Below are 57,671 nucleotides of genomic sequence, written 5' to 3' on the forward strand. Positions count from 1 at the left end.
CCTTTCTCTGCCGCAAAGCGCTCGATGCTGGATGCGCCGAAGAATCCATCGATGCCCTTCGTTCTCTCAATGACATAGGCCGCATCCTCCGGCTCTGCAATGGGTCCACCGTGGCAAATAATCATGATCTCCGGGTTCACAGCCCGCCCGGCTTCAATAATAGCCTCAATTCGTTGTACACAGTCGTCCAGGGTCAGTGCTGTTTTTGCACCAATGGAGCCCTTGGTCGTCAAACCCATATGCGCAACCAAAATGTCAGCCCCCGCCTCCGCCATGGCTTTTGCCTGAGCAGGATCAAAAACATACGGCGTAGTCAGCAAATCCAATTCATGGGCGATACGGATCATTTCAACCTCCAGGTCGTACCCCATACCGGTTTCCTCCAGGTTTTGTCTAAACACCCCATCAATCAAACCAACTGTTGGGAAGTTTTGAACTCCGCTGAAGCCCTGCTCCTTCAGCTGCTTCAGGTATACCTCCATTATTCGGAAAGGGTCGGTGCCGCACACCCCTGCCAGAACAGGCGTATGTTTGACGACGGGCAGCACCTCGGCTCCCATCTCAACGACGATTTGATTGGCGTCCCCATAGGAGAGCAAGCCCGCCAGCGAGCCGCGGCCCGCCATTCTGTACCGACCGGAATTGTATACGATTAACATATCTGCTCCGCCCGCTTCACTGCTCTTGGCCGTAATGCCTGTACCTGCCCCGACACCTAGTAGAATTTTACCCTGCTTTACCTCTCCCCTAAATTTGTCCATAATTTCTGATCTGTTCAGCTTATTCATGTCGTATATCCTCCTTATTGGATTGTTTAGGAATTTGATGTCATGAGAGCGATCAGCTTTTGTGCTGCGGCCTCTGCAAAGGCTGGATCGTTGATGGCGCAATCCATTTCAATCACTTCAACAATTGAGCGATCGACATGCTGGCGCAGGGTATCAAACAACATCCGATCCTCCTCCGGTCCGTAGAAAGGCTCCCCCTCCACATCGATTGCGGAAATGCCTCTCAGCGGTAGCATTAGCACGGTGCGTTCCTTTGCCATATTCAGCTTCTCCGCAAGCTTCCTGCCGATCTGTTCATTCTCTTCCACCGTGGTTCTCATCAGGGTTACAGTCGGATTATGCTGATAAAACTTATGATCCTTGAATTTCTCCGGCACAGTATCGTTCGGTCCAAAATTGCACATATCTAAGGCGCCCACCGAGACTACCTGCGGAATGCGATTGTGGCCTGCAGACTCTAAGCGATTCGGCCCCGCATTTAAGACACCGCCGATGATTTCATCCGCCCACTCCGTCGTCGTCAAGTCCAATACCCCTTCAATGAAGCCTGCTTCAATCAACGCCTCCATCGACTGCCCTCCGATGCCCGTGGCGTGGAACACAAGCACCTCGTAGCCCCGCTCCTCCAAATATTTTCTTGCCGCTGTCACACATGGTGTTGTCACTCCAAACATCGTGGCTGCAACCAGCGGCTTCTTATCCGGTTTGTGCGTATGCTCAAACTTGAGCATGCCCGCCATCGCAAATAATGCATTAGTAAATATTTTCGTAGAAATTGAGTTCAATCCGGCTACATCCACCACAGACGGAATCATGACAATATCACTCGTGCTTACGTATGGAGCTGTGTTTCCAGAAGCAACGGTTGATACCATCACCTTAGGGACACCAATCGGCAGAGCTCTCATGGCAGGTGTGACCAGTGAGGTTCCACCAGTGCCACCAAAGGAAATGATTCCGTCAAATTTACCTTGTTTGTACAACTGTGGCACCAGCTTCTTCAATCCTATGGACAAAACCTCTGTAGCCAAAGCCCGATCCTTCTTTGTCGCAAGTTCTTCTATGACCATGCCTGCGGCGTGGGCGACTTCCTGATTGGACACATCCGGAACAAATGACGGTTCGAATACACCTGTATGAATCATCAATGTCCCCAACCCAAGCTCCTCTGCAATGCTCTTGATGTAAAGGTATTCATCACCTTTCGTATCAAACGTTCCAATGATTGCGACGGTTTTCATTCCACGGCCTCCTCGTATGACTCTTTAGAAACCAAGCTCGATCGCAGGTAGCATGCTGATTTTTTTTCGCTAACAGAAAAACCAGTACGATCGCTATAGCTTCATCATACTGGTCCTGTTTATTTATGAAAACGCTTTTATGTTCTATGTTTTTGTGTTTAGGTTAGATCTGTACTTTTTGGGAGAGCAGCCCTTAAGCTTTTTAAACATTTTGCTGAATTGTGCGTAATTGGGATACCCAACCATCCCGGCTACTTCGGATAATTGAAGCTGCGGCGCATGAAGAAGCGTGACGGCTTTATTTATGCGGAAGCTGACCAGATAGGTCTGAAAGCTGCAGCCAACCTCCTTTTTAAACAAACTGCTCAAATAGCTGCGGGAAACATGAGCAACCTTGGCCAGATCCGAAAAAACAATTTCACTACTGTAGTTTTGCGCCACATACTCTTTGACAAACTCAACGTAATCATAATGCTGGGTGATACCTTTCAGCATTTTGACCATAAAATCGTCCTCATCCAGTTTACCCAGGCGTTTAAAATCGCGAGTAATTGTCGTAATCGACTTCTCGGAAGGAATTCGTTCAAAAGCAGACCCACCAATATAGCCCATAATGTCTGTGTTGTCGCTATACATGTACTGGACATCGACCGGCGTCTTTACCGGACCGCCATAAATCATCTTGATCAAATCCGGCTTAAGCTGATTGCAGGTATCAAAAATACGCAGTGCCTTTGATTTGGCGGCCTCCAAGGATACAACCTTCCGTGCACCCAATAACCCGCCTTCGGTCAGACCGAGATGAGCACAGATTACATCTGCTCCCGCTTCAATCATCTGGGCCGCCTGAAGCTCATCAAATACGAACGCCACCGTAAACAAATCCTGTCGATGGGCCAGGCGTATGGCCTCAACCTCGACGTCATAACTAATCCCGTCGTCCTCCAGAGCCTCTCTGAATAATCCGTCTATTAAGCCGACCGTAGGATAGTTGTTGACTCCCGAAAACCCTCTCCTCTTGATTTCCTCTATATAATCAACCATTTCTATGGTTGGATCATTCGCATTCAGTCCAAAGAGTATGGGAGAATGCCTCACGAGTGGCACAATTTCTCTTGACGCAAAATCCATTACCATATCATTACTGTTGCAAAACGGCAAAAAGCCCGCTAGAGAGCTTCTCCCCATCTGGCGAAACTTGCCGGAGTTCAGCATTAATATAAAATCCGCTCCACTCTGAGCTGCATACTTGGCTGTAATCCCCGTGCCTGTCGAGACACCGATGATGTGATTTCCCTCGTACAGCTGTGATTGAAGACGCTCCAGTATGACTGTTCTGTTCAAACTCCATCCGCTCCTCATCACAATTTACCAATTGTAGTTTTTGTTCCTCAATATTATTATTGTACATCATTCCATATAGCTCATTCCCTCCTTCCTCGATCCGTTTGGTTAAAAGGCATCAAAAAAAAGCCGATTTCCCAGTTGGGAAATCGACCTTAGACATGCTCTTGATATTATTGTGTGACAATGATCGGGCCATTTTTAGTAAGGATAATCGTATGTTCCACTTGAGCTACATAGCTTTTTTCTGTAGCAAAGGTCCATTCGTCTTCTTTTTGATACACTTGTTCTTCTAAAGTTGAGATAAATGGTTCGAATGCAATAACCATGCCTTCTTTTAATAACTCATCATCCGATGTATCGTTATAATTATAAATATGGTCAGGTGCTTCGTGTATGTTACGTCCAACACCATGTCCTGTAAGGTTTTTAATAACGGTTAATCCATGCTGTTTTGCTGTTAGGAATACCGCTTTTCCGATGCCGCTTTTTTTGGAACCAGGTTTTGCTTTTTTAAGACCTGCTTCAAATGCTAGTTTAGCAACGTCGCATATTTTCGTTAACACTTCTTCTCCTTCGCCTACTACAAACGAGATTCCTGTATCAGCGAAATAACTGTTCTTCGAGCCAGAGACATCTATGTTGACTAGATCTCCTTCTTGAATAACCCGTTGCCCCGGAATACCATGTGCTACTTCTTCATTAACACTAATGCAAGTATAGCCAGGAAAATTATATGCACTTTTTGGAGCTGAGACTGCTCCTTCTTTCTCAAAAAGCTCTCCAGCTATATCATCAAGTTCCTTCGTCGTTATGCCAGGAACTGTTCTTTGCACCAATTCATCTCTGATAAAGGCAACAATTCTGCCAATTTCCTTCAAACCATTAAAGTCTTCCTCTGTTTTTGCAATCATTGTTTTCTGACCTCACTATCTTTTATCATCAATTAAATGTATAAGCTGAAACAACCAATTAAATAATCATATCCAAATGGTCAAAACTTCGCAACTTTTTTTAAAACGTCGGCAGGTTAATGAAATGCTCTGTATCCCCCTCTACTTTTTAGTTAGGAAAGACGTTTCTCATGTTGTTCCTATACGTATGCTTTGTGAAACATGAGGTGACTACATCGCCGGGTGTAAAGCGTCGAGAAAAAAACTTCTCTTTAGCGGGTTGTTTGCTCCCAAAGAGGGGCTAAATTGATGGATAAAACCTCAATGACTTGTTCAAACATCGTTTCGAATGAGCGATCTTGGGGGTTCCGGCTCCACTGCAATGCCGATCCGAATATGCCCCAACTGACAACGAGTGCCAGGGCTTCTAAATTTTCTTGCGAAAAGCCCTGTGTGCGCACTTCATTGATCCGTTTAAGCAGGAGTTGATGAAGATCCTGATGCATGGCATTTTCAAACATGGCTTCAAACTGCTTGTCTCCTGGTGTACTACATTGTTGAAACTGCAAAAGAAAATCATATATGCTCTGCATAAGGATTCGCAGATTTTCCGCATTGCATCTTGCTTCTTCCGGGAGTCTATCCCTTATCGTCATTTGAAATTTTTCCGTCATCCAATATTCTAGAAAGTCATATTTATCCTGAAAGTGCGCATAAAATGTTGTCCGATTTACGGTTGCTTGATTTGTGATATCATGCACAGAAATGGAATATACGTTTCTCTTTTTCCCAATCAAATCGTTAAAAGCCTGTACGAACAATTGACGGGTTCTTTTAACACGCGGATCCTGCGGATTAACCGACATTTCATTCCCTCTTTCTCTTGTAATCCACTAACAGACAAAAGGACAAAAATGTTGGGAACACAACAAAAACAGCCTTTTGCATGTTGTTCGCACAACTCAATCCTTATATCCTTTGCTTATGCGACTTTTTCAACACGCATGTATACGATTATGATGGCACAAAAAAAATTGTATAACAAGAAACTCTTTATTGGATTTGCAAACGAAAGGATGAGTGTAGAAATGATTGTTGTTACAGGAGCGAATGGAAAATTAGGTCGCAAGGTCGTAGAGGAACTTCTCAAGCGTGTTCCTGCCGAGGACGTTGGTGTGAGTGTCCGTGATGTGAACACCGCACAGGATCTAAAAGAACGCGGGATTCGTGTTCGACAAGGACATTTCGATAATTCAGCGAGTCTTCTTCATGCCTTTGAAGGAGCATCTCAAGTTCTCATTATCTCGTCCCATTCCTTGGGAGAAGTTGCTATTGGTCAACATCAAACCGCAATTGACTCGGCAAAGAAAGCCGGTGTTAGTCGACTTCTGTACACGAGCCAAATGTTTTCATCTTCAACATCGCACTTTCCTCCCATGGACGTTCATGCGGCTACAGAAGAGATGCTAAAAGCTTCAGGAGTACCTTTCACTTCGCTCCGAAATGGTTTCTATGCTGCATCGGCGATGATGTGGATGGGTGATGCCTTGAACACAGGGGAATTGATTGCTCCGGAAGACGGTCCTGTTGCCTGGACCACCCATTCCGACTTGGCTGAAGCCACAGCGGTAATCCTGACAGAACAGAGATATGACGGTATAACTCCTCACCTTACGGCTTCCGAAGCGATCGACATGGATAAAATCGCATCGATTGCTTCCAAAGTCTTGGATCGACCGATTCGGCGAATTGTCGTGTCGGATGATGAATATCAGAATCACTTGACGTCCCGTGGCCTACCAGAAGCGATGATCAGCATGCTTACAGGTATGTTTCAGGCAAGTCGACTGGGCATATTTTCGCAAACCCATACCGCTTTGGAAAACCTGATTGGCAGATCTCCAGTGAATTTTACGAATTTTTTAAAAGACTCGATTTATCAATAACACCTTGACACTAAAAAAGAAAAGCCCCTTAAGTCTAAGGGGCTGAATATCAGATTATACCTCTTCCTCTTCGGCCTGACTAGGTGGGGCCATCAGACCTTTGACGGCACCCATAAACGGATGGATGGATTTGATCATGCCGTAGCCCATTTTCATGACCGGCATGAATTGCTGGATCATGCCGAATATCCGCATTCCGCCTCCAAGCATACCGCCAGCCGAAGCCGCACCGCCAAGCCCGCCAAACAGCGAACCCATCATCGGTAGAAAGGACGAAACCTGCGCGCGCGACACTGTGCGCGAACGGGTAGAAGGCTTGCGCGTACCATTCGCCCGTTTCTGGTTCTGAGAACGACCGCTCTTGCTGCGTGAAACGACCTTTCGGTTGGAACGTTGGGAACTGTCCCCTGTTGTTGCCTTGGGGGATATCTTTCCTCCCCCGGTAAGCACCACGCCTCCGTTATTCACGTCAGAAATGTAACCGATGTAGGTTTCACCACTATGAAGAGTCACGCAGACGGGCCGGGCCTTATACCGCTTTGCCTTTAGGCGTATTTCGTTGGTTTTAGCCATGGATTTTCACCTCGCTCTACTGAATCTACTTCAGTTTACGCGAGAAGTGGACTACTTGCCTGTGCGAATGAGACATACGTGTGGTATTCGCTATAGGTCAATTCATCAAAATAAGTGATACCACTGGAAAACTATAAAGATCATGATTTTTATTGTATTTTTGACAGAAGTCTTTCTCAGACCTGGATTACTTTTTCTGTCATCCAAACTAAAGAGCTAAGCGGGACATATGCCGCCTAGCTCCTTGGTCTCTTTAAATCATAACTCTACTTATTCAGCAAGACATTGGCCTTCTTCGCCGCTTCAGCTACAGCGACCTCTGCCGAAACGGAAGAATCAACAACTGCACGAAGAATCTCATTCTTGATAATCTCACCAATCTCTGGATAAACCTTCTGCATTGGACGTGGACCCGCATATTCCAGTTGGTCTACAGCCACCTTGAACAGCGGCTTTTCTTCATAAAGCTTCTTCATTTCATCGCTCTCCACTGCACTGATTCGGCTAGGCAAATAGCCCGTGAAGGAACTTGCATAAATCGTTTGCTCTTTGGAGGTCATCCACTTGATAAACTTCCACGCCGCTTCCTGCTTTTCTGGCGACAGGCCAGAAGTCATAACCAGGTTGGCACCGCCTGTCGGCACTCCATACGTATCATTTGCAGGCATAAATGTCGTTCCGAGTTCAAAGCCCTGCTCTTCTGCAACCTTCATATTATTGGTCAGATCCGCAGTTGAGGAGAACAGCATCGCTGAACGCTGATTGTGGAAATCCGTTTTTGCTTGCGTACCTGCATCATCGGTCGTACCGATGCTCATAATACCTTCATCCTTCATCTTGAGCCATAACTTCACAGGTTCAATGCCGGTTTCATTATCGAATGCCGCACTTTTTCCGTCCTCGCTGATCATCGTTCCTCCACTCTGCCTCACAAAAGCCTCATAAAGCCAAATATCGACAGGCATCGAGATACCGTAACGCTGATCCTTAATCGTTAGCTTGCGTGCATAATCTTCAAATTCCGCCCAATTCTTAGGTCCAGCAGGATCAAGGCTGGCCTCCTTCAGCATTGTACGATTCAAATAAAGGATAGGTGTGCTGCGTAAATACGGGAGAGCATATAGTTTTCCATTCACATAGGAATTTCCCATTAGCCCTTGAATGAAATCTTCCATATCAAGCTGATCCTTCTCAACAAAAGAAGTCAACTCCTGCGTCATACCTGACTCGGCAAACACACCCACTGAAGCAATTTCATTTTGCCATACTTCGGGGGCATTGCCCGCTGCAAAAGCAGCCTGTGCCTTAGAATGCTGATCTGCATACGTCCCTTGATATTCCGCCTTCACGATCACTTCATCTTGGGATTCATTAAACATTTTTACCAAGTTCTCATTGTTCTCGGCGATCTTGTCCCCCCAAGAGTACCAATATGTAATCTCTATTGGTTTTTTGGCTGTATCATTGGAATTGCTACCAGAAGCAGCGCCGGTTGAACCATCGGAGTTGGAAGCACCACAAGCCGTAATAGTAAGCGCAAGCGTTGCCGCTAACAAAACAGATCCAAATTTTTTCATGAATAAACCCTCCTGTTAATCTGATTATTTAACACCCGAATAGACAAATGCTTTAATAATTTGGCGTTGTCCAAATAAGAATACGATAAGAATCGGAACGACCAAAATCATGTTTCCAGCCATTAAAATATGCCAGGCAGCTCCTCCGTCAACCTCGCGCAGCTTAGAGATCCCAATCGGAAGCGTTCTTGCTGCATCAGAAGTTGTCATCACAAGCGGCCAGAAATAATCATTCCAGTGTGCAATGAAGCTGAACAATGCAAATGTTACTAACGTTGGACGGGCCATTGGCACCATAATCTTAAGAATGATCTTCCATTCCGGCGCCTGGTCGAGTCGCGCCGCTTCAATAAGCTCTTCCTGTACTTGCTTGAATGACTGCCTGAGCATGAATATGCCAAAGGCGCTGGAAGAGAAGGGCAAAATGAGTGCCAGCAAATTGTTAATGAGTCCCCACTTGCTCATCAACAAATACACAGGTAGGAAAATGAGCTGACCAGGAATCATCAAGGTCACCATCGTTATCCCGAATAACAGCTTGTCTCCTTTGAAGGAGTATCTTGCAAAAGCATAGGCTGCCAATATTATCGTCGTGAATTGAAGAACGAGTATGCTGACCGATACAACAACGCTGTTCATTAGATATTTCAAAAAAGGCCCCGATTCCCACGCCGCTTGGAAATTGCTCCACATCACCTTGGAGGGAATCCACTTGGGTGGAAAAATCACCGTCTCCGGGTAAGACTTCAAAGATGTTGAAATCATCCATAGAAAAGGGATAGCAAAAATCGCAACCAGTGCTATTGTGGCAGTAATATTGAGCATACGCAGCAATGACTTCCTTGCCATAAAATTTTCCCTTCTCCTCTCTATTGGTAGTGAACCTTGCGGCTCAGCAACTTAAAGTAGACTAGCGTAAGCAAACCAACGACAACAAGCAGTATAACTCCCGCTGCCGATGCATAACCGATCTTGAAGTAGCGGAATCCATACTCGTAGATGTAAAAGACGAGCGTGTTGGTTGAATTGATCGGACCCCCGTTGGTCATAATGGCAATGGTCTCAAACACCTGGAATGAACTGATCAGATTGATGATTATTAAGAAAAATAGTGTCGGCGAAAGCATGGGAAGCGTAATTTTGTAGAATTTGCGCCACCAATTGGCCTCGTCCAGAGCTGAGGCTTCATACACATCCCTGGGAATGCTTTGGAGGCCCGCGATGAAGATGAGGGCGTTATAGCCCACGCCTTTCCAGACCGAAACAAGCACAAGCGACAGTAATGAACTGTCGGGACTACTCAGCCATGCCAGCTTAGGCAAACCAACCATATCAAGCAAACCGTTAAGCAAACCGAATTTGGGATCCATCAGCCACATCCACACCAGGGATACCGATACAAGTGAAACAATATGCGGACTGAAAAGCGCACCCTGAACAAACCCGTACCATGCCCCTTCCCGATTCAGCCAGATCGCAAGCAGAAGCGAAATCACAATGGATAAGGATACCGAAAGAAGCGTATAGTTCAAGGAATTGCTTAACACCTGAAGAAATGCACTATCCTTAAATAGTTCAACAAAGTTGTTGAATCCCACGAACTCCTTGACCGGATTAATAAAATCCCAGTTGTAAAAGCTTAAGAAGATCATATAGAAGATCGGATAAAGGAAAAAAATGGAGAATATTGTGATGGAGGGAGCCACCAATACATAGGGACGGAGCTTGGACCAGACGGTCATGAATATCCTCCTCCCAGGACAATCAGTTCTCCCGCTTCGGCCAGCTCATGCTGACGAGCACGCACACCGTTCCGATCAAAATAGTACAGGTCCTGCATAGACACGATGATGTTTACCTCGGAGGCTGACTCCAACGGTTTCAAGAAGCTCTTTACGGCGATAGGTCCAAGCGCGGAATCCAGTTGATAGATGATCTCTGCTCCCAGTGTCTCGCGTGTCATGATATGAGCCGAGAACTGAATATGCCCGGTCTGCGGTCTGTTCTCAAGCGTCATCGTTGCTTTCTCTGGACGAAAGCCAATATGACCAATATCATCATGAAGCTGCCCATTCAAAAAAGGCAGGATACGTTCACGATCAATCACATTCATCGGCGGTGTACCGATAAACTGCGCTGTGAAAACATTATCCGGATCATCGTAGATTTTCATTGGACTGTCTGCTTGTTGAATACGCCCTTTATCCATGATGACGATACGATCTCCCATCGACATGGCCTCAACCTGGTCATGAGTTACAAAAACAAAGGTTGCGCCCAGCCGTTTGTGAAGCTGAATCAGTTCCGTGCGCATCTGATGGCGTAGTTTGGCATCCAGATTCGACAAGGGCTCGTCCATCAGGAAGACTGCGGGACTTTTAACCATGGCCCGAGCCAAGGCAACCCGCTGGCGTTGACCTCCGGACAGAGCTTGCGGTTTTTTATGCAAATACTCTGCCAGACCGACGACCTCGGTGATCTCCTTTACAAGACGCTCACGCTCGGGCCGAGGCACCTTGCGATTTACTAATCCGAATTCAATGTTCTCCTTGACTGTCATCATTGGATATAATGCATAGTTTTGAAATACCATCGCCACATTACGCTTGCCTGGCTCTACTCCATTGACACGATGGTCCCCAATCCAAATTTCACCTCCCGTTTCTTTCTCAAGTCCTGCGATCATGCGGAGTGTCGTCGATTTTCCACAGCCGGACGGGCCGACCAATACCGTAAAGGAACCATCCTCAATGGTCAGATCGAGACCCTCGATGACTTTATCCTGCTTGAAGCTTTTTTCGATCTGCTTTAATACAATTTGAGCCACGACATTCCCTCCTTTTTCTTCACATTATTGTGCGGCCGATGCTATTCGAACGGATAAGATAAGGTCGCTTTCTTCACCCACTGCATTAGCGACAGGTCCAAAGCCCGGCGTATCATGACAAAAACTCTGAATATCATTCATGAGAACAGCACCCAGCATTCGTTGGTGAGTGATTACTACTTCGCCCTCATCAACTTCAATAACGCGGTATGCCGGCACATCGAGACAAGCTGCGGTCTGTACGTAATGCCATTCTCCTTGCTTAACGATGGAATTCATGTGATTATGCCCGCAAAAATAGATGCCTCCACCTGGCCGACTATTGAATACATCCCTCAGTTCATCCTGCGGACGGATGTAAAGCTTATCTAGTGTCGAGCGCGCAGTCGTATCGAATACCGGATGATGCCCGAAGACGAGCACTTGCTTTTCATGTGAATCGGCAATTTGGCCTTTAATCCATGTCAGCTGCTCTTCGTCTAGCTCCCCTCCCCAATCCTCACGGTTCATTTCCTGGGTAGTATCCAGAAAAATTAGTCTGGCGTGAGACGTATCTATGGCCCGATAGCGTGCCTGACCTGTTAGCGTGGAAATTTCATGCTTTGGCAGCGAATACGTATCATGATTACCCAGCACATGAATGAATTTCCGTTCACTTTTTGCAAGAATGGAGAAAATGGATCGAAGTTCCTGAGCCGTTCCTTCATGCGTTAAATCACCAATTGAGATATGATAGTCCGCATCCTCCTTCAGAAAAGCCTTGAGCATATGCTCGTATGCCCGGACTCTTGCAGCCCTCATTTCTTCCGTCCCGTGACTCATGCTTGAATAGTGAAGATCACCAAGTAACGCCAGACGCATAAACGCCACCTCCATCTTTATTTTGGATACCTTCCGGTTCAAGCCTTCTCCACCTGCAACACATTTGAAGGCTTTGGATGGGCCTGCTGCTCCATGATGAATTCGTTGAATGAAGGCCATATATAATCCGGAACGATTTTTGTCTTTCCGATATCCTCTCTTGAAGAGATCCCCGTAAGCACGAGCGCAGTCTTCATTCCATTTTGCTGTCCAAATAAAATATCTGTTTCCAGCCGATCACCTATCATGAGGCATCTGCTGCGATCCACATCCAATAGCTGAAGCGCCTTCTCTGCATAATAGCGGGAAGGCTTGCCAATCACGACCGATGCTTTCTGCTGACTGGCCGCCTCAATCGAGCTTAGAACAGCTCCGGTATCCGGAATGATATCCCCTTGAACGGGACAGCAGTTGTCCGGATTAGTTGCGAGCAGAGCCGCTCCATGGCGCACTGCTTTTGCCGCCAGATGGAGCTTATCGTAGTTAAATTTCCGATCCATTCCGACTAACACATGTGTTGATCGATATGGATCCTCGGTAATTGCTACCCCGAGTGCCCGAAGCTCCCTCCGCAAAGCTTCCTCACCTACAACCAGCACCTTGGCGTCCGGCGCATGCTCTGCAAAATACATTCCCGAAAGGTAACCTGCAGTCAGAATTTCATCAGGCTGGCACGAAATGCCCAAACTCAGCAGCCGTTTGTAGCAATCTTCCTTGGTATGAACGGGAGTATTTGTAAGGAACAGCAGGCGCTTGCCTCGTGTACGCAAGCTGTTTATAAAGCTATTCACGCCAGGGAGCCTCATCTGGCCAATATAGATGGTCCCGTCCAAATCAAAGCAATAAGCATCGTAAGCATATACATCTTCCATCACATTACTCCTGCCCGCTCACAATGAGCTGGACAACTCCAATACATCTATGAAGCATTCCAGTTCGTCAGTGCAGACCCATACGGACGGATACTCCTGAAATTTCTTCATGACGGAAGTCTCGTTGATTGTCCACGCCATCAATTGGATTCCTAATTCTTGGCATTTATGAATGTAATGCTCGGTCACAAAAGCATGGTGTATGGACAAGAACGTCGCCCCCATCTCTAATGACCAGTCCAGAATAGCTTTCGAACAGCCAAAGGTAATGAGACCAATACGTACATCGCCAGATCGTTCCCTGATCTTCTCCAGGGCATCGAAATCAAATGACGTAATTACCACCTGATCCAGCATGTTGAATTCCTCGATAACTTCAAGTACCCTTTCCTCCAGATGAGGGTAATAGCTTCCCATCTGCTTGAGCTCAATGTTAAGTTGAATCTTACCCTTTAAAGCACGCAGCACCTCTTCAAGGGTTGGAATATGTTCATCTTGCTTGATTTTTAAAGATTGCAGCTCCGAAGCAGTATAATCAGCCACCCTGCCTGTTCCATTTGTCATGCGGTCAAGCGTATGGTCATGAATCACCACTGGAATTCCATCCTTGCTGAGATGAACATCCAGTTCGAGATGTGTGAACCCAAGCTCTACCGCTTTTAAAAAGGAAGACATCGTATTTTCAGGATACTTGCTTGGATAGCCGCGATGAGCAACTGCTTGAATGATCATGCTCTATTACCTCCCGTTATATATTTTTGGACAACACAAAAAACCCAGCAGCAAATCACCCTCCTTCAACATCAAGGTTGTATTGATTTACTTACCACCGGGTTTTCTCGTCGTCTCCACCCAAGGATAAATGTATGATATTAATTAATTCCAGAATTTCTCATGGCCTACTGAAACAAAATCTGCCCCGCTCTTTAATGCTTGTTGTATTTCTTCCTCATACCGGATAAGGCCACCCACAATCAATGGCTGCGAGATGCGTTCTTTCAGTTCTTGGATGACTCGAGGCATTAATCCCGGCATCAGTTCAACCTCATCAGGCTTATAGCTCATAATCATACGAACCGCAGTCGTTATTGCTGCCGTATCAATGGCGAATATGCGCTGAATGCTTAATATGCCCGCTTGCTTGGCCGCAGAAACTGCGTTGCTCTTTGTCGTCACGATCCCGTCGATTTTGAACACATCTGCAAGATATTGAATTGCTGAGACATCTCGTCCAATCCCGGATACCATCTCCGTATGCACATAAGCTTGTTTGCCACTTCGATGCAGACTCTCTATGATCGAACCCAGATTAGTAATGTTTCCTGTCATCAGAATAACTCGCTGTACATCGCTTGCTATAGCTTGTGAAATTTGTTCATCTGTCGTGATGGAGGCTATGATCGGATAATTCTTCATGTGTCAGTCCTCGTTCCCTCGTTTGTCTTCTTAAATGTTAAAGCTAAAGTATTCGTTATGTATCATTGTGATGTAAACGGGTTGTTAATTTTCACCTTTGTAAAAAAAGAGAAAGTACTGATCCTGTTTTTCCATCAAAAAAAAGCGCTCCCTATAAAGGAGCACTTCAGCTTTTTGAAACCCGTCTAAATCTTCGCCTTCTCCTCCTCCGCCATCGACCGGATGTAGAAAGCACCCAGCACCGAGCAGAGCAGGAATGAGAAGAAAGCAATCGCCGCGGCTTGTTCACGCTCCTGGAAAACGCTGAATACCTGCTGCATGGAGACACCAAGCATCTGCGGAGAGTTCGCCCCGATTAGATAGGGCGCAGTGAAAGAGCCGATGACCCCCATGAAGACAAAGGTCAGGGCAACAAGAAATGTCTTGTACGACAGCGGGAAAATAAACCGGGTAAACAGCGTCAGTCTGCCTACACCCACGTCCTTTGCACTCTCAATGATCGATGAAGGAATGCCCGACAGCGCGGAACTGAGCAGCATAGTCGTAAATGGAATGTTGAACCACAGGTTGGCGATGATAATCCCTTTCTCGTCAAAGATGATTCGTGGCAGCGTAATCCCGACCACCTCAAGCATGCGGGCGAGCCAGCCATGGTTGCCAAGCAAGTTGATTAGACCGTAAGTTGCGATGACACCAGGGATGAACAGCGGGATCATGTACGTTTTACGAATCAGATTAACGATTGGCCCCTGGTTGAAGCGCATGTAGATCGCCAGCGTATAGCTGACCAAGATCACGGCAACGCACGTAATGGCAGTCACCCCAAGCGTAAATACGATATTGCTACGCATCCCCTTATCAGTGAACAGATACGTATAGCGGCTCAGATCGTATCCACCCGAACCATTGCTCAGGCTCATGATGAAGGATTGAACAATCGGGATAATGACGACGATCAACAGGATGGCGAAGGAGGGGAGCACCATCGCCAGGCCTGTGATCGACTGTCTGGCTTCCTTACTCATTTCGCGGCAACGTCGCTCTGCCAGCGTTTGTTAATCTCCGTGCCCAGATCCCCGATGTTGAACGTGCGGAAGCCTTCGGCCACACCGTCGAACTTATCCTGCATTTCCTGCGACATGTTGGAAAGCTCAATGCCCGGGAAGCCATTCATTTTGTCGACGATCACTTCCTGCGCTTCAGGGGACAGGACAAAATTCAGGAATTCATTGATCGCTTGCTTCTTGTCCGACTCCTGGTTGACCATCAGATAAGTTGGTCCGCCGTTGAAGCCCGGCGTGATCTGCTGCATCTTAATCGTATCCGGCAACAAACCTTCGTTCAGCTGCTGCAACACCATGTCCGACCAGGCCGGAATTAAGGAAACTTCGCCATTCATTAACAGATCCAGCGTACCCTGGTTTTTCTTCGGATAGATGCCCTGCCCGTAGACAGATGGTCCGATCTCTTTGAGCGTGTCGAAACCGCCGTCCCACTTCTCCATGATCGCCGGATCGGAGTTGTGAATGTCTTCTTCCGGCAGGTCCTTGTAGACAATCGTCTGGACGAACGAGCTGCCAGAACCGCCCGTTGACGGGTCATTGTAAGCGAACTGCTCGGGATTGGCTTTGATCCACTGCAACAGCTCGTCCAGCGTAGTTGGCGGATTGGAGATTTTGCTGCTGTCATAGGCCAGAACCACGGCGGACGAACGATACGGAACAGCGAAGTTGTCCACATCCTTCATCGTGTCCGTGTTGACTTTGCTTAGGTTAGGAATGTCTTTCTCGTTCAGTTGCTCCCAAATACCATCCTTTGTGCCCTGCGCGACGGAGGTGATGCCGTCCTCGTACAGGTCGATATCTCCTGAGCCCTTACCTGCTTTCTTAGCGGCTACGATCCGGTCGTAGGTCGGCTCAGCGCCAGTACCGGACGGGATATAGACCAGGTTCACGTCGATATCTGGATGCTGTTTCTCGAACATCGGCTCCAGCGAATCCCACAGATCCTTGACGTTTTGTGAGCCGGTAAAATAGAAGTTGAAAGATACCGGATTGCTCGATGCAGCAGCGTTCCCCTCGGTGTTTGAGGTACTTTTAATCTCGCTTCCGTTTCCACACCCGGCCAGCAATGACATTGACAATCCCACAACAGTCAACAATGATAAAAATGGCTTTTTCATACGCATATCATTCATCCTCCTCAGTTCGATTCATCGACCGGGAATCCGGTCATTTTCGAGATCGAGACGCCGACGTCTTTTCCTACCTGCAGTTGCTCAACGAATTCCTTGTTCAGAAAAGCACGTATAATGCCAAATTCCACCAGTTCCACGGTAACTTCGGCGTAATGTCCAAGAATCATTACCTGCTTGACCTTGCCCACCAAAGTACCTTCACCCATCACAGTACTGCTCACCTGTACGTCTTCTGGTCGGACCGCAGCCGTCACCTGTCCGCTTAACCCCTTCTCGTTCGGCAGGCGAAGATGTCCTATCCGGATGTTCTCCCCTTCCGCCACCCCCTTCAGGAAATTCATTTTGCCGATAAAACCGGCGACATATAATGAAGCGGGCTCATCGTAAATCTGCTGCGGAGGAGCAATCTGCTCGATGCGCCCGTGATTCATGACGATAATGCGGTCAGATAACGATAGCGCTTCTTCCTGATCATGCGTGACAAAGACCATTGTCAGCCCGGTCTTCATTTGGATCTCACGCAGCTCCTCACGCATTTCGTGCCTCAACTTAGCGTCCAGCGCCGAGAAAGGCTCGTCCAACAGAAGTACCGCCGGATTCAGCAACAGAGACCGCGCCAGTGCAACTCGCTGCTGCTGTCCACCTGAAAGCTCGGCCGGATACTTCTTCCCGAAACCCGACAGTCGGACCAGCTTGAGCGCATCTTCAACCGCTGTGCTGATCTCTGCCTTCGGCATTTTGCGGATCTTCAAGCCGAACGCCAGATTGTCGTATACCGACATATGTGACCACAAATTATAGCTCTGGAACACCATCGAGGTCGGCCGTTTCTCCGGTGGCAGTTGAATGACACTCTTGCCTTCGATCAAGATGTCACCGGAGTCCGGTTCGAGAAACCCGCCGATGCTCCGTAGTACGGTAGTTTTCCCGCACCCGGAGGGACCAAGAAGGGTGACCAGCTCGCCTTTTTCGATATCAATGTTGATGCCGCTGACACCGTCACCGGTTTTGTAACGTTTGGCTAACTCTCGTACAGACAACTGCATACTTCTGCCTCCCTTTGCTTCGGAATATAGAACGAAACACATTTTTATTTCATTTGAAAACCGCTCGCCAGCACGTCCGCGCTCACCAGCCGCTGGGCTGCCACCAGCAGAATAATGGTTGGCAGCGTCAGTATGATCGAGAATACGGCTCCGGCGCTGCTCGGAAAGTCGGAAATAATGGAGTACATGACGATTGGCATCGTTTTGTAATCCGGGATGCCGACCAGGAACGTCCCCTGCGCTTCGTCGAGCGAATTGAGGAACGTGAAGATCGAAGCGACCATGATGCCAGGCATCGCCATTGGCAGGGTGATGCTACGGAACACTTTGAACGGGCTCGCCCCGACGTCCCGCGCCGATTCCTCCTGCGCCCGGTGCACGTTGCGGAAGGCGGAGGTCGGAATCCAGGTCATGAACATCAACACGTTGATCATATGAATCAGCACAACGCCTAGCAGCGTATTCATCAGTCCAATCCGGTAGAAAAGGACCGCGATGGAGACGTACAACCCCATTTTCGGAAAGGCGTGCGTCAGCAGGAACGAGAACAGGAACATCCGCTTCAGCGGAAACTGGAGTCTTGCGAAAGCGTACGCTGCTGGGATGCAGACGACGATGGACAGCAGGGTCACCAGGGTAGCAATGAGGAAGGACAATGAGATCGACGAGACAATATCGTCCTTCGCCAGTACAAACTCCCACCATTTGAAGCCCCATACCTGGGGCAGAATGTCCGGATAATTCCACTTTTCACTAAAGGCAAGCACAAGCAGGTTCACCAGCGGACCCGCGAAAAAAACGGCGAACACGGTCAGCAACACAAATTCGATTATTCTTCTCGGACCTACGTGTTTCCAGTACCAAGACATGTTCCGTCCTCCCTTCCATTCGTCGATTGACGAACAATCACTTCGCTTTCGTATTCAATCAGGCGCGGCACGCTCCCCTCGCCGCTAATCAGGCGATCCAGAACCGTTACCGCGTCTCGGCCGATACCAGACGCATCCACACTGACAGTAGTCAGTGATGGGTGGTACATGCCGGCCACTTCAGTATTGTCGTAACCCATAACGGATACTTCCTCCGGAACGCGGACGCCGCGCTCCTGCAGCACCTTCATCGCGCCCAGTGCAAGCATGTCATTTGTACTGAACAGAGCGCTGTATTGTCCCTCCCGGAATGCCGCATAATGCTCCTCCATCAGCTTCCGACCGGAATCGAAGCTCGATTCCGATGACTCGACGACGGTAAACCCGTCCTGTTCAGAACTAACGCCGAGGGATTCCAGCCGTTTTCGGAATCCCTCCAATCGCAGTGAGTGGCTCCGATGCTCGCCCGGTCCGGCGATGATAAAGAATTTGCGGTGTCCGCAGTCATATAAATGCTGTGCCGCCCGTTCTCCACCGGCTTCATCGTTGCTCACGAGATGCACAACGTCCGGATCTTCCGTCGATCCGTTCACCATCAGATAAGGGATATTGAAGTTTTTGACGTAATCGATGACGTTCTTCTGCAGCCGGCTGACGAGGATGAGTCCATCCACCCGCTGTTCCAGCATATAATCGGTGGAGCGTAGCGACATTTCCCTGTCGGTCTTCAGGAAAATTGAGTAGCCCATCTCTTCAGCGGACATCAGTATCTCGTCAATGATTCTGCCGTACAGCGTGTGGGACACGATCGGAAGCCTGTCACGGAAAACGATGACTCCGATGTTGTACGTGCGCTTGGCGACCATCGCCCGGGCGACGGCGCTCGGCTTGTAACGAAGCTGCTTGACCGCCTTGAGAACGCGATCCCGGACTTCGGGACTCGCGTATCCGTTTCCGGAGATAACCCGAGAAGCGGTCGATTTCGATACACCGGCCAGTTGGGCCAGCTCCCGCAAACTATGATTCAGCTTATTGTCCAATCCCTATTCTCCTTTGCAAAATCCGTTTCTTCCCGGACAGCAATCAGCTTCGCCGGATCACGGGTTGTTATCGAATCGACGCCCAACTGTGCAAGTCGCCGCATGTCGTCCGCCTCGGAAACCGTCCAGACGTAGATAGCCAGACCGCTCCGCTGCACAGCTTCCATTAGTTCTGGCTGAACTAGCTGATACGGCACGTTAATCCCAAAGCAGCCGGCTTCGCGAGCATTTGCACACGCCTGGAACATTGCCTCTTCGTAGCTCAGACTCCCGAAGCTTTGCATGTTCACATTAAGCAGCCTGCGGATGCTTGGAGCGTTCCGGCTAGCTTTAACCGCTGAACCGTATTCGCAGCCACTGAGAAACACCATCTCCTCCATACCCATCCGATCAACCAGGGCGGAGACTGGTCCCAGAGCGCTGTCTGTTTTGATATCAAGATTCATGATTTTACCTGCTTGGCGTATCTGTTCAAGCACATCCTGAAGCGTCGGAATGGGTGCTAATCTAGCGGTGTTCAACTCCTTCAGTGTCATTTCTGCAAGACTGCCTCGGCTTCCATCTGCCAAAACGATATCGTCATCGTGGGCGAGCACCGGCACACCGTCCTGAGTCGATCGAATATCGTCTTCGTAAATATCCACGCCAAGCTTTAGAGCCGCCTGAAGTGACTCGAAAGAATGATCGGGATGGCCCATGCAGCCAGTATGGGCTGTGATCAGCGGAAATTTGTTCATTGCGAGTATCCTCCTTCTTCGAAATAGATGGCGTTGGTAAAGGCGATCAGCACATGGACCCCTCGTACGGTTCCCCACAGCTCGGCGCGAATCCACCTACGGGGGGTATCTAGAGCGGACTCCCTCAGTTGGGCTTCAAATTGCATTATCTGTTCGTCCGATGAAGACGGAATTTCAAGGTTAAGCTCCTCGCCCAGATTGGAACACAGCTTCAATCTGCAGACCTGCTTCGGTAGCGACCACAGTCCGGTGCGTACCGAGAAGTCCAGCGTCAAGTTCGCCCGGATCGGCTCCTCTGCAGCTTCCCGTCTCTCGACTACTGTTGGAACCGTAGAGCCTATTGCATAGAATGCACCCCCAGCTTCCAGCGTCAGGGTCAGCAGAGGACCTATCGTTACGGACGCGCGCCCTTCCCGCAGCGCTTGGATAAGCGTTTCTTCATGGAGCCAAAGGGCTGTCGAGTCCTCGTTCCCCGCCACTGCGTCGTCCTCGATGCCGAGGTAAGTAACCGAGATCGGATCGTCTGTCTCGCCCTGCGCGTGCCAGTCCCTGCCTGAAGTGGCCGCAATCCGATATCCTTCATTCAGCTTGTATGTCCACAGATCAAAAGCCCGCCGATTGTTCGTCTGAATGGAAGGGAACGTACCGGACCAGACTTCGATGTAATCGACAGCGGACCAGTTCCCAATCTCGTATTCCCAGAAGCAACCAGTACAGGCCGGACTGCCGATTCGGAAGGGATGAGCAAGCCCAGCGATTCCACCGAGGCGATGCACGTTCTCGATCCCCTCATCGATCCCATCCCGATCCGCTTGACGCCAGTCGGCAAAAGCGCTCAGTCCTATCGTCACCATATGGCCGTAAAAAGTTGTCCACTCCATGCCGGGGATGATTCGCAGTCCGTACCTCTGCTCGATTTCCTCTTTGCCACTCAGGCCGGACATCGTGTTGTGATCGGTCAGCGCGATGGCGTCGAAGCCCAGATTTGCTGCTCCCGCTGCCAGTTCTCCCAGCGACTGACTGCCATCGCTGTGCAGCGTATGTGTATGCAGTTCACAGGCGAACCACTTCATATCGAGTCCTCCTCTGTCGTCCAGATTTCCAGTTGATAATCGCAAGTATCGGTCACGATGCAGTGCAGGCTTAATGTGACGCTCCAGGGCCCCGGAACCAGCTCGCCCGCCATAAGGCCGGGAGAAGCTTCTCTCTCCGATACGTATAGATCCTGCACCTCGTCTTGGCGGTGGCACGCCCCTCGGTATCCCCGCGCATCGTCCAGCGAGAGTGTCATCAGATTCTTCAGAGGGAGATGCCGGTCAGCATTGGCAATCGCGTATTCCCGATTGTCCGGCAAAATGTATAGATCGTAACTGTCCTTGAGCAGCCGTAGCGCCTTCTCCCGATTTTCGAGCGTCTTCGGCGTATATTGTAATCGCAGGTTCAGCTTCCCACAGCCCTCGTCCAACTCAAAAGGAATGCGGATATGTGTTTGGGAATCCTCCGGAGATGCGTATCCTTGTAGATCCAGCAGTTTCATTGCGCCGCACCACCTTTCATTAATCCGTTATCTTCATGACTTACGTTATGCACTTCTTGCTGAATGTGGGACCGTTCCCACATCTAATACTTATGTTACGGGTAAAAAATCAGGTCTGTATCTGCATCGTGTTAATATTCTGTAAATGCAAAAAAGACCAGACTTCTATTAAAAGAAGACTGGCCATTTTATCTTTTTATCGCTAGATTGTTTTCGCACTGCATACGAGGGGCAACAGATGCAAAAAACGAGCTGCGCGGAATCATGCCGTAATGGCGGCCCGAAAGCAAAAAAAAGGTGGAGAATCAATGTGATCCCTCCCCCTTTCTGTTATTTAATTAGCTTATTTACGGTAGTCATCAGTTCATCCAAAACTTCGCGGTCGCCTTCTTGAATCCGTTCAATGACACAACTCTTTAAATGGTGTTCAAACAGCTGTTTACCTAACCCATTAAGAGCGGATTGTATTGAAGCGATTTGATGCAACACATCATCACAGTACGTGTCTTTTTCGATCAGTCCCTTTACCCCGCGTACTTGCCCTTCGATACGATTCAGCCGATGAATCAAACTGAGCTTTGTTTTTTCGGAATGATGACTTTTCCGCTCTGTAGAAGATGTATGGTCAACTGAGGTGGCCTCGTGTGTTGTTTTATCCATTTGAATCAACTCCTTTTATTCAGATTAACATCCCCCACCCCCCTATGTAAAGTGAGGCTCCTTTTAGTAAGTTTCCTTTGATCGAAAAAGCAGCTCAACTTAAGCGTGAGCTGCTTTTTCCGTGAACTACATATAAACAGAAAGTCACCTTACTCTTTATTCAACAATTTGCTTATTTCACTGAGATTCTCCGCGAAGCCGATAAACACCTTATCGCCAATCACAATCGTCGGCACAATCTGTTTTCCAGTCAAATTCCACACTTCTTCTGGATACTTTGGATTTTCTGTGCAGTCAAAGTCTGTATAGGGAAGCTCATTCTCTTTGAAAAACCGTTTAGCATAACTGCAGTCACTACAGGTAGGAATCGTATAGATTTTAATTGTTTTTTCCATGCTCGATACACTCCTTATCGAATCATTTGATGTCGACTGCGAAAGGTACAGTAAAAACTTCTCCTTGGTGCTGAAATTGGCCCCATATTTTATAAGTCCCACTTTTCGGAAAGGAAGTCATAAACTCCGCTTTCGGACCGGTCGCTTTTTCGTCCATTGGATGAACATGGAGATATTGCTCCGCATCATCTGATAATATAACGACATGTCCTACAGCACCCAGATATTGCTCCAGGTTGCTAATCCCTTTCTTTGTTTGTGCGTCAACAATATTAAACGTAAGTGTGATTTCATCTTTCGCCGTTGTGTTGCTTATGGTAAGTTCAATTTCTTTACCATCAACAACTTTCACAAGCTTTGTATCAGCTTCTATAGGCTCCAGTGCTTTTTCTTCTCCCTCCACTTTCACCCATTCACTGAGCGTAGTACTCGATCCGCCTTTTGGAAGGATGTCTGCAAAGAATTTGTATCCTCCACCATTCAGAAACGTTGTATTGATTTTGAAATTGCCGTTTCCATCGTACTCAGGGTGAATGTGGCTAAAGTAGGAGAGGTCTTTATTAACAACGATGAGATGGAGCAATTTCTCATGGCTTCGTTCAAATTCTTTGACCAAGTTGCCCTCATTGTCTTTAATTTGAATATTCAATTCCACATCCGTGTTCGTTTTTGCTACTCCAGATGCAAACGTAAATGAAGCTTTAAGGTTACTTGCAGTCTGTACGCTACTATCGTGATCACCATGACCGATGTGACTATGACTGGTGCCACCATGGCCGTCTGAATGATTACTTTCCTTTGGATTTCCATAGTGCGGCAGTACGCCGAAGGCAAGAATATTTCTTATCATAAAAATATCGCTCCAATCTGATCCTATTTAGTTTCGTATTTTCACACGTTGCAAACGAAGCGCGTTAAGAACAACGGAAACCGAACTCATTGCCATCGCTGCACCGGCAACCCACGGTGCTAACAAACCAATCGCAGCAATTGGAATCCCTAGTGTGTTATAACCAAGCGCCCAAAACAGGTTTTGCTTAATATTTCTCATGGTCTTACGGCTCATGTAAATCGCATCAGGAATGCTGGACAGGTCTCCGCGCATAAGGGTAACATCTGCAGCTTCCATGGCTACATCTGTCCCTGTGCCAATTGCCATACCAATGTCTGCCGTCGCAAGGGCCGGCGCATCATTGATACCGTCTCCGACCATCGCCACTTTTTTGCCTTGAGCTTGTAGTTTTTTCACTTCTTCTGCTTTTCCTTCAGGCAAAACCTCAGCCCGTACATGGTCAATACCCACTTGAGCCGCGATGGCTTTAGCTGTCCGTTCATTGTCGCCAGTAATCATGATGACCTGAATTCCCATCTCTTTTAGACGACTCACTGCAGCTTTGGACGTTTCCTTAATTGTATCCGCCACAGCAACCATACCTGCATATCGATCATCAATCGCAACCAGCATGGCTGTCTTGCCTGACTCCTCTAAACGAGACATCGGTTCGTAAGCTGCCTTCGCGTTAACTTTATACTTTTCCATCAATCGGCGTGTACCAATCAGTAATTGTTTCCCTTCTACAACGGCCTTGATTCCGAATCCTGGAATGGCTTCGAACGATTCTGTTCTCGGCAGCTCAATATTTCTTTCCTGGATGCCTACCACGATCGCTTCCGCAAGCGGATGCTCCGAATTTTTCTCCGCCGCGCCGACCAGTCTTAGGAATTCTGACTCGTTACCTTCAGCTAATACATCTGTCAGTTCGGGCTTGCCTTTTGTTACCGTACCGGTTTTGTCGAGAATGATCGCATCGATCTTATGGGTCTGTTCCAGATGTTCTCCACCCTTAAACAAAATACCAAGTTCAGCCGCGCGTCCCGATCCCGCCATGATTGACGTCGGAGTTGCCAATCCAAGCGCACATGGGCAAGCAATAACCAGTATGGCAATTGCTTTTTCCAAAGCTCCTGCGAAATCGTTGGGTGTCACGAGGAAATACCACACCAGGAAAGCAACGACCGCGATGCCAACAACAATTGGAACAAATATACCCGAGATTATATCCGCTACCCGTTGAATTGGTGCTTTGGAGCCTTGTGCTTCTTCCACAACTTTGATAATTTGCGCAAGCGCCGTTTCTTTGCCGACTTTCGTTGCTTTGATTCGAAGAATACCGTTTTTATTAATCGTGGCTCCAATAACCGCATCTCCGGCTTTCTTCTCCACAGGGAGACTTTCGCCCGTAAGCATGGATTCGTCTACCGACGACACGCCCTCAAGCACTTCTCCATCCACCGGCAGTTTATCCCCTGGACGGACAAGAACGACATCCCCTACGATGACTTCATCCACCGGAATCGTCAGCTCTTTGCCATCGCGAATGACCAAAGCCGTTTTCGCTTGTAATCCCATCAAGGATTTAATTGCTTCGGAGGTCCGGCCTTTCGCGTTTGCTTCGAAAAGTTTCCCCATAATGACCAACGTAATCAGAACTGCACTTGTCTCGTAGTACAAGGACGGTCCATGATGCATACTGTCACCCATCGCATACCAATCGAGGGTCAAGTACAGGCTGTAGAAATAAGCAGCGGAGGTTCCAAGTGAAACCAGAACGTCCATATTCGCACTGCGATTGCGCAGCGCCTTATATGCGCCTACATAAAACTGTTTACCAATATAAAATTGCACCGGAGTGGCCAAAATAAGTTGAACCCAAGGATTCATCAGAAAATCTGGCATGTACATCCATGAGGTAAACGAAAAGTGAGCAACCATCGTCCATAACAGCGGGAAGGAGAAAATCGCCGAAATTAACAATTTCCGTTTCTGCTGACGTATTTCATTAAGACGGTGGTCATCCGCATTTTGATTCTCCTGCTTGATCATGGCTTTATAGCCAAGCTTTTTGACTTTGTTTTGCATATCCTCAATCGTGACATCGCCCGATGAATACTCCACGCGAGCCGTTTCCATCGCGAAGTTTACAGTCGCATTTGTAACGCCTGGCAACTTGCTTAGTCCCTTTTCGATTTTGTTAGCACAAGCAGCACACGTCATGCCTTCGAGATTAAACTGCGCAACTTCCGTAACAGTGCCGTATCCAAGCTTTTTAATGGTTTCCTCTAGAGTATTCCTATCCACTTTTACCGGATCGTACGTTACATTTGCTTTTTCCAACGCAAAGTTTACGTTAGCTGAAGAGACTCCTTCCATTTTATTGAGGCCTTTCTCAATTCGGTTTGCGCAAGCGGCGCAAGTCATACCAGTAATTTGCAAAGTTGATTGCTTATTCTGAGCGGCTGTTGATTCCACAAAGATTCACTCCCTCGTTGTCAATTGACTTACACCACGTCGTATCCCTGATCTTCTACGGTCTCCTTAATTCGATCGATTGTTATTTGAATTTCATCAAACGACACATCCACTGTGTTCTTCTTAAGATCAACCTTCCCTTTAGCCCCTATTTCTTTAAGTGCGCCTTCAATGGAGTTGACGCAATGTTGGCAGCTCATACCTTCAACTTGAAGTGTAATGTTTTTCATTTTTCCTCATCCCTTCGTTCTGATATATTTATTAACGCCCTTCTTAAATATAGTATACCCCCCTACCCTATAATAGTCAACATGCTTTCTCTTTTGTTTCATCGTCACTCTCTCTTGAACTCGCTCCATGATGAGCTTTTGAGTTACTGCTCATACAAAAGCGTACCCTTTCCATTCACAGCGGAATGATTTAATTCAGTGAAATTTAGTATAATTGAGCAAACCCGGTCGAGCTTCGACCGGGTTTGCTCATTACACCACAAATTTCAGTTAGATCCTCAAAACCAATGAAATCCAGATAAACTGTACTTTATAATGGCGTTTGGCAAAATTATAGTCATAGCAGCACAGGTTTGGATGCTCACTGTCACACCAGAACGTTATAACCCTTTTTCCGAATGGCTTCCTCAATTTCGGAAATCTGAATTTTTTCTTCGTCAAACCGAACATCTATCGTGCCCTGCTCAAAATTCACTTGCCCTTCAGCTCCGATTTCATTGATCGCACTTTCAATTCTAGGAACACAAGAACGGCAAGTCATGCCTTGTACTTGAAGGCTTGCCTCTTTCATAGTTTTCACCTCCTTTCAATGGATTCCTCTGCAATCTGTTGCAACTGCTCAAGCGAAATCCGTTTTACGAATTTGCTGAACTTTTCCTTGCCTTTTGCCTGTTCTTTATAAAAATCAATGATGCCTGTAACAGCCCAAATAAGCTGATCTTCCGTGATTTCTGAACGAAGCAATTTGGCGAAGGACGTTTTAAGTCCCTTCGATTCACCGCCAACGTAAATATCAAACTTATCGCGCATTTTGATAACGCCGATATCCTTAATCAGCGGTTCGCTGGTACCTAACGCGCAACCCGCATAGCCGATTTTTAGCGGTGCAGGTGTCTCGATGCCAGCTATTGCTTTATTCAATGTTTTTGCTGTTTTAAGCCCAGCTTCTTCGGCACCTTTACAGAAATTGCAGGCAATTAGACTTTTGGTTACAAACCCCGCAGGATTCACTTCAAGGCCAATACGCTCAAGTTCTTCCTTGATTGTTTCTCTTTGCTCGATCGGCACTTCTGCATAGAGCTGTTTGAAAGTGGTCATTTCCACTTTAGCATCTGTTCCTACGCTATTTCCAATTTTTACAAGTTGGTTTGGCGTGAACAAGCTACCGCCAAGTTGAATCACTGGGCTTATGGCAATTTTGATTTTTTCAACCACAATTCTTCCTCTCCTCAGTTCAAACTTAACGAATCACTCGATATCGACTACGAAAGGTACAGTAAAAACTTGCCCTTGATGCTGAAATTGACCCCATATTTTATAGGTTCCACTTTTCGGAAAGGAAGTCATAAACTCTGCTTTCGGACCAGTCCCTTTTTCGTCCACTGGATGAACATGGAGATATTGCTCCGCATCATCTGATAATATAACGACATGTCCTACAGCACCCAGATATTGCTCTAGATCGCTAATGTCTTTCTTCGTTTGCGCGTCAACCATATTAAACGTAAGTGTGACTTCGTCTTTCGCCGTTGTGCTGCTTAAGGTAAGTTCAACTTCTTTGCCATCAGCAACTTTCACAAGCTTTGTATCAGCTTCTATAGGCTCCTGCACTTTTTCTTCTCCCTCTACTTCCACCCACTCACTGAGTGTGGTACTCGCTCCACCTTTTGGCACAAAATCTGAAAAGACTTTGTACTCACCTCCATTTGGAAACGATGTTTTAATCGCAAAATTTCCATTTGTATTATAATCAGGATGAATGTGGTTAAAGTAAGAGAGGTCTTTACTAACCACAATAAGGTGCATCAATTTTTCATGACTCCATTCGAACTCATTTACTGAATTGCCATCGGAATCCATAATTTGAATATTCAAATCTGAATTTTCGGTTGCTTTCACTGTTCCAGATGCAAATGAAAATGACGCTTTAAGGCTATTTGCTGGTTGTTCCTTAGTATCATGGTCACCGTGCTCTCCATGGCCAGTACTTGGAGTTGCTGAATTTTCATTTTTTTTGGAGGTACCGCATGCAGACAGCACACCGAGGACCAAAACAACTGTTAAAATAAGCATCATTTTTCTTTGCATTTTGAATATTCTCTCCTGTTCAATAGTAATTTTTAATATTTTGAAGTGTAATGTTTTTTTATTTTTCCTCTTCCTTTCGATTGACCAAAATAGACATTGTTTTTAGCATTTCTTGTGCGATGGATTCGCTATGCTTTGAGTCGGCGCTTGCCGCGTATGACTTCAAATGATTCGACATGAGCAATATACCGACTGCGCTCAAAGCGGAATGGATAGCCTCGACCTGGTTTAAGATTTGATCACAATAATCATCCCGTTCCATTTGCCTCTGTACTCCGCGAACCTGTCCTTCAATTCGATTCAATCTCATCTGGATGGAGAGTCGATCCTTCAGAGTCAGGTAATTTGATTCTTGATTTTTAGGAAATGAATATATTGATTCCTTCGTATCCAATATCATCCACCAACTCTTCTTAAGCATTTTTAGTATACCAACCCACCCTATATTGAGTCAGTATATTTTTACCATACCCATCTACCCTATACCCTATATTAACAAAAAAAAGAAAAAGGTGTGAGTAGTATCCCAAGTTTATTTTATTAACTTATTCATGGTTACCATAAGCTCTGTTAACACCTCGGAGTCCCCTTCTTGGATCCGCTCGACGACACAGCTTTTGAGATGATGCTCCAATAAGAGCTTTCCGACCCCATTCAAAGCCGATTGTACCGAGGAGATTTGGGTCAGTACGCCATCGCAATACGTATCTTTTTCAATGAGTCCTTTAATGCCGCGTACTTGCCCCTCGATCCGATTCAATCGGCTTAGTATACTGTTTTTTTACTTTATCCGAATGATGACTTTTTCTTGGTGTTCCATCAGCAGAGCAGCAACTCGAATCATTTCCGCCTTCATGTTCAAGCATTTCTGTATCCATGTGCACATAGCTCACCTCCTCATAAAAGATTATCTATACCCATTACCCTATACAAAGTTATAACTATACGCCCGTTTGTTTACCCGACTTGGGAGAGCGGATAAACAGAATTGCCAGGATAGCACCTGCGATAGCGATAATTCCTGACCATAGGAACGCTTGCTGAAACCCTTCGTTCAACGCAATTAACTGATCAGCACCAGCTTGGGAAGCTGTTCTTGATGCAGCAATCGCAACCATGATGGCCAGACTTATCGCTGAGCCGATCTGATAGCTTGTATTGGCAAGCCCGGATGCGAGCCCTGACTCTTCCGGCTTGGCTCCCGACATGGCAGACATGGTAGCCGGAATATAAGCAAGCGACATACCAAGCGCGCCTAGCAGTGAGGCTGGAAGTACATGTGTTGCGAAATTACCATCAACCGGCGTGTTTGTTGCAAAGAGTAATAACGATCCTCCAAGGGCTATCAATCCGATAACCACATTGGCTTTCACGCCAATTTTTCCGATCAATTTACCGGAAACGAAAATCATACATATGGCAATAAGTATGGTCATAGGTAGCAAACCAAGTCCACCTGCGAAAGCAGAAAACTTCAATACTTGCTGCAAATAGAGATTAAGGAAAAACCATAACGGAATCCAAGCGGCGGACAGCATAATGAGTGCGATATTACCTGCAGCCAAGTTTGGCGCCTTAAAGATCCTGAGCGGAATAAGCGGTTCTTTTTTTACAGCCTGAATGATTAAGAACAGAATAAACAATACGGCCCCCAAAACTAGTGTCCATACGGTAGTCGGTGCGCTCCATCCATTGTGTTCAGCAGTAACAATGCCGTACACCACCAATACCAATGAGGCTGTTACGGAGATAGAGCCGATAACATCGATGCTTCCTTTTCTTCGAACCCCTTTTGATAAAATTCTAGGGGCTACAAGCATGGCGACGATGCCGATCGGTACATTAATCAGAAATGTCCATTCCCAGCTTAACCACTCGGTTATGACACCTCCTAGAAATACACCAGCTGATCCGCCGGCAGCAGCAGAAGCACCCCAAAACCCTAATGCTTTACCTAACTCTTTGGGGTTACCACTAAACAACATCATGACTATGGTTAATGCTGAGGGGGCAATTAATGCGGAACCAAATCCTTGCAATGCACGCCCGATGTTAAGCGACTCCTCGTTCCAAGCCACACCTGCAAGCAAAGAAGCTAACGTTAGGATCGAAAATCCCCACATGAACATGCGCCGCTGCCCAAACAGATCGGACAAACGCCCACCGAGTAACAGCAAACCGCCAAAGAAAATGACATATGCATTAAATACCCATTGCAAATTAGCCTGTGTATATCCGAGCGCTTCTTTGATTGCCGGCAGCGCAACCCCAATAATTGAGGTGTCCATAATAACCATAAAATTTGCAATGCATAACAAAGCCAGTGCTTTCCAACGCCTTGGATCCGGCAGAGAAAGAGCTTGATTCATCATAAGTATACTCTCCTTGTATATATCTTTTTTTTGCTCTGACGGCCGTCAAAAGCGAGATCAAAATTATTACAAAAATTTCCCTTGCCGACAACTACATAGTATAGCCCCCTACCCTATATTGTCAATTCAAATTTTAATATGCTGGATTTTAATCAGATAGTGGATGATGAAAAGCGTAATGCTCACACATGAAGTTTCTCTTTAATGGGTTCTTATTAGGGGTTTTGGAGTATCCTGCCCGATAACTAACAAGGCTGCCGATTTATGTCGGCAGCCTTGTTAGTTATCGTAATTGTTAAGCCATAGTTACCTTGATAGTTTAACAATTTTTATTAAAACCGATTGATTGAAAATGGAGAAATATTATGTTCCGTTTTCCCTGATATAATCAACTCACTTAAAATCTGTCCAACTACACTACTAAATTTAAAGCCATGTCCTGAGAAACCTGATGCAATGGCAACGTTAGGATAGTTAGGATGTGTATCGATAATGAAATCTTCATCAGGAGTCATTGTATACATACACGTTTTACCGAACTTCAAATCTTGTGCAGAGGGCATATAGTGATGTAAAAATTGTTTTGGATCTGTCGTGTCTTCCTCTAGTTCACCAAATCCCAGGATGGCTTCATCTGGATTGATTGTATCTCCTCCATCATGTCGGCCTACTTTTAATCCAGAACCATCGATGCTTGGAAAACCATAATAATGTCCGTGAGATGTCTCAAACGAAAAGGCTGGGAACTCCTTATGATTATATAAATCTTCATTAGTATCAAACCAAGCAAATGTTTTTCTTATAGGATTAAGAGGAAGATTTAGATCCAACATGGAAAGGAGACTTCCTGACCAGGCTCCTGCTGAAACTACTAACGCATTAGCACTAAAAGTTTGATTATCGGTCTTGATGGTAACTCTTTTACCATGAACCATGATTTCTTTTACTTTACTATTGGTTATGATGGTAGCTCCGTTTTGCTCTGTGAGTTCTCGATATGCTTCAATGCATTCCTCACATTTCAACACTCCTGAGGTTGGTTCGTAGCAACCAATGTAGTTGTTCGGTAAAGTGATGCCTGGCCAACGCTTATTTACTTCAATGGAATCTAAAATCTCAAGTGGTAATGAATAGGTTTTTGAGCTTGAAATGATATTTTGGATAAAATCTGTTTTCTCGTAACCCACGTTTAGAACCCCAGTAGGGAGAAATAATTGTTTTCCCGACACTTTCTCTAAGTCATTCCATAATTCTTGAGCCTTGAGCGCCAACGGAACATAATTTTCACCTTCACCATACGCGTGTCTAATGATTCTCGTCTCTCCGTGATGACTGCCTTTGTTATGGGGCGGGTTAAAGGAATCTATTAATAATGTACTTTTCCCACTCTTGGATAAAAAATAACCAGCCGCCATCCCCATCGAACCTGCTCCAATTACAATTACGTCATAATGCATTGTAAGTTACCTCCTTGTAAGAAATCCCCATGTAACTTAAGTATTAAGTATGGCTAGTATTCTCCTATATTACTAATGATTCTAACACTTAACAATTGCTCTAACCTGGAGATGATATCCAAGTCATAATAAAAAAACCGCATAACAACGCGGTTTTCTTAGATTCGTAAATTTACTAACCTGTAAAAAAACTTCCCTGGTCCCAAGCTGCCTCCACTCTTTTTCGTCGTTTTCGTTTACGAATTTACGTCAGGATCAGCTGGTAGGTTGGCGACCTATTTACTAAAACGTCCGTTCGCATTTAATCTTACTGAGCCGTTAAAATCAGCGGTCCGTCCAGCGTGATTGCGATCGTATGCTCATATTGCGCCGACAACTTGCCGTCGGCCGTTCTCGCCGTCCACCGATCGTCGTCTATCGTGATACGGAACGTACCTTCGTTAATCATCGGTTCAATCGTAAACACCATACCTTCCTTTAATCGAATGCCTTTGCCGGCTACGCCGATATGCTCATAGGTCGGCTCCTCGTGCAAGCTCCGTCCGATCCCGTGCGCCAGCAGATCGCGTACGACCGAATACCCGTGTGCTTCCGCATGCTGTTGAATCGCCGACGTTATGTCGCCGAGCCGCCCCCCGGGTATAGCCCGGGCAATCCCCAGATCCAAGCATTCCTTTGTCACCTTCATTAATTTTTTCACTTCCGGCCGAATATTGCCCACCGCATAGCTCATGCACGAATCGCCGAACCATCCCCCGTATTCCACGACGATGTCGAGTTTAAGCAAGTCGCCGTCCATGAGTACGCGGTTCGAAGGAATCCCGTGAGCCACCACATCGTTAATGGAAATGCAGGTTTCGGCGGGGAAACCGTTATACCCTTTCGTAAACTGCTTGCCACCCATCTTGGTGATATGGCTGGCAACAAAATCATTGATTTCTAGCGTGGTTATCCCAGGCTCAATCAGTTTGGTCACCTTGCGGTAGCAGTCCGCAACGATTTGGCTCGCCGGCTTCATCTCTTCGATTTCCCTAGGTGATTTTATAATGATCATCTTTTGTTCATTCACTCCTTATGCATCCTATAATTTTAAAAACCGGACGATATCCCTTGCCTCTTCGTGCAGCTTTTTGCGGCGCAGCGAAAGCGAGGCGCAGCCAACCAAGGCGGCCACCAGCATTTCCGCACGCTGTAGCCGATACGGCTGCTCCGCCGCGTTTCCGCCGAAAGCAGCATCCTCGTCCGCCGCACGCCCGGTGTCCACCAGCGCAGCAAACGGCGCGAGCACCTCATCCTGAAAAGCAGCCGTGAGCTTGGTCGAGCGTGCTTCAGGTAGCGAGGCAAAGCCCTCAAGAGCCAGCTTATACAGCAGGTATAGGGCGTGGTCCTCCGCCCAAAGCTGCAGAAGCCGGACGCTGGCTGCGGCGACGGTGCCAAGCTCTGCGGAAGCGGGCGTTTCGTGGCTTCGGCTTCGGGAATCCACAGCAGCCAAGTCGAAATGCCCGCCCGCTAGCTCCTCTCCCAAAGCCGAGGTGCGCGGGGCCTCAGGCCATTCCCCGGCCCGCTCCAAAGCGTCCCACAGGAGATCGTGGAGCAAATCGCCCTTATTGCTGTAATAGTGGTATACCGTGCCATACCCGAGTCCCGCCTGAACGGCCACATCCCGAATTTCAAGTAAAGGCCCTTTATTCAGAAACACATCGGCAGCGGCTTTACGGATTTGCGCCAGACGCCGCAGCCGGATCTCTTCGTTTTGTTCCTTCGTGCGTGGAGTCATATCGTCCGCTCACCTCTTTTATTTTTGACCTACTCTTATGTCAATATAAAGCATTGGCTTGCGAATAACAACCCACGACAGAACGATTTTTATTTTCTTATCAAGGCAAGCTCATCATTGCTGATGGTTAACATTGTGTTTTGGATGACTAAGGAATAATCCTTGAGCAAATCCGATGTCATACTCTCTTTAGTATTTCCATAACTGGAACGAGAAATCTCATCTGTATGCTATCGTCCAACATTAACGATCTTCCTGACCCATGCTGGCTCACTCGTCGCCGCCCGCAACAAAAATACCATTCGCCTTCCCTTCAAAGAACAAGGGAACTTGCTTAATTTGCAAATGAACGATACCTCCATTTTTATGACTGCTCACTCAAAAACTTTCTCATACTTCGTCCTATCCTCCGCCAGCACAGCTGTAATTAGTTAGAGTAACTTTACATTACTTCAGCGAATTTTGTCTTAGTTTGATAACGCTAAAATTAACCAATTAAACCCGCATACGCCTGCTAAAATTAAAGCGAAGTTCCGGCTCATTCAGGAAAGTGAATCCCCTTTAAATATCGTTCTGAAAAATCAAAATTTCAAACAAAGTAATTTGCTTGTAAAAGTACCTTGACAGTCAAGGTAGTGTGTCGTATTATACAGTTGCGAGGTGATTAAATGAGCCAGAACAAAATTACATCCGACCTACTACGCGGACATACCGATACGATGATTTTACGGCTCTTATCCGAAGCTGACAGATATGGATACGAGATTGTCAAAATGATTGCTGAGCGCTCGGGCGGTGAGTACGAATTAAAAGAAGCCACAATGTACTCCAGCGTTCGGCGACTTGAAGCGGAGGACGATATCGAGTGGTATTGGGGCGATGAATCTCAAGGTGGACGTCGTAAATATTTTAGGATTACCGAAAAGGGTAAGACAACGTATGACAGCAACAAAGACAACTGGGAGTACGCCAAGCGCGTTCTTGAAAACTTATTATAAGGAGTGTTGAGGTTATGAATGAGAAATTGACCAGCTATTTGAACGGCGTTTTCGCACCGTACGATGGGGTAAAAAGCGTCACTGAATTAAAAGCAGACCTGCACTCCGATTTGCTGGAGCGATTCCGTGATCTCAAAGCCGAGGGCAAGGATGATGAGACTGCTTTTGAGATGACCATCGAGAGCATCGGCGATATTGAGCAAACAGTACAGGAGGTTGCCAACCTCTCCCGCTCGCTGGAGCGGCAGGTGGTGACAAACTTTAGCGCGAGTAACCTGCCAACGAGCGACTTTGCTGGCGTTATCGCGCATAAAGGACAATTTAAGTCTAGCGCGTTGCGAGGTTCTAATTTCACGAACGCGGACTTAACCGGCAGCTCTTTTGCAAGCAGCGATGTGCGGGATGCCAATTTTGACGGTGCAAACCTGACTGATTGCATCCTCTCCACACTTGACCTTTCAAATGTAAGCTTCAATCAATCGATCCTTGTACGCACTACCTTCAGCAAGTCGGGACTGGACCGAGCAAAATTCACAGCTGTAAGACTGACCGACGTCACGTTCTCCTTGACTGATCTTCGAAAAACAATTTTTGAAAACTGTATCTTTAATGGCGTCGAGTTCAAATCATCCGATCTGGGAGGGTTGTGTTTTGACGGGCAAACCTTCATCGGCGTCAAGTTTGACAAGGTGGCACTGAACGAGGTTTCGTTTAAGAACGCGACCCTCAAAAATGTATCTTTTCCAACGTCTGCATGGTCTAAAAAATATTATCGTATTATCAAAACCGTCTGCTTTGACGGCGCGATGATGGATAAACTGACTTATGCCGCCCTTAAAGGCATGGATGCTAATTTGTCAAAAGTTACGGTTATATAAGGAGGGATAACATGCCAAACAAGTCCATTCAAGTGATTGATCTGCAGAAGTCCTACAAGCAACTACACGTCCTCAAGGGCGTAGACTTCGAGGTGGAAAAAGGTAGTATCTTCGCCCTACTCGGCTCCAATGGTGCGGGCAAAACAACAGTTGTAAAAATCCTGACCACGCTGCTCCAAAAAGACAGCGGAACCGCCACCGTAAACGGATTCGATGTTGCAACAAAACCCGACAATGTGCGGCAGGCAATCAGCTTGACAGGGCAATTTGCCGCCGTAGACGAAATTTTGACCGGGCGAGAAAATCTGATCATGATTGCCAAACTTCGATACCTCCAAAATCCGCGTCAGGTTGCGGACGATTTGCTCAAACGCTTCGGCCTGACAGAAGCCGCCGACCGCAGGGTGTCGACTTATTCTGGTGGTATGCGCCGCAGGCTCGACATCGCCTTGAGCCTTGTGGGAAAACCGCAGATCATTTTCCTCGACGAGCCAACTACCGGACTTGACCCCGAGGCACGTATCGAGGTATGGAAGATTGTAAAGGAGCTTGCCGATGGTGGCACGACGGTATTCCTGACCACGCAGTATTTGGAGGAAGCTGAGCAGCTTGCCGACCGAATTGCCATTCTGCATGAGGGCAGGATTATCGCCAGCGGAACACTCTCGGATCTTAAAAAGTTGATCCCGTCCGCAAAGGTGGAGTATATCGAAAAACAGCCGACTTTGGAGGATATATTCCTCGCAATCATTAGCAAAAAGGAGGAAAACTAAATGGAAACGGTAAAAAAACACTTTTTTAGCGACATGAGCGTTATGCTTGGACGTTCCTTGCGCCATATTTTCCGCAGTATGGACACCATCATTACGGTCACCATTATGCCAATCGCATTTATGCTGCTGTTCGTTTACGTATTTGGCGGTGCCATTCAAACTGGAACGGACAACTATGTGAATTACCTGTTGCCCGGCATACTGCTGATTGCTATTGCTAGCGGTATATCCTACACGGCTTACCGTCTGTTTATCGATGTGCAGCGGGGCATATTCGAGCGGTTTCACTCCATGCCGATTTCACGTTCTACCTTACTGTGGGGGCATGTACTGACTTCGCTGGTTTCTAACGTCATATCGGTTGTCGTCATCCTACTGGTTGCGTTGATCATGGGCTTTCGTTCATCTGCAGTGGTACTTTCTTGGCTTGGCGTAGCGGGTATACTCGCTCTGTTTACGCTGGCATTAACCTGGGTCGCAGTGATTGCCGGACTGTCCGCCAAATCCGTTGACGGCGCAAGTGCCTTCTCCTACCCTATTATATTCCTGCCTTTTATCAGCTCTGCATTTGTGCCAACCGAGTCGATGCCTTCAGTCGTTCGCGCCTTTGCCGAAAACCAACCGGTAACCTCGATTGTGGAAGCTATCCGTGCACTAATGTTAGGTCAGCCGGTCGGCGATGATATATGGATCGCTCTTGCGTGGTGTGTGGGGATCTTGCTTGTAGCATATATCTTAGCAATGAGAGTATATAAAAAACGAGTATGAATAAAATTAACCCGCTCCATGAGGCATATACTTTCATATTTCAGATATTAGCGGGTTGCTGCATACTTAGGATTATTGTATCTATTCTACGCTAAAGCTTTTGGACCATTCAGCGACTCTCCGGCTATTTTCTTCTTCTGACAAATCTTCAATCCGAGTCATAATAGACCATCTTACTCCAAAAGGATCCAATATACTTCCGCATCGATCACCTGATACAAAGTTTATCACCGGTCCCCTTACTATCGCTCCTCCTTTAAATGATCAAAATTTATCAAGTGAGATCAATCATCCATCTAGATAATCAATGATAGTCATTATTATAAAATAACTTCACTGACAACTGGCTGTCAGTGAAGTTATTGACGTTGTTGCCTCTTTGTATATTTCGAAATGTGTGTAGAAATTGCAGTGTTTTGACAGATGTGGATTACCAGGCGTACACGCCTTGCTCATTCAAGAATTCGCCGTTATGATGTTCGCCATCTGTCGCATAACCCACGATAATCGCAGCGGCCGCTTCTTTTGATTTACCGCCTTCAGCATTGCCGTTAAGGTCTGTTGATGTGAATCCAGGCGTTACCGCAAATACTTGAGCCCTACTGCTTTTCAGTTCATAAGCCATCGAAACTGTCATGGCGTTGTTGGCTGTTTTGGATGAGTTATAGTCGAATGCGTTTAAAGCAAATCCAGCATTTTGCATATGATCCAGAGAAGCCATGTCAGTGGATACATTAACGATTGTGCCTTCGTTATCTTTGATTAACGGGAACAAACGCTGGTTCAGCCGGAAGGTTCCGAAAAAGTTGACTTCGAAAGCGTTCCTCAGATCCTCCTCTTTGGTATCCGTAAAAGAACGGGAGAAAGCACCGGGCATACCCGCATTATTGATCAGAAGCTTTAAGTCCGGATAATCCTTGGCAATCGTATCGGCCGCCCTTTCGATGGTTTTCAAGTCACTCATGTCGATATGCACAAATTCTATGTCTAACCCCTTCGAAGTTAACTCGGAAACAGCCGCTTCGCCCCGTTCGGCGCTGCGTGCACCAAGGACGACTTTCCAGCCGGCTTGACCTAACTGCTTAACGATTTCGAATCCGATTCCTTTATTTCCTCCAGTTACAAAAGCGGTCTTCTTCATGCGAATCCTCTTTTCTCTAATTTGATTTCATTAACAATGTATAAGTTACTATGCTACACTTAGTGTAGGTCAACAATTAATTTTGATAAAAGAGGGTTAGCATGTTAACGATTGGAGAAGTAGCGAAGAAAGTCGAGATCACTATCGGAGCGATCCGTTTTTATGAAAGAAAGGGACTGTTGAAGCCTGCTGCGCGAAGTGAGCAGAATAACCGTCTTTATACGGAAGATGATCTGAACTGGCTGGTTTTTATCAAATGTCTTCGCGAAACCGGGATGAGTGTGGAGGACATCAAAACGTATTATGACAAGGTAAATGAAGGAACCTCAACCCTACCGGAAAGAACCAAACTGATTCAAGATCAAAGGCAAAAGCTGCTGGAAGATATCGAGGAGAAAAAAGCGCAGCTCGTTCATTTGGATAACAAACTGGAGCGCTACTATCGCGGAGAAAATTATTAAGATAAGCATCAGTACAAAGAAGACGTTAAACCAAAAAGACAGTCGATCACGTTGATCGGCTGCCTTCTTGGTTCTATTGAGCTATCGTTTCTACGTTAGTTCAACAATCCGGCCATTATATGCATTCACTTATTTTCAATTGGTAAATGGGTAGCTAGCTATTCGGTCGCTGCTCTCGACTCACTTTCACTCTCCAATGGTTCTATGAAAAGAACCATTAACCCGCCCCGAGGTGTTTGATCTCTCTTGATCCTCCATTGGCGTTCCTTTATTTGCTTACCGGTCAGACGGAAACTATACACACCATTCCACTCATCCGTTACCTTGTAGATCCTATTGTCCGAAAAATCCGGAATGGTCACCGAGATGTCTGAGTCCTTGTCATGGTAAGGATTACTCGCAATAAGTAAATACCCTGTTGGAGTTTGATAATAGTAAGGAACAGGAAGATTATCGAGGGATTGGTGTTGTGCAGATTGCGGTTGGCTATTCCCGTTATCCTTTCCGAGTTGAAGTGGCTTGATAACCGAACGATATTTCTTGCGTAACCTGATCATTTGCTTCACATCTTCCAGCATGGCCCTGTGCTTCTCTTGTTCTAGCTGGCTCCAATCTATCCAACTGCCATAGAGCCATTTGCCACATCCCGCATCCTGTCCACCAAACAAGTGGGGACTTAACTGAGGGAGAGGCCGATATTGTGCATCAAATTCCTCTCCAGCCATAAACACCGGGATAGCCGGAGCGAAGATGAAAGAATATCCAAAAACACTTCGTTTGCCTTGGGCGACGTAAGGAGTTTTCTCCTCAGGGTATCCTTCCCATCCGTCATCGTGGCAGCTCAGTTGGAAGGATATCTTCTGACCCGTTGGGAGGCGCATGGGAAGGGACAGTAGAATGACTTCCCCCTGCCGCTCACTCCGGTGAATCCGGTAATCAGGAAATAAAGTATTCTCCAACTGCCACTCGTTGCTATCATAATCCATCACAAACAACTGCTTGATTTGCTTCGACGGATCAATTCCTCGTATCGAAAGTAAGAAATATTCCCTTTCATACCCCTCATGCCGTCCGTCAGATGGAACTGGTTTCGTTTCTTTCCCTTCGACTGCAAGGGTAAGTACATAATCATGTTCAGGTCCGCTACCAGCTTCCGAATCATCCTCATACAGCACCTTGACCTGAAACATATTCGGTTGAAGACGGTTAACCAGTTGGAGATATGATGGCAAATCAGACAAAACTCGGCTCTGCTCCTGAAGACCATAATGATTGTTGCTGATTCGGAAGCCGTGCTGTAGAAAATCAGTAACTCCTTGCACGGCGGGTCCTTTCTCAGGAATAATGACAATCGGATGTCCAAGCGCCGAACATTGGCTCCGGATTCGTGCCCAGAGATCGAAACGGTATGTGGCAACGTCCAGCCTGAAACCATCGATACCGAATTTCTGCACATAGTCAACCCACACCTTCACCCACCAATCATCTAGATCTTCATGGTCGCCAAACCAATCGAAATCCGTCATTCCCCACGATCCGCCCTTGAACCATTCCGGATGGGCCTCGATCAGCGGACTGTCACTCATAACCCCATGGGTAATGACGTCCAGGAACACTTTGATCCCGTTGTGGTGGGCTTCCTCAATCAAAGCTAGGAATTCTTCTTCTCCCCCCAAAGAAGGATCTAGCTTATCATGCTGAATCACCGCATATTGGTTCCAAATGTTGTAGAAATGATCAGGGTGGCTAAGTGAATGCCCTGTGAGCCAAATTCCGGTGATTCCGAGATCTTTCAAATATTCTAGTTTTTCCTTCAAGCTGGCGAAGGTCCCGCTTTCCGGTCCATTGGGAGAAGTGAAGGATTTCGTTGGAATTTCATAGATGATTAAATCATCGGTCCATTCCGGAGATTGTTGAAGCTGTAGCTTTCGATCCATTTAGTGAGTCAGCCCTTTCTTTAAGATCTTTTCTGAACCTGATCCAAACGTACCATGTCTACAACCTAGCAACCACCCAAAAAAGTGATCTCCACTTATACTTTTGTAGTATACTTTATGTCAGAAACGAAACCATTCCAAAATAACGCGGGGCGAATTAATGCAGCATGTATTCCATATCCCAAACTTATACAACGATATTCTCCTTGATACCTTCCACTATGGTTGCTTTGAGAAAGGCTGGAGCAACTCTAATTGCAGGCATTTTTTCTACGAATTTATTTATTGCGCCAAGGGCTCGATTGTACAATGGATTAACGGAGCCACCTATTCTCTACAACGTGGCGATTTTCTGATTATTAAACAAGGTCTGCAACACCATACTCCCCCCCTTGGAGAAGAAACTGAATTGTTCGTTTTTCATTTCGATTTAACCAATCAGCAAGTTCGCTCCATTTTCCAAATGATTGAGGATCCAGTTGTTCGGTCAGGTCAGCTGCAGGCAGTTTCTTTAGAGAAATGGGTCGATCAATTTATGAAGGAATATAAAGAGTTGTTTCTGCAAGCTGGCGAAAAAGACACCGTCACCAAAACCAGGTTAACCTCTTCCGTCGCGCTGTTACGGATGCAATCCAAAGTTTTGGATTTAATCGGTCAGATTGCGGAGTATTTCCTTCAGGAATGCAATTGGAACCATCTTTCCATAGCAACACCTGCACAAATCGAAATTGCCCACAACGCTGCCTATCAATTCGAACTTCAGGCACTAGATGGAGTAAGGATTCACGATCTTGCTTCACAACTGGGTGTTTCCAGATCTTATTTATGTGAATGCTTCAAGCTCATTTATGGCATTTCACCCAAGGAATATCTATCCAAAACCCTAATGCGACATGCCAAAAACGAGCTTCAGAACTCCACTCTGTCCATAGAAAAAATTGCGGAGAAGCTCCACTATTCCTCTGCTGCCCACTTCAGTAAGGCTTTTCGCTCAAACGAAGGAATAACGCCGTCCCATTATCGAAATCTAACCCGTTCAAACTTTATCAATTTTTCGGAAATATGAATCAAAGAGGGATTCAAAAAGGAAACGAAAAAGAGCAGGTCCTGAAGACCTTGCCCTTTTCCGTTTCCATGTTCTCGGAGAAGGAGGATAGGCGGATGTACTCTCGAAACTCTCGAAACTCCCGATAATCAGGTTCACGCCCCTGAATGCAATGTCCTATCTGCTCTCTCGATAATACGACTTTCCGCTCACCTGCAATATACCAAACTTCCACTTGCTAGTGATGAGCATTGCCTAATCGAAAACTTTCATCCTGACTTTTGGGGATATGAAACTCGCAAACGAAATTCACCGTTGATGGCAACAAATCCGTTTGGATCATTCATTCAGCCGATCGGTGGCGTTAAATGAATTTGCTGTCGATAGGTTTGATTAACCTTTTCTTTTTCCTCACTTATATATCGATTAGCCCTATCTGTTGATACATCGTTGCTACCTGCTGTTATCAATTTCTCGAATCAAGATCTGATCTATCAAGTGGATGGTGAATTTTCAACCATAGCAATGGCTATCTGAATGGTAGCCCCCCGTGACGATTATGAATATCGAATCACTCCTCCATTTACGTGCAACACTTGGCCGGTCACAAACATGGAATCGCTGGCCGCCAAATAGACGTAGGCTGGCGCCACCTCGAATGGCTGCACTGCACGACCGAACGGGCTGTCGACGCCCCATGTACTCACCATCTCAGCAGGCCAAGAGCTCACTGTAAGAGGCGTCCAGCCAGGCCCTGGAGCAACTCCATTAACCCTGATTCCCTTGTCCGCGAGCGATATGGCCATCGTACGAATGAAGGATACAATAGCTCCTTTGGTCGCCGAATAGTCAATGGCGTTTTTGTTACCCTCATAGGCCACCCTTGAAGTCGTACAGATGATCGCGCTGGCCGGATTAAGAAAAGGTATGGCAGCTTTCGTCAAATAAAACATAGGAAAGACGTTCGTTCGAAACGTATTTTCCAGTTGTTCGTCCGAAACGTCCAGAATGCTGGGTGTGTACGGCTGAACGGCGGCGTTGCTGACCAAAATGTCCAGCCTTTGATAATGGTGTATTGTCTCCGCCACAATTTCGGACGAGGCAGCCGGATTGCGAAGATCGCGAGGCAGGATCAGGCAACGAACCCCGAATTGCTCAACGTACCGTTGTGTCTCTTCGGCATCCCTGTGCTCATTCAAATAGACGAGCGTCAAATTGGCTCCTTCTTTGGCATATGCCACCGCGATAGCGCGGCCGAATCCGCTATCACCGCCGGTAATGATGGCGGTTTTTCCTCTTAGCTTACCACTGCCGACATAACCGGGATTATCAAAAATAGGCCTGGGTTCCATCAAGTACTCCAAACCGGGTATCTGATCTTGGTGCTGCGGCGGAAATGCCACTGGCTCCATAACGGTCTTAGTCCGCCAGCCGATGTAGGGATACATAGGATAACCTTTCAACATAGCCCCTCCTCTCTTGAATTTCTCATGTAAAGAGTCTGTGGCTTCCTTTAACTTGTTACATAATGATTATTTTATTATCAATTTATGAAATCTTTTATGAGAGTATGAACGGAATAAAGCTATCGAGGGTGAGAAGGCTTTGTAATAAAATTTGATCCAACTGGACTCATTTCCAACAAGTTGATTTGCTTCCCTTAGTTGAAAACTAATATTAATGCTGACGGATAGACTATATATCAGCGATAGTATGTTCCTATACAAAACGAAAAAGGAAACTCAAAACCTCAAAACTGCCGATGAAGCCTTATGTACCAATCATTACTGTGAGCCCTTCAGGCAACGGGTTAGTGGTAGGGGTAAGTGGGATCTATCAGATAACGATATCAATTAACGCTGAAGCAACGGTTAATCCAGATCCTACACAACCATATTTAGATGCTATTATTACTAATAATGGTGCGCCTATTTTCGGAGATACGACCACCTTTTTCAAAGTATCGAATAGAAGTAGTTCATCGTTTGTAGCCAAGAAACCTCTTATCCCGTCTTTCCGTTACTCCTACAAAAACAAAACAAGCCGCTTTACGCGACTTATAATGTTGACACATCCTTGAACAGTTCTACTATGTTCATTTCCTCAATTGATTTTGATTGAGGGAGTTCTGTCGCTCCATCCTTCTGGAGTTAAAGAAGAATCATCCTCTGTTCGGACCAGTTTGGCTCCCTGAAAGTTGTCATGTTCATATAATTCCACGGTAACTCCGCCGAAGACGCGCAGCGACGTAATATCATCATTTTGGATGCCCGCTTCTCGTAGCGCTGCAAGAGTGTAGCTTCCTGGCGCCAGTGTCACCGCATATCCACCATAGCTCCCATCCTTATAGAACACTGCACCCTTATTCAGTCCGTAAGCCTCTAGTTCATAGATCCGCGCCGACGTATCGGTGCTGAGCACCCCGGCGTCCGTAATATATACGCGGATGTATCTCCCGAAGGTATTGACATCATGCAGAGTAACATCCCGCGTATTTCCCGTCACGGATGCCGCGTCGCTCCATGTACTTCCATTATCGCTGACCTGGATTTTGAAGTCGCGGGTATTGATGCTCGGCGTCTCACCTCCCGCTGCCGCATGCTTCACTACAAACCGGTACAGATTATATTTCTTCCCGAGATCAATCTGCAGCCAATGCGGCTCGGGACCGGTTGAACACCATTTGCTGTTACCAAGAACAGTTCCGTCAATAGCTTTATTGGGTGCTTCTCCCTGCACATAACCATCCGCACTGGCGGTTCCCTTTGCTGCAACATTAACGTAGCCACTAGGGAGCGCTTTGCCTGTGCGAGGGATTTGAATAGTCAACTGTACCGGATAGTGATCCGATGGATATAATCCATTCTCGTTATAGCGGTTAATCTCCATTGATTCAACAGTTCCTGCACCACGCTGAAAAATCCAGTCAATATGGTGATCTGTCGTGTTACCGTTGTAGTTGCTGACGGTAGAAGCATTGTTGAAGTTATGCCCGCTTTGGGTCCAGACATCGCTAAAATCCGACTGCTCAATTATGGAGTAAGCGCTCTCCGTTTGTGGCGAATTAAGATCTCCTCCAATAAATACAGGCGTATCCGGGGAGGTGACATACTCCGAAACCCTGTTTAATATCAACTGAGACGATAGTGCCCGGGCGCTGCTGTTCAAAGAAAAGTGGGTATTGAAATAATAGAAGACGGTCCTCGGATCGTCTTTGGCCTGGAATTTAGCCCAAGTACATATCCGAGGCCATTTCGTATCATATGAACTACGACTTCCGACGACATCGGGCGTTTCACTAAGCCAGAATTGACCTGACTCCAACACCTGAAATTTATCTGCTCGATATACAATGTTGGAGTACTCATCCGTCTTGTTTCCATATCTCGATGTACCCACGGATTGGTAGTTTCCGTTAAGATGACTTACAAAGTAATCGATTTGCACAGCATAGGCTTCCTGCATGCCGATAATATCGGGACCAAATGAATTGATGACATTCACAGCCCTGTCTTTGCGGTTATCCCAAGAGTTTACAGTGCCATCATCCCCATGCAGGTTGCGTACATTAAATGTCATTAACTTCAGCTGTGCTGTCTGCGGACCTGCCGCAGCTTTTGCCGTCGTTAACGGAACAACTACACTTCCGAGTCCGACGATCCAAGCACCTAACATCATCATTACCATCCATTTCTTCCTCTTCCTCATCTTTAACCCTCCCCATTTTCAGATCTTCTCTTGCTCCTTCATGGTAAAATAGCCGCCGTGAACCTGTAAATTTCAAAAAGCTGCATTTCCTTGCACTTTTCAGCTTTTTGTCTTTTAAAATTCCGCTACGGCTATCAAATTTTGAAAATGGGACGTTTCTATATCCCCCTCTTTCATTTTAAGAAATGGCAATGCTCAACGTCTTGATCTCATAAGGCGCCAAAGACAATTCGATCTGCTGGCAATCGAAAGGTAATGCAGTTGGATGCTCCTCCATAAGATCGGTTTCCTCTACCGAGCACAGTTGACCTAGGTACGGTTCAACCGTTACAGACGTTTTCGTACGGATCCCTCCGAATTCATACAGGCGCACAATCAACGTCTTGCCATCTTCAGCCTTTTTGACCGTGTCGATCATGACATTACGGGCGTCTGTCTTTATCATTCCAAGCTCTTCTGGAGTATGGGAGCTACCTTGCACAACAGCTGCGATCAGTGGTGCATTCAGTTCGCACGCTGTCTGATGTGTTCCTGCTTCATACCATCCCCTATTGTGCGGAAACAGAGAGTAAGTGAACTCATGCAATCCCTGATCGGCATTGTTATCCGGGTATATGGCGGATTTTATCAAACTCAAACGTATAACGTGATTGCGAATGTCATGCCCATATTTGCAGTCGTTCAGCAGACTAACCCCATATCCACCTTCTGATAGATCTACCCACCGCTGAGCAACTGATTCGAAACGGGCATAATCCCAGCTCGTGTTCCAGTGTGTCGGCCTCTCCACATTGCCGAACTGGATTTCATACGTCGCTTTGGTCGAGCGGATATCCACAGGGAAGGCTGTTTTCAGTAGCTGCTGATGCTCATGCCAATCCACTTGGGTTTTGAAATCAATACGCGGGTGATCGCGGTACACGATCAAATATTGCTCGATCGTAGAACTCTCATAGCTGTACAGCAGTTTCAGCACTCCCCGCAGCGGTCCATCTTCCAGCACTGTCAGTTCCTGCAGTCTGTCCACAACGGTCATTTTATCCTGATAGTAAATGTCAATATCCCAGGCGTCATGCGCCATTGGCTTATCTTCGAATACCTGCAGTATGTTAGCTGGCTGTCCCTTCTTCAGTACCTCACGTCTCGCCTGTTTATCATAGAGCGAAGCGATCTGACCTAAATCGTTCAGGCGAATGCTGTAGTAGGGGGTCTCAAGGTGATCGACATTAATACTCCAGGATTCAAGAACTGGAGCCTCGTACCAGTTATCCAACGCCAAATCCTCCTGCTCCTGCTCTGCTTCGTCCCGTCCATAAATAGTCGTATAACCGTAAGCCGGTACATCCCGAACTGCCACAAGCACCCTGTTTAAAGCTGTCAGATCAGCAGTTTCACTTGCTACTATTTGAGCATCCAGCTTAAATCCCTCTGCTGTATACCATGTATACTTCACTGCGTCATTTATATCGACTTCCGCATGGAATGAACGTTTCCAGCCAAGTGCATTAAAGATGCGGACAGGTATCCCCTTTTCCCCCGCTTCGCAGTCCATTGTTCGATTCAAACCAAAACTGCCAAGTCCTTGTTCAATCGCAGCAAGTGCGAGCCGTTCCGATTCCTCGTATTCGATTCTGCTGTCCTCATACACCTCATAAATCGAAGATCCAGGAATAATGTCATGAAACTGGTTACGCAGCACGATCTCCCAACTGTCATTCAGCTGAACCGACAGGTAGGCATGCTCCGGATTCAGCACAAGCGCGAACATATTCAGGAATTCCGCGTGATGCAACAGCATCTCCATCCGGCGGTTCATGCGCTTATTGTAGGCCTGGGAGGTGTACGTTCCGCGATGGGATTCGAGATACAACTCGCCATCCCATAAGTGAAGCTGCGGCTGATCCTTGACCTGTTTCTCAAGCTTCACAAAAAAATCTTCCGCTCCCCCTGTCTTAACCTGAGGAGCACCAGGCATATCCTCATACCGCCGTACAGCCTCCAGCATATCACGGGTGGGTCCTCCACCCCCGTCACCCCAGCCATAGGCCAGTAGCAGCTCATTATTCATATCCTTCTGGCGGTAGTTGTTCCATAAACCTTGAACTGAAGCACCGGTCACATTTCCATTGTACGTATAGTACGAGTTATCGCCATTATCAGGCGTCGTAATGTAATGTGTCAGAATCTCTGTTCCGTCGATCCCCCTCCATGTAAACGTATCGTAAGGGAAACGGTTGTATTGGCTCCAACTGATTTTGGTCGTCATGAAATAATCAACGCCACTTTTCTTCAGAATCTGTGGAAGCGCCCAGCTGTAGCCGAACACGTCCGGGAGCCACAGTACCCTGTTGTCTACGCCGAATTCATCGCGGAAAAAACGTTTGCCAATCAGAAGCTGACGGACCAGCGATTCGCCAGACGGAATGTTGCAGTCCGACTCCAGCCACATGGCACCGGTAGCTTCCCAGTTTCCACTCTGCACGCGATCCTTGATTTTGGCATACAGCGCAGGAAAATCCTTCTTCAAGTAGGCATAAAGCTGCGGCTGTGATTGCAGGAACACATATTCCGGAAAACGCTCCATCAGCATGAGCACCGTTGAGAACGAGCGTCCAGACTTCTCGCGCGTATGGTGCAGGCGCCAAAGCCAGGCTACGTCGATGTGGCAGTGTCCGACTGCCGTAATCTGTGGACGGGGTCCGCGCGGGACCGCTTCAAGCCGCTTTCGCAGCGTTTGGCAGGCCTGTACCGCGGATGCGTAAAAAACTTCCGAACCAGGTCTGCTCCAGTCCAACTGGCGAAATGCCGCTTCCAGCGCGTCCGTAAGCTCATGTCTTTCCAGTTGGCGTTCGTCCAGCTGCTCCACGGTCTGAAGCATATGCAAGGACGTATAATACAAGTCATCCACTGCCGCATCAAGTACCGCGATGCTTAGCAAATCGATTCGGTGATCAAACGGGGTGCGCCCATCTGGCACCTTCAGTCCGCTCCACGCATAAATAGCAAGTTCCACACGGCCTTCCTCCACTGCGTCTTTCGGGAAAAATAGCTCCGCATGATTTCGGTCCAACGCCTGCAGCGGCTCCCCTTTCAGATAAACCTGTGCTTCATACCCTCTGGTGTTACCACCGCTTGTTTCCCCAAGCTTAATGAGACCGATCACATCCTGTCCCTTCCAGTATGGAGGGAATTCGACGTCTGTAATAAACCAGGCATATCGGTCTCTACCTCCCCAGCGGTCACCAACATGAACCGCTACTCCACCTTCCAATTGCTGACGCGCTTCATGCAAATCTCTCACATCCGGAACGATGTAGACGTCACCCAATGTCCGACTTTCACGATATCTTAGTCCAGCCAGTTCTCGGATACGGCTTTCCAATTTCTGCAGAACGAATCTCATACTTAATTTTGCTCCTCCTTTGTACTTCGATTTCCTGACTATGATAATCTCTCTTTGAATCCGAAAAAGATCCATATCTTGTTACCTTCTTCAGGCTAAAATAGTAATTGAACGCTGTATATCTCAATAATCTACCTTTCCTTCCAAATTGCAGTTTCTCATTAATAAAAATCGGCTAAGACTATTAAATTTTGATAAAAATGCAGGTTTTAATCCCTTCTACCTCTAAAAGCGGTAGATTTTATTACTGTGGATTACTTCAGCAGATTATGGGCAAGAGAAAACAATTCACTCTCGAGCGTACTTCTAGGGGCGCTACTCCCTTTTGAAATGTTTAGTATGTAGACCCGAAGTCCTCCGGTTCCGAATTCCAGTTCCTTATAGAAACGGTCTACGATTTCATGCTCGTTATTCCTGATTCCGTGAAGTTCGTCCTTAGACGCTTCGTCAATTACCTGGCTGCTCAGCCATTGCTCATAAGCCTGTATCGCTTGTTCTTGAGTTTGAGTTGTCATGATATAAATAAACCTCCATCCAGGTATCAGCCGTTCACTCTATTCATCGCGCGAGCGCTGTCGAATCAAGTTCCATTAAAAGAAGCTACGATTATCGTAGCTTCTTTTGTCTGTTTCTATTTGTACTTACTATATTGAATTCACTAAGTAAGTTTGGATCAACTGGGCTACGCCGTCCTCATCATTGGTTCCCGTCACCCCGTCCGCGGCACGCTTCACTGCATCCTGGGCATTGCCCATCGCGATGCCCAGGCCAGCGGCGCGGATCATCTCCAAGTCATTCAAGCTGTCGCCACAGGCGACGACCTCTTCCATTCGAATGCCAAGCAGCTGGCAGACTTCCCGAAGACCGCTTGCCTTATTGATCCCCTTTGGATTGACCTCAATGTTCCGCGGGCTTGAATTGGTCAGCTCATATCGTCCGGTTGCGTCCAGTGTGCTGTGAACATCCAGCAGGCACTCCGGATCGTCACAATGAAATCCGAATTTCAGCCAAGGATCGCCATGCAACCGCTCAATCCTTTCCGGCCAATTCGCTGTTGTATACACATCCTTCACGGTATAAGCCCAGTAGCGGCATTTCTTTTCCACTGCTAATTCATGCATTTCCTTCACCCAGTCCTCCTCAAGCGAATGGCGGGCCATGAGATTGCCCGGCGCATGCCAAACCTCGCTGCCATTGACTGAGACGAGAGGAGATTTCAAGCCCAGCTGTTGCACATAAGGCTCGATACTCTGAACCTCGCGTCCGGTAGCGAACATGACTGCGACTCCATTTTGAATCGCCCGATGAATCCATTCACAGGTATGCTCGGAAATCTCATGGTTGCTGTTCAGAACAGTACCGTCCATATCGAGAGCGAGCAACTTGTATTTTGCCAACAGGCTCCCTCCCTACATTTTAACTTCCATCTGTTTCACTTCAGAATCTCTTTGCATCGCAAACTGCGAAATTTTCTGCTTTATCTCAGAATTTTTATTCAACAGGACAAAGTCGAGACGGACAGTTCCTTCCTCCAGGCTCTCCATTTTAAATGATTTCACCCGGATCCCTTCATCGCGAAAAAAGTTTAAAAACATACCCGGATCACCATCCCTTCCTACCGTTACCGAATAAGTCGTTGTCTTGTTGCGCGGGATTATGCGATTCTCAACTCGCTGCAAGACGAACAAACTAATCAGTACCGAAACGAAGGTAAGCAGAGTACCGTAATAGAATCCTGCCCCAACCCCAATCCCCATTGCGGCCACAACCCATAGGGATGCTGCCGTGGTCAACCCGGAAATTCGGTTACCGTTGCGCAGAATGGTTCCAGCTCCAAGAAAGCCAATTCCGCTAATAATTTGAGCGGTGAGTCGCGCTGGATCCATTCGCACATTCAGCTCGCCCGCAAACTGGCTGAATCCATAAATCGAGATAAGTGTAATCAACGTGGAGCCAAGGCAGACCAAAATATGTGTCCGAAACCCAGCATGATGCTGACCGTGTTCCCGCTCTAGGCCAATGATACCGCCAACGAGCAGGGAAACTCCAACGCGGATGCTGATCTCCAAATGATCAATATGCCATACAGTCAGATTCACGGTCATTCATGCCTTCCTCCGCTATACAAGCTGCCCATGACCCTCAAACGGGTAGTCAATCGTGATGCGGCCTGCCTGGCAATCTCCGATTCCGCTATATAGATCGGCTTTTCCATCGGGTCTCGTTACAATGCCGGCAGTAAACGCACAGTCGACCAGATGTCGAGTCTTTGACGGTCCCGCTGGATAACAGGTACGACTGCCAATTACATGAAGATCGGTAGCCTCCCTAGTTACTGGATCAAAAACAAAGGCCATATTGAGATACACCTTGACTTCCCCTCCCTCGGCATCCCGGTCCCGGTAGCAGTTGTGACCAATGATGCCGATCTTCCCGCTGTCCAGTAGGTAGGCTTGATTGACACCGCCCCATTCCCCCTCACCGAAAATCCCATCAATATAAGGGGCATTTTCAATAACTTCAGCCGTCAGTTGGTCCAAACAGTCGATGATGGTAAAGCCGATCATTGACTCACTGCCATACTCTCCACGCGTTTCGGCTCCGCGCGGACGAGAGAAAACACCGATTTTGCCGTCCGACAATTCGACTAGGCGAATATCCTTCATTTTGTTTGGTCCGGTGGTAAAATAGTATAGATTGAGAAACTCGGTCCCCCGATGGAAATAGCCAAAATAGGTTTTCACTCGACCCGCTTCATATTGGACATGGGTCCCCCCCATCACGATTTCATTTCCAATTAGACTGATATAAGGGTCTTCTAGAGTGTAAATCATGCTGCCTGGAACCAACGTCCATTCATCATGCCCTGTCTCCTCGAAGAGGCGAACCCAGGAACGTGCCCATTCCTCACGTCGTTCTACTCGTCCAAAAAGATAGCGTTTACCAGACCGTTCAAAAGGAATCGAGATATTATATACATCGAACCCCTCCACCTCGTTAAAGGTCAGTATGGAACTATCATAAATCTTTTTCTTTTCTTCAAATTGAATTCTTTGATCCAGCAATGTCATATCGTTCACTCCTATTCGTTTCACTATTAGTTATCAATTAATTGCCTTGATTGGCTTGATATTCTTGGAACTGTCGTTGATATTCGGCGACCACTATATCGAGCCCAGCTTTCTTCATTTTATCGAGTGCAGCGGGGAACGCCTTGTCGTAATCCTGTACCCCCATATAGATCGGCGTGATACTGGCGGCTGCTTCTGACGCAATATTGGTATATTCCGTTCTTACATTGGTCGGATCAAATGCGAAGTTTGCCGCAATGCTATTGACTGCCTCCGGGTTTGCTTCGAATAGTACCTTGTTATTTTCCGGAATGCTGTTCTCCAGATCGAAGCGCATAAAATTCACGTTGCCGTTTTGAGATTCCGATCCTCTATAACCTGGCTTATCGTTGTTACCAGGATCATTAATGGCTTTCATGCCTTTATCGCCATCTTTGGTGTAATGCGTACCTTCGAGCCCGTACTGGACAAGATCATAATTCTCTTGGCTGGCTAGCATCCAGTCCATAAATTTAACCGCTTCTTCAGGGTGCTTGCTATTAACCGGTACTGCATTACCGTTCTTGAAGGTGAGCGGTCGCAAGTATTCTTTTTCTGGATTGAACCAAACCACACCAACATCCTCGACTGTTGCTTCCGGATTGTTCTTTTTAAGGGAGCTTAGACTACCCGCCGTACCTAGGTTGACAAACCAGTCACCGCTGTCGATCTGGGCTTTGAGCTGCTCCCCCTTCATGACGAGAATATCAGGACTTGTCAGACCCTTCGTATACAACTGACGCATAAATTCGGCATCCTTCTTAAACTCTTCTGTCTCAATCCAGGATTTAACATCTCCGTTCTGATTAACATAGAAAAACTTGTCCTTGACCGTGAACGGAAACGTATCGTAAGTACGGTGCAGAACCGTTGTATGCAAGCTGACAGGGTCGAAGTCTGCCTTATTTGAAAAATATGGCTTTTTCCCACCCTTCCAGTTCTTCATCACTGTCTCCCAACTACTAATCAATTCTTCCGGAGTAGACGGCTCCTCAAGGTTGTTCTGCCGAAGAATGTCCCGCCGGATATTGAACTCACCTTCGCTTGCCATCTCCACCCAATAAGAAGGAACAGCATAGTATTTCCCGTCAATCTTTGCACCGTCAAAAATATCGCCCGGGATATACTTTTTCAAATTTTGACCGTACTGCTCAATTGCTCCGCTGATGTCCGCCAGAGCCCCACGATTGTAATAGCTTGAGAACGGTGTACGATCCTGCATGATATGGAATAAGTCAAAATCCTCGCCGGTGGACAGCATCAGATTTAGCTTCTGATCCCAGGCATCACTTGGAATATAGATTTTCTCGACTTCCACGCCTACGCCGTCTGCGGCCAGCTTTTCATTTATCTTATCAAACACCTCTTTATAATCCTTCGGTTCCGTACCAGGAACCACGTATTTGATTTTGACAATCCCCCCTTTCTTCTCATTCTCCTGATTGCCTCCCGTGCTCGCTGTCTTGTCGCTGCATCCAAACAAAGTAATGCATGCAAGCATGGCCACGAGCATCAATGTAACGATCTTTTTCATACCAAATTGACCTCCCTAACTATACATTTTTATATAAATCCCGAAGGAGTTATATCATCCCTTGACCGACCCAATGACCAGGCCTTTGACAAAGTACTTCTGCAAATACGGATAAAGAAAAATGATTGGACCAATTGTGACGATCGCGGTGGCCATTTTGACCGATTCAGCGGGTAGTGTAACATCGTTCGCGCCACCCAACATCGTCATTTCATTGAGCATGCTGATCTCAGATTTCATTTGTAGCAGCATGAACTGCAGCGGATATAGATCTTTGTTGTCGATCAGCATGATCGCATTCCACCAATTGTTCCAATAGTCCAGCCCGTAAAAAAGTGCGATGGTGGCTAATACTGGCGTGCATAACGGAAGATAGATACGGAAGGCGATCGTTAAATCGTTTGCTCCGTCAATGGTTGCCGATTCTCTCAGCGAATCCGGAACCCCATTCATAAAATTACGCACAAGAAAGAGATTAAATGGACTGAACAGTAACGAAGGAATGATTAACGCAAAGATATTATTTGTGAGTCCCAGTGAGCGGTTCATTAAATACCAAGGCACGATTCCCGCAGAGAAGATCATGGTGATGAAAAAATAGAGCGCCAGTGTGTTACGGTATTTCACGCTCTTATTGGCCAGTGTGTAACCAGCCATTGCGGTAATTAGAACAGCGAGAATCGTGCCGATGACTGTGACAAAAATCGAAATCATATAGCTTTGTAACACCTGAGATCCACCTGTGAAGATCAGTTTATAGGCATACAAGGAGAACTTCTCCGGAAACAGACTGTAACCGTTCTTCAGAATCGCGTCCTCGTCTGTAATCGAGATCATGAGGACCAGTATCATCGGAAGCAGACACATCGCGGAATACAGGGTAATGCAGGTATAAATGATTGTTTGGCTGATTAAACCCTTTTTCACTTCTATTCCTCCTATTACATTTTGCGGTAACTAAGTCCGTAACGGACTTCTAATAAAGCGCTCCGTCTTTGAAAAATCTACGAGTAATTGCATTGGTACCAAAGACGAGAATAAAGCCCACTACAGATTGGAACAGCCCGACTGCCATCGCTTCGGATGGGTCGCCAATCTGCCGCAATGAACGGAATACATAAGTGTCAATAATATCCGTTGTCTGGTACAAGGTGCCATTGTCGCCGATCAACGCATAGATCATCCCGAAATCACCGTACATGATCTTGCCGATAGAGAGCAGTGTCAGAATGACGACCGTCGGCATCATGAGTGGAAGCGTAATCTTCTTGCACATCTGCCAGCGGTTCGCTCCATCGATCTGGGCCGCTTCATACAATGTGTCGTCAATCCCGGTAATGGTGGCCAGGTAAATCACGGCGCTCATCCCCGCTCCCTTCCAAACGTGCATTAGGGTCAAAATGGCTGGCCAGGCCTTAGCCTCCGTATACCAATTAACAGACGGAAGTCCGAACTTGTTTAAGAGCTGGTTTACAATCCCCATATCCATGGAAAAAAAGGCATAAATCACATAACTGATAACAATCCAGGAAATGAAATTTGGGAACAACATAACCGATTGGCTGATCTTGATGAAAAGCTTTTTTCGCAACTCGTTCAGCAGCAAAGCAATAGCAAGTGCCGTCAAGGTGCCAAAGAAAATAAAGAGGAGATTCAAAAAGATCGTATTAAAGGTAACTATAAGGGCCTTGTTGGATCGAAAGAAAAACTCGAAATTTTGCATACCGACCCATTCACTATTAAAAATCCCCTTTGCGTAATTGAACCGTTGAAATGCGATCAGCATATACGGATAGGTCATATATCCGAAGATGAAAGTGTAGATCATGGCTGGCAAAATCAACAGATAGGAAGTTCCATTTCTTCGAATATCGGATAAGATCCCGATCCTGCTGTGCCAGCGAAGTTTCTTTTCCAATTTAAAATCCTCCCAATGCGGATAATCATTTCTTGCTGCCTTTCGTAAACAAAACTGCTAACGCAAGTCAGCCCATCTTTTTGAATTTTTCATTCCCTTCACTCCCCTTTCTGCCTGGATCCAAAGTAATCGGCTGTCTCTACTTAATCGTAGATGGGGCTATCCGCAGTGTCCATTTCAAATATCAGAAATAGGTTTCATAATGCGGCTTCGGCCTTTCAAAAACAATAAAGGGCTTTCATTTTTTAGAACAAGTAGTACCATTTTTTAAAGTAATGTCCTATAGTTAAGAGGCAATTTAGCAGCAATGGAGGAATGAATACATGCGAACCACCTTGAGCCGGCTCATCCGGTATAAAACATTCCAAAAGCTCACGGGCTCGTACTTTCTACTCATTTTGGTCACCATTAGTCTACTCTCCAGTGTTCTCTTTTCTCTTTTTTCAGACAGCGCTGTTAAAGAGATCGATCGCAATTCCAAGGCGATGCTGTCCCAGGTCAGCTATGCATCCGATGTTGTTTACAATCAGGTCATGACAATTGGAAGCGCTCTCATAAACGACCCGAAAATTAAAGGATTTCTGAACAGTAAGAAAGAAGATAAAACGGAAAATTACCATATTTTGCAGCAACTTTCGCAGATTAAAAGCGCCTATCCGTTCATCCACAGCATTGGGATCTACCGTTCTTCAACCGATACAAATGTGGAAACTTCCGGATTTTCGTTCGACAAGTCTTTGTATGCGAAAAGTGCCAAGCAATACATGGAATTCTATCCGCGAAAATTAACCGTGGCAGGATTCAATAATAACAATCCCTTTCGATTTCTGACCTTCTTACTGTATCCGGACTACTCATTTCTTTCCTCTGCCAATCCGCTTATTTCCATCAATGTGGAGGAACAGTCGATACTGACAACAATTCGCAAGATCGCCAGGGCTGATTCCATGAGTAACGTGTTTGTCATGAACAGCCAAGGACAAGTACTGTCCCATACCGATTCCGAACTGTTTCTTAAGGATCTATCGCAAGAAGAATATGTTCAGCGAATTCTTAGCGAAGGAAAGTCAGAACATAGCTTCACAACGGCAATTCTCAAAAAGAAACATCTAGTTACCTATGTAAAGTCAGCAGAAATGGATTGGTATTTTGTAAGCGTGGCCCCTTACGAGACCTTGATTTCCAACATCCACAAGCTGCGAAACGTTACCTTAATTGTAACCGCGGCGCTGGTGTTGGCCGGTCTTCTTATATCAATCTTTCTAACCAAAAATATGTATAAGCCAATGTCATCCTTATTTGATACAATCAAGCAGAAATCTCCACCTATGCCTAACTCTCACTCCATAGACGAATATAAAATTCTAAATGAGGTATTCACAACGCTGGAGGAGAAGGAACGTTCGATGAAATTTGTGCTGCACCGCTCCTCGCAAACAGTCCGTGAGCATTATTTGCAGGCACTTCTGAAAGGAAATATCTTTAATATTGCCATTCCGAGAGAGATTGTCAATGACATTGATGAGCAGCTACCCGGACCTTATTTTTGTACAATGGTATTCAAAATCGACGAAATTGAAGCGGTAAAAGAGAGGGTAAGTATCGACCAGCAGTCTCTTCTGCGGTTTGCACTCGGCAATATTGCAAAGGAAATTCTAGAGGTATTCGGAGCCTGCGATCTGTTGATTACGGATGAAAATGAGGTTGTGGCGATCAGTCAGTACGAAATAGATGAGCTCCCGGATGGTTTGAAGGAAGCCTTACGCAGCGTGCAGGGTTTCCTGAAGCGGTATTTCAAACTGACGGTTTCCATCGGAATCGGAGATATGGTATACGGCAGGAAGAACATCCAGCAATCCTACATCTCGGCCCAGCAATATGTGAAGTACCGGCTGATCTACGGGAAGGAGTCCATTTTAGATTTCGCGATGACACGTCATCACT

Annotated in this window: 55 protein-coding genes and 2 pseudogenes (2 of these 57 only partly in view); 8 read left to right on the plus strand and 49 right to left on the minus strand. The window is 46.6% G+C overall.

From position 1 onward, the window contains the following. The 5 genes from ACDJ58_RS15860 to ACDJ58_RS15880 form a co-directional block, all read right to left on the minus strand. Positions 1-788 carry the 5' portion of a phosphoenolpyruvate hydrolase family protein gene (locus ACDJ58_RS15860; RefSeq protein ID WP_413371841.1) on the minus strand. It extends 43 nt beyond the left edge of the window, so only the first 788 of its 831 coding nucleotides appear in the window; it begins with the start codon at positions 786-788; its stop codon lies beyond the left edge, outside the window. 26 nt (positions 789-814) lie between these two features. Next, positions 815-2,029, minus strand: coding sequence for a Tm-1-like ATP-binding domain-containing protein (locus tag ACDJ58_RS15865; protein ID WP_413371842.1), 1,215 nt, complete (start codon positions 2,027-2,029; stop codon positions 815-817). Positions 2,030-2,173: 144 nt separating this feature from the next. After that, entirely contained in the window at positions 2,174-3,373 is a 1,200-nt protein-coding gene (locus ACDJ58_RS15870) for a phosphoenolpyruvate hydrolase family protein (protein WP_413371843.1), read from the minus strand. A 173-nt stretch (positions 3,374-3,546) separates the two neighbouring features. After that, a complete protein-coding gene (gene map / locus ACDJ58_RS15875) occupies positions 3,547-4,287 on the minus strand; it encodes a type I methionyl aminopeptidase (RefSeq protein WP_063568306.1) in 741 nt (246 codons plus the stop codon). Between the two features lie 251 nt (positions 4,288-4,538). Further along, positions 4,539-5,132, minus strand: a complete 594-nt coding sequence (locus ACDJ58_RS15880) for a TetR/AcrR family transcriptional regulator (RefSeq protein ID WP_413371844.1) — start codon at positions 5,130-5,132, stop codon at positions 4,539-4,541. Between the two features lie 222 nt (positions 5,133-5,354). On the opposite strand from ACDJ58_RS15880, the gene ACDJ58_RS15885 reads away from it, so the two are divergent. Further along, positions 5,355-6,212 (plus strand): SDR family oxidoreductase, encoded by an 858-nt coding sequence (locus tag ACDJ58_RS15885; protein WP_413371845.1) that lies wholly within the window; start codon positions 5,355-5,357, stop codon positions 6,210-6,212. Positions 6,213-6,266: 54 nt separating this feature from the next. Here ACDJ58_RS15885 and ACDJ58_RS15890 read toward each other — a convergent pair whose 3' ends face one another. From ACDJ58_RS15890 to ACDJ58_RS16040, 31 genes and pseudogenes are all read right to left on the minus strand, one after another. Continuing rightward, complete coding sequence (locus ACDJ58_RS15890; protein WP_413371846.1) at positions 6,267-6,785, minus strand: hypothetical protein; 519 nt, start codon at positions 6,783-6,785, stop codon at positions 6,267-6,269. 266 nt (positions 6,786-7,051) lie between these two features. After that, a complete protein-coding gene (locus tag ACDJ58_RS15895; protein ID WP_413371847.1) occupies positions 7,052-8,362 on the minus strand; it encodes an ABC transporter substrate-binding protein in 1,311 nt (436 codons plus the stop codon). A 24-nt stretch (positions 8,363-8,386) separates the two neighbouring features. Continuing rightward, positions 8,387-9,211, minus strand: coding sequence for a carbohydrate ABC transporter permease (locus tag ACDJ58_RS15900; protein WP_413371848.1), 825 nt, complete (start codon positions 9,209-9,211; stop codon positions 8,387-8,389). A 20-nt stretch (positions 9,212-9,231) separates the two neighbouring features. Further along, the gene (locus ACDJ58_RS15905; protein ID WP_076289313.1) at positions 9,232-10,104 is read right to left on the minus strand and encodes a carbohydrate ABC transporter permease; all 873 of its coding nucleotides are present in this window, start codon (positions 10,102-10,104) and stop codon (positions 9,232-9,234) included. After that, positions 10,101-11,189, minus strand: a complete 1,089-nt coding sequence (locus ACDJ58_RS15910) for an ABC transporter ATP-binding protein (RefSeq protein WP_413371849.1) — start codon at positions 11,187-11,189, stop codon at positions 10,101-10,103. The genes ACDJ58_RS15905 and ACDJ58_RS15910 overlap by 4 nt, the downstream gene beginning before the upstream one ends. Positions 11,190-11,213: 24 nt before the next feature. Continuing rightward, positions 11,214-12,092, minus strand: a complete 879-nt coding sequence (locus ACDJ58_RS15915; RefSeq protein ID WP_413371850.1) for a metallophosphoesterase family protein — start codon at positions 12,090-12,092, stop codon at positions 11,214-11,216. Then, positions 12,089-12,922, minus strand: coding sequence for an HAD-IIA family hydrolase (locus ACDJ58_RS15920; RefSeq protein WP_413371851.1), 834 nt, complete (start codon positions 12,920-12,922; stop codon positions 12,089-12,091). The genes ACDJ58_RS15915 and ACDJ58_RS15920 overlap by 4 nt, the downstream gene beginning before the upstream one ends. 18 nt (positions 12,923-12,940) lie before the next feature. Continuing rightward, complete coding sequence (locus ACDJ58_RS15925; RefSeq protein WP_413371852.1) at positions 12,941-13,654, minus strand: glycerophosphodiester phosphodiesterase; 714 nt, start codon at positions 13,652-13,654, stop codon at positions 12,941-12,943. A 144-nt stretch (positions 13,655-13,798) separates the two neighbouring features. Beyond that, complete coding sequence (locus tag ACDJ58_RS15930; RefSeq protein WP_413371853.1) at positions 13,799-14,338, minus strand: glycerol-3-phosphate responsive antiterminator; 540 nt, start codon at positions 14,336-14,338, stop codon at positions 13,799-13,801. A 185-nt stretch (positions 14,339-14,523) separates the two neighbouring features. After that, entirely contained in the window at positions 14,524-15,363 is an 840-nt protein-coding gene (locus ACDJ58_RS15935) for an ABC transporter permease (RefSeq protein WP_413371854.1), read from the minus strand. After that, on the minus strand, positions 15,360-16,526 hold the full coding sequence (locus tag ACDJ58_RS15940) for an extracellular solute-binding protein (protein ID WP_413371855.1): 1,167 nt from the start codon (positions 16,524-16,526) through the stop codon (positions 15,360-15,362). The genes ACDJ58_RS15935 and ACDJ58_RS15940 overlap by 4 nt, the downstream gene beginning before the upstream one ends. Before the next feature lie 14 nt (positions 16,527-16,540). Further along, positions 16,541-17,581: an ABC transporter ATP-binding protein gene (locus tag ACDJ58_RS15945; protein ID WP_413379688.1), complete on the minus strand. Its 1,041-nt coding sequence runs from the start codon at positions 17,579-17,581 to the stop codon at positions 16,541-16,543. 44 nt (positions 17,582-17,625) lie between these two features. Beyond that, positions 17,626-18,450, minus strand: coding sequence for an ABC transporter permease (locus tag ACDJ58_RS15950; RefSeq protein ID WP_113054293.1), 825 nt, complete (start codon positions 18,448-18,450; stop codon positions 17,626-17,628). Then, a complete protein-coding gene (locus ACDJ58_RS15955; RefSeq protein ID WP_413371856.1) occupies positions 18,426-19,490 on the minus strand; it encodes a LacI family DNA-binding transcriptional regulator in 1,065 nt (354 codons plus the stop codon). The genes ACDJ58_RS15950 and ACDJ58_RS15955 overlap by 25 nt, the downstream gene beginning before the upstream one ends. After that, a complete protein-coding gene (locus ACDJ58_RS15960) occupies positions 19,475-20,227 on the minus strand; it encodes a glycerophosphodiester phosphodiesterase (RefSeq protein WP_413371857.1) in 753 nt (250 codons plus the stop codon). Before ACDJ58_RS15960 ends, ACDJ58_RS15955 begins: the two co-directional genes overlap by 16 nt. After that, a complete protein-coding gene (locus tag ACDJ58_RS15965; RefSeq protein ID WP_413371858.1) occupies positions 20,224-21,300 on the minus strand; it encodes a CehA/McbA family metallohydrolase in 1,077 nt (358 codons plus the stop codon). Before ACDJ58_RS15965 ends, ACDJ58_RS15960 begins: the two co-directional genes overlap by 4 nt. Next, positions 21,297-21,764 carry a hypothetical protein gene (locus ACDJ58_RS15970; RefSeq protein ID WP_413371859.1) on the minus strand — a complete coding sequence of 156 codons (468 nt, stop codon included), beginning with the start codon at positions 21,762-21,764 and terminating at the stop codon, positions 21,297-21,299. The genes ACDJ58_RS15965 and ACDJ58_RS15970 overlap by 4 nt, the downstream gene beginning before the upstream one ends. A 330-nt stretch (positions 21,765-22,094) precedes the next feature. Continuing rightward, entirely contained in the window at positions 22,095-22,424 is a 330-nt protein-coding gene (locus tag ACDJ58_RS15975) for a metal-sensitive transcriptional regulator (RefSeq protein ID WP_163756867.1), read from the minus strand. 149 nt (positions 22,425-22,573) lie between these two features. Beyond that, positions 22,574-22,819 (minus strand): glutaredoxin family protein, encoded by a 246-nt coding sequence (locus tag ACDJ58_RS15980; protein ID WP_413371860.1) that lies wholly within the window; start codon positions 22,817-22,819, stop codon positions 22,574-22,576. Positions 22,820-22,841: 22 nt separating this feature from the next. Next, positions 22,842-23,669, minus strand: a complete 828-nt coding sequence (locus ACDJ58_RS15985) for a hypothetical protein (RefSeq protein WP_413371861.1) — start codon at positions 23,667-23,669, stop codon at positions 22,842-22,844. Between the two features lie 27 nt (positions 23,670-23,696). Next, positions 23,697-26,129 (minus strand): heavy metal translocating P-type ATPase, encoded by a 2,433-nt coding sequence (locus ACDJ58_RS15990; RefSeq protein WP_413371862.1) that lies wholly within the window; start codon positions 26,127-26,129, stop codon positions 23,697-23,699. Positions 26,130-26,158: 29 nt separating this feature from the next. Then, the gene (locus ACDJ58_RS15995) at positions 26,159-26,359 is read right to left on the minus strand and encodes a copper ion binding protein (RefSeq protein WP_413371863.1); all 201 of its coding nucleotides are present in this window, start codon (positions 26,357-26,359) and stop codon (positions 26,159-26,161) included. A gap of 367 nt (positions 26,360-26,726) precedes the next feature. Next, positions 26,727-26,930, minus strand: a complete 204-nt coding sequence (locus ACDJ58_RS16000; RefSeq protein WP_413371864.1) for a heavy-metal-associated domain-containing protein — start codon at positions 26,928-26,930, stop codon at positions 26,727-26,729. Positions 26,931-26,935: 5 nt separating this feature from the next. Continuing rightward, positions 26,936-27,574: a nitrite reductase gene (locus ACDJ58_RS16005; protein ID WP_413371866.1), complete on the minus strand. Its 639-nt coding sequence runs from the start codon at positions 27,572-27,574 to the stop codon at positions 26,936-26,938. A 33-nt stretch (positions 27,575-27,607) separates the two neighbouring features. After that, a complete protein-coding gene (locus tag ACDJ58_RS16010; RefSeq protein WP_413371867.1) occupies positions 27,608-28,447 on the minus strand; it encodes a hypothetical protein in 840 nt (279 codons plus the stop codon). A gap of 58 nt (positions 28,448-28,505) precedes the next feature. Then, entirely contained in the window at positions 28,506-28,841 is a 336-nt protein-coding gene (locus ACDJ58_RS16015) for a metal-sensitive transcriptional regulator (RefSeq protein ID WP_413371868.1), read from the minus strand. A gap of 138 nt (positions 28,842-28,979) precedes the next feature. After that, positions 28,980-29,313 (minus strand): annotated as a pseudogene (locus ACDJ58_RS16020) (metal-sensitive transcriptional regulator). 75 nt (positions 29,314-29,388) lie between these two features. After that, positions 29,389-30,819 (minus strand): MFS transporter, encoded by a 1,431-nt coding sequence (locus ACDJ58_RS16025; RefSeq protein ID WP_413371869.1) that lies wholly within the window; start codon positions 30,817-30,819, stop codon positions 29,389-29,391. 332 nt (positions 30,820-31,151) lie between these two features. Next, a complete protein-coding gene (gene solA, locus ACDJ58_RS16030; protein WP_413371870.1) occupies positions 31,152-32,276 on the minus strand; it encodes an N-methyl-L-tryptophan oxidase in 1,125 nt (374 codons plus the stop codon). Positions 32,277-32,583: 307 nt separating this feature from the next. Then, positions 32,584-33,330 (minus strand): type I methionyl aminopeptidase, encoded by a 747-nt coding sequence (map, locus tag ACDJ58_RS16035; RefSeq protein WP_413379690.1) that lies wholly within the window; start codon positions 33,328-33,330, stop codon positions 32,584-32,586. A 27-nt stretch (positions 33,331-33,357) separates the two neighbouring features. Further along, complete coding sequence (locus ACDJ58_RS16040) at positions 33,358-34,053, minus strand: TetR/AcrR family transcriptional regulator (protein ID WP_413371871.1); 696 nt, start codon at positions 34,051-34,053, stop codon at positions 33,358-33,360. 668 nt (positions 34,054-34,721) lie between these two features. Between ACDJ58_RS16040 and ACDJ58_RS16045 the strand changes: the two genes are divergently transcribed. From ACDJ58_RS16045 to ACDJ58_RS16060, 4 genes are read left to right on the plus strand one after another with little or no spacing between them, the layout of a single operon-like run. Further along, the gene (locus ACDJ58_RS16045; RefSeq protein WP_413371872.1) at positions 34,722-35,051 is read left to right on the plus strand and encodes a PadR family transcriptional regulator; all 330 of its coding nucleotides are present in this window, start codon (positions 34,722-34,724) and stop codon (positions 35,049-35,051) included. Positions 35,052-35,065: 14 nt separating this feature from the next. Next, positions 35,066-35,929 (plus strand): pentapeptide repeat-containing protein, encoded by an 864-nt coding sequence (locus ACDJ58_RS16050; protein WP_413371873.1) that lies wholly within the window; start codon positions 35,066-35,068, stop codon positions 35,927-35,929. Positions 35,930-35,940: 11 nt separating this feature from the next. Further along, on the plus strand, positions 35,941-36,702 hold the full coding sequence (locus tag ACDJ58_RS16055) for an ABC transporter ATP-binding protein (protein WP_413371875.1): 762 nt from the start codon (positions 35,941-35,943) through the stop codon (positions 36,700-36,702). After that, positions 36,703-37,470, plus strand: coding sequence for an ABC transporter permease (locus tag ACDJ58_RS16060; RefSeq protein ID WP_413371876.1), 768 nt, complete (start codon positions 36,703-36,705; stop codon positions 37,468-37,470). 81 nt (positions 37,471-37,551) lie between these two features. On the opposite strand, the pseudogene ACDJ58_RS16065 reads toward ACDJ58_RS16060, so the two are convergent. Further along, positions 37,552-37,722: pseudogene (locus tag ACDJ58_RS16065) on the minus strand (VOC family protein); the annotation flags it as partial. Positions 37,723-37,900: 178 nt separating this feature from the next. Beyond that, complete coding sequence (locus ACDJ58_RS16070; protein ID WP_413371878.1) at positions 37,901-38,611, minus strand: SDR family NAD(P)-dependent oxidoreductase; 711 nt, start codon at positions 38,609-38,611, stop codon at positions 37,901-37,903. 101 nt (positions 38,612-38,712) lie between these two features. Between ACDJ58_RS16070 and ACDJ58_RS16075 the strand changes: the two genes are divergently transcribed. Next, complete coding sequence (locus tag ACDJ58_RS16075) at positions 38,713-39,072, plus strand: MerR family transcriptional regulator (RefSeq protein ID WP_413371879.1); 360 nt, start codon at positions 38,713-38,715, stop codon at positions 39,070-39,072. A gap of 158 nt (positions 39,073-39,230) precedes the next feature. Here the strand turns inward: ACDJ58_RS16075 and ACDJ58_RS16080 are convergent, their stop codons facing one another. After that, positions 39,231-41,009 carry an alpha-amylase family glycosyl hydrolase gene (locus ACDJ58_RS16080; RefSeq protein ID WP_413371880.1) on the minus strand — a complete coding sequence of 593 codons (1,779 nt, stop codon included), beginning with the start codon at positions 41,007-41,009 and terminating at the stop codon, positions 39,231-39,233. 160 nt (positions 41,010-41,169) lie between these two features. On the opposite strand from ACDJ58_RS16080, the gene ACDJ58_RS16085 reads away from it, so the two are divergent. After that, a complete protein-coding gene (locus tag ACDJ58_RS16085; RefSeq protein WP_413371881.1) occupies positions 41,170-42,075 on the plus strand; it encodes an AraC family transcriptional regulator in 906 nt (301 codons plus the stop codon). 536 nt (positions 42,076-42,611) lie between these two features. Here the strand turns inward: ACDJ58_RS16085 and ACDJ58_RS16090 are convergent. From ACDJ58_RS16090 to ACDJ58_RS16135, 10 genes are all read right to left on the minus strand, one after another. Next, the gene (locus tag ACDJ58_RS16090; protein ID WP_413371883.1) at positions 42,612-43,520 is read right to left on the minus strand and encodes an SDR family oxidoreductase; all 909 of its coding nucleotides are present in this window, start codon (positions 43,518-43,520) and stop codon (positions 42,612-42,614) included. Positions 43,521-44,157: 637 nt separating this feature from the next. Then, positions 44,158-45,762 (minus strand): discoidin domain-containing protein, encoded by a 1,605-nt coding sequence (locus ACDJ58_RS16095; protein ID WP_413371884.1) that lies wholly within the window; start codon positions 45,760-45,762, stop codon positions 44,158-44,160. A gap of 178 nt (positions 45,763-45,940) precedes the next feature. Beyond that, on the minus strand, positions 45,941-49,165 hold the full coding sequence (locus ACDJ58_RS16100; protein ID WP_413371885.1) for an alpha-mannosidase: 3,225 nt from the start codon (positions 49,163-49,165) through the stop codon (positions 45,941-45,943). 254 nt (positions 49,166-49,419) lie between these two features. Next, a complete protein-coding gene (locus tag ACDJ58_RS16105; protein WP_413371886.1) occupies positions 49,420-49,680 on the minus strand; it encodes a hypothetical protein in 261 nt (86 codons plus the stop codon). Positions 49,681-49,809: 129 nt separating this feature from the next. After that, the gene (locus ACDJ58_RS16110) at positions 49,810-50,562 is read right to left on the minus strand and encodes a Cof-type HAD-IIB family hydrolase (protein ID WP_413371888.1); all 753 of its coding nucleotides are present in this window, start codon (positions 50,560-50,562) and stop codon (positions 49,810-49,812) included. 12 nt (positions 50,563-50,574) lie between these two features. Beyond that, positions 50,575-51,270: an MgtC/SapB family protein gene (locus tag ACDJ58_RS16115; protein WP_413371889.1), complete on the minus strand. Its 696-nt coding sequence runs from the start codon at positions 51,268-51,270 to the stop codon at positions 50,575-50,577. 15 nt (positions 51,271-51,285) lie between these two features. Continuing rightward, complete coding sequence (locus ACDJ58_RS16120; RefSeq protein WP_413371890.1) at positions 51,286-52,236, minus strand: DUF1861 family protein; 951 nt, start codon at positions 52,234-52,236, stop codon at positions 51,286-51,288. 37 nt (positions 52,237-52,273) lie between these two features. Continuing rightward, a complete protein-coding gene (locus tag ACDJ58_RS16125) occupies positions 52,274-53,809 on the minus strand; it encodes an extracellular solute-binding protein (RefSeq protein WP_413371891.1) in 1,536 nt (511 codons plus the stop codon). Positions 53,810-53,863: 54 nt separating this feature from the next. Beyond that, on the minus strand, positions 53,864-54,736 hold the full coding sequence (locus ACDJ58_RS16130) for a carbohydrate ABC transporter permease (RefSeq protein ID WP_413371892.1): 873 nt from the start codon (positions 54,734-54,736) through the stop codon (positions 53,864-53,866). Between the two features lie 49 nt (positions 54,737-54,785). Then, positions 54,786-55,727 carry an ABC transporter permease gene (locus tag ACDJ58_RS16135; RefSeq protein WP_413371893.1) on the minus strand — a complete coding sequence of 314 codons (942 nt, stop codon included), beginning with the start codon at positions 55,725-55,727 and terminating at the stop codon, positions 54,786-54,788. A 323-nt stretch (positions 55,728-56,050) separates the two neighbouring features. Here ACDJ58_RS16135 and ACDJ58_RS16140 point away from each other — a divergent pair, with 323 nt between their 5' ends. Next, a protein-coding gene (locus ACDJ58_RS16140; protein WP_413371894.1) for a helix-turn-helix domain-containing protein crosses the window boundary here: on the plus strand, positions 56,051-57,671 show its 5' portion. The gene runs 734 nt beyond the window's last position; 1,621 of the gene's 2,355 nt are visible here — the first part of the coding sequence; the start codon lies at positions 56,051-56,053; the stop codon falls past the right edge of the window.

This window comes from Paenibacillus taichungensis (genome assembly GCF_047302525.1).
GTDB classification, from domain to species: domain Bacteria; phylum Bacillota; class Bacilli; order Paenibacillales; family Paenibacillaceae; genus Paenibacillus; species Paenibacillus taichungensis_B.

Bases quoted from the DNA above. Each gene is read 5' to 3' on its own strand.
- ACDJ58_RS16040 (WP_413371871.1), bottom strand. From the start codon at position 34,053: ATGACTCCACGCACGAAGGAACAAAACGAAGAGATCCGGCTGCGGCGT.
- ACDJ58_RS16060 (WP_413371876.1), top strand. From the start codon at position 36,703: ATGGAAACGGTAAAAAAACACTTTTTTAGCGACATGAGCGTTATGCTT.
- ACDJ58_RS15960 (WP_413371857.1), bottom strand. From the start codon at position 20,227: ATGAACAAATTTCCGCTGATCACAGCCCATACTGGCTGCATGGGCCAT.
- ACDJ58_RS16025 (WP_413371869.1), bottom strand. From the start codon at position 30,819: ATGATGAATCAAGCTCTTTCTCTGCCGGATCCAAGGCGTTGGAAAGCA.
- ACDJ58_RS15895 (WP_413371847.1), bottom strand. From the start codon at position 8,362: ATGAAAAAATTTGGATCTGTTTTGTTAGCGGCAACGCTTGCGCTTACT.
- ACDJ58_RS15980 (WP_413371860.1), bottom strand. From the start codon at position 22,819: ATGGAAAAAACAATTAAAATCTATACGATTCCTACCTGTAGTGACTGC.
- ACDJ58_RS15945 (WP_413379688.1), bottom strand. From the start codon at position 17,581: ATGCAGTTGTCTGTACGAGAGTTAGCCAAACGTTACAAAACCGGTGAC.
- ACDJ58_RS16095 (WP_413371884.1), bottom strand. From the start codon at position 45,762: ATGAGGAAGAGGAAGAAATGGATGGTAATGATGATGTTAGGTGCTTGG.
- ACDJ58_RS16070 (WP_413371878.1), bottom strand. From the start codon at position 38,611: ATGAAGAAGACCGCTTTTGTAACTGGAGGAAATAAAGGAATCGGATTC.
- ACDJ58_RS15970 (WP_413371859.1), bottom strand. From the start codon at position 21,764: ATGAAACTGCTGGATCTACAAGGATACGCATCTCCGGAGGATTCCCAA.
- ACDJ58_RS16045 (WP_413371872.1), top strand. From the start codon at position 34,722: ATGAGCCAGAACAAAATTACATCCGACCTACTACGCGGACATACCGAT.
- ACDJ58_RS15885 (WP_413371845.1), top strand. From the start codon at position 5,355: ATGATTGTTGTTACAGGAGCGAATGGAAAATTAGGTCGCAAGGTCGTA.
- ACDJ58_RS16090 (WP_413371883.1), bottom strand. From the start codon at position 43,520: ATGTTGAAAGGTTATCCTATGTATCCCTACATCGGCTGGCGGACTAAG.
- ACDJ58_RS15900 (WP_413371848.1), bottom strand. From the start codon at position 9,211: ATGGCAAGGAAGTCATTGCTGCGTATGCTCAATATTACTGCCACAATA.
- ACDJ58_RS15965 (WP_413371858.1), bottom strand. From the start codon at position 21,300: ATGAAGTGGTTCGCCTGTGAACTGCATACACATACGCTGCACAGCGAT.
- ACDJ58_RS15930 (WP_413371853.1), bottom strand. From the start codon at position 14,338: ATGAAGAATTATCCGATCATAGCCTCCATCACGACAGATGAACAAATT.
- ACDJ58_RS16105 (WP_413371886.1), bottom strand. From the start codon at position 49,680: ATGACAACTCAAACTCAAGAACAAGCGATACAGGCTTATGAGCAATGG.
- ACDJ58_RS16100 (WP_413371885.1), bottom strand. From the start codon at position 49,165: ATGAGATTCGTTCTGCAGAAATTGGAAAGCCGTATCCGAGAACTGGCT.
- ACDJ58_RS15985 (WP_413371861.1), bottom strand. From the start codon at position 23,669: ATGATAAGAAATATTCTTGCCTTCGGCGTACTGCCGCACTATGGAAAT.
- ACDJ58_RS16125 (WP_413371891.1), bottom strand. From the start codon at position 53,809: ATGAAAAAGATCGTTACATTGATGCTCGTGGCCATGCTTGCATGCATT.
- ACDJ58_RS15920 (WP_413371851.1), bottom strand. From the start codon at position 12,922: ATGGAAGATGTATATGCTTACGATGCTTATTGCTTTGATTTGGACGGG.
- ACDJ58_RS15925 (WP_413371852.1), bottom strand. From the start codon at position 13,654: ATGATCATTCAAGCAGTTGCTCATCGCGGCTATCCAAGCAAGTATCCT.
- ACDJ58_RS16050 (WP_413371873.1), top strand. From the start codon at position 35,066: ATGAATGAGAAATTGACCAGCTATTTGAACGGCGTTTTCGCACCGTAC.
- ACDJ58_RS15890 (WP_413371846.1), bottom strand. From the start codon at position 6,785: ATGGCTAAAACCAACGAAATACGCCTAAAGGCAAAGCGGTATAAGGCC.
- solA (WP_413371870.1), bottom strand. From the start codon at position 32,276: ATGCATTATGACGTAATTGTAATTGGAGCAGGTTCGATGGGGATGGCG.
- ACDJ58_RS16120 (WP_413371890.1), bottom strand. From the start codon at position 52,236: ATGACATTGCTGGATCAAAGAATTCAATTTGAAGAAAAGAAAAAGATT.
- ACDJ58_RS16010 (WP_413371867.1), bottom strand. From the start codon at position 28,447: ATGCAAAGAAAAATGATGCTTATTTTAACAGTTGTTTTGGTCCTCGGT.
- ACDJ58_RS15865 (WP_413371842.1), bottom strand. From the start codon at position 2,029: ATGAAAACCGTCGCAATCATTGGAACGTTTGATACGAAAGGTGATGAA.
- ACDJ58_RS16000 (WP_413371864.1), bottom strand. From the start codon at position 26,930: ATGAAAGAGGCAAGCCTTCAAGTACAAGGCATGACTTGCCGTTCTTGT.
- ACDJ58_RS15940 (WP_413371855.1), bottom strand. From the start codon at position 16,526: ATGCGTATGAAAAAGCCATTTTTATCATTGTTGACTGTTGTGGGATTG.
- ACDJ58_RS15880 (WP_413371844.1), bottom strand. From the start codon at position 5,132: ATGTCGGTTAATCCGCAGGATCCGCGTGTTAAAAGAACCCGTCAATTG.
- ACDJ58_RS15975 (WP_163756867.1), bottom strand. From the start codon at position 22,424: ATGGATAAAACAACACACGAGGCCACCTCAGTTGACCATACATCTTCT.
- ACDJ58_RS16055 (WP_413371875.1), top strand. From the start codon at position 35,941: ATGCCAAACAAGTCCATTCAAGTGATTGATCTGCAGAAGTCCTACAAG.
- map (WP_063568306.1), bottom strand. From the start codon at position 4,287: ATGATTGCAAAAACAGAGGAAGACTTTAATGGTTTGAAGGAAATTGGC.
- map (WP_413379690.1), bottom strand. From the start codon at position 33,330: ATGATCATTATAAAATCACCTAGGGAAATCGAAGAGATGAAGCCGGCG.
- ACDJ58_RS16115 (WP_413371889.1), bottom strand. From the start codon at position 51,270: ATGACCGTGAATCTGACTGTATGGCATATTGATCATTTGGAGATCAGC.
- ACDJ58_RS15950 (WP_113054293.1), bottom strand. From the start codon at position 18,450: ATGTCTTGGTACTGGAAACACGTAGGTCCGAGAAGAATAATCGAATTT.
- ACDJ58_RS15935 (WP_413371854.1), bottom strand. From the start codon at position 15,363: ATGAGTAAGGAAGCCAGACAGTCGATCACAGGCCTGGCGATGGTGCTC.
- ACDJ58_RS16075 (WP_413371879.1), top strand. From the start codon at position 38,713: ATGTTAACGATTGGAGAAGTAGCGAAGAAAGTCGAGATCACTATCGGA.
- ACDJ58_RS15905 (WP_076289313.1), bottom strand. From the start codon at position 10,104: ATGACCGTCTGGTCCAAGCTCCGTCCCTATGTATTGGTGGCTCCCTCC.
- ACDJ58_RS16085 (WP_413371881.1), top strand. From the start codon at position 41,170: ATGCAGCATGTATTCCATATCCCAAACTTATACAACGATATTCTCCTT.
- ACDJ58_RS16080 (WP_413371880.1), bottom strand. From the start codon at position 41,009: ATGGATCGAAAGCTACAGCTTCAACAATCTCCGGAATGGACCGATGAT.
- ACDJ58_RS15995 (WP_413371863.1), bottom strand. From the start codon at position 26,359: ATGAAAAACATTACACTTCAAGTTGAAGGTATGAGCTGCCAACATTGC.